The 57,671-nt window shown below is 60.4% G+C and carries 49 protein-coding genes and 2 tRNA genes (1 of these 51 running past the window's edge); 27 read left to right on the forward strand and 24 right to left on the reverse strand.

Annotated features, from left to right (window positions below):
• Positions 1-36 precede the first annotated feature (36 nt).
• From QF629_06080 to QF629_06100, 5 genes are all read left to right on the forward strand, one after another.
• Entirely contained in the window at positions 37-3,552 is a 3,516-nt protein-coding gene (locus QF629_06080; GenBank protein ID MDP6013098.1) for a tetratricopeptide repeat protein, read from the forward strand.
• A 9-nt stretch (positions 3,553-3,561) separates the two neighbouring features.
• Positions 3,562-3,837, forward strand: a complete 276-nt coding sequence (locus tag QF629_06085; protein ID MDP6013099.1) for a PqqD family protein — start codon at positions 3,562-3,564, stop codon at positions 3,835-3,837.
• Positions 3,838-3,967: 130 nt separating this feature from the next.
• The gene (locus tag QF629_06090) at positions 3,968-5,995 is read left to right on the forward strand and encodes an ATP-grasp domain-containing protein (protein ID MDP6013100.1); all 2,028 of its coding nucleotides are present in this window, start codon (positions 3,968-3,970) and stop codon (positions 5,993-5,995) included.
• Positions 5,988-7,376 carry an alanine racemase gene (locus QF629_06095; GenBank protein ID MDP6013101.1) on the forward strand — a complete coding sequence of 463 codons (1,389 nt, stop codon included), beginning with the start codon at positions 5,988-5,990 and terminating at the stop codon, positions 7,374-7,376. Before QF629_06090 ends, QF629_06095 begins: the two co-directional genes overlap by 8 nt.
• A gap of 61 nt (positions 7,377-7,437) precedes the next feature.
• Positions 7,438-8,979: a Sir2 family NAD-dependent protein deacetylase gene (locus QF629_06100; protein MDP6013102.1), complete on the forward strand. Its 1,542-nt coding sequence runs from the start codon at positions 7,438-7,440 to the stop codon at positions 8,977-8,979.
• A gap of 93 nt (positions 8,980-9,072) precedes the next feature.
• On the opposite strand, the gene QF629_06105 is transcribed toward QF629_06100, so the two are convergent.
• Together QF629_06105 and QF629_06110 are read right to left on the reverse strand one after the other, a co-directional pair.
• Positions 9,073-9,507 (reverse strand): DUF1810 domain-containing protein, encoded by a 435-nt coding sequence (locus QF629_06105; protein ID MDP6013103.1) that lies wholly within the window; start codon positions 9,505-9,507, stop codon positions 9,073-9,075.
• Positions 9,508-9,707: 200 nt separating this feature from the next.
• A tRNA-Arg gene (locus QF629_06110) sits at positions 9,708-9,784 on the reverse strand.
• A gap of 32 nt (positions 9,785-9,816) precedes the next feature.
• Between QF629_06110 and QF629_06115 the strand changes: the two genes are divergently transcribed.
• Positions 9,817-10,758, forward strand: coding sequence for an alpha/beta hydrolase (locus QF629_06115; GenBank protein MDP6013104.1), 942 nt, complete (start codon positions 9,817-9,819; stop codon positions 10,756-10,758).
• Here QF629_06115 and QF629_06120 read toward each other — a convergent pair.
• Together QF629_06120 and QF629_06125 are read right to left on the reverse strand one after the other, a co-directional pair.
• Positions 10,741-11,163 carry an NUDIX hydrolase gene (locus QF629_06120; protein MDP6013105.1) on the reverse strand — a complete coding sequence of 141 codons (423 nt, stop codon included), beginning with the start codon at positions 11,161-11,163 and terminating at the stop codon, positions 10,741-10,743. The genes QF629_06115 and QF629_06120 overlap by 18 nt on opposite strands.
• Complete coding sequence (locus tag QF629_06125) at positions 11,160-13,058, reverse strand: propionyl-CoA synthetase (protein ID MDP6013106.1); 1,899 nt, start codon at positions 13,056-13,058, stop codon at positions 11,160-11,162. Before QF629_06125 ends, QF629_06120 begins: the two co-directional genes overlap by 4 nt.
• A gap of 82 nt (positions 13,059-13,140) precedes the next feature.
• Here QF629_06125 and QF629_06130 point away from each other — a divergent pair, with 82 nt between their 5' ends.
• On the forward strand, positions 13,141-14,196 hold the full coding sequence (locus QF629_06130; protein ID MDP6013107.1) for a hypothetical protein: 1,056 nt from the start codon (positions 13,141-13,143) through the stop codon (positions 14,194-14,196).
• A 318-nt stretch (positions 14,197-14,514) separates the two neighbouring features.
• Here the strand turns inward: QF629_06130 and QF629_06135 are convergent, their stop codons facing one another.
• Both QF629_06135 and QF629_06140 read right to left on the reverse strand, forming a co-directional pair.
• Positions 14,515-15,234: a Bax inhibitor-1/YccA family protein gene (locus QF629_06135; GenBank protein MDP6013108.1), complete on the reverse strand. Its 720-nt coding sequence runs from the start codon at positions 15,232-15,234 to the stop codon at positions 14,515-14,517.
• A gap of 516 nt (positions 15,235-15,750) precedes the next feature.
• Positions 15,751-16,134 (reverse strand): metallopeptidase family protein, encoded by a 384-nt coding sequence (locus tag QF629_06140; protein ID MDP6013109.1) that lies wholly within the window; start codon positions 16,132-16,134, stop codon positions 15,751-15,753.
• 54 nt (positions 16,135-16,188) lie between these two features.
• Between QF629_06140 and QF629_06145 the strand changes: the two genes are divergently transcribed.
• Genes QF629_06145 through QF629_06155 form a run of 3 tightly spaced genes read left to right on the forward strand, consistent with a single transcriptional unit; the run spans position 16,189 to position 16,913 of the window.
• On the forward strand, positions 16,189-16,320 hold the full coding sequence (locus QF629_06145) for a hypothetical protein (GenBank protein ID MDP6013110.1): 132 nt from the start codon (positions 16,189-16,191) through the stop codon (positions 16,318-16,320).
• The gene (locus QF629_06150; protein ID MDP6013111.1) at positions 16,321-16,473 is read left to right on the forward strand and encodes a 4a-hydroxytetrahydrobiopterin dehydratase; all 153 of its coding nucleotides are present in this window, start codon (positions 16,321-16,323) and stop codon (positions 16,471-16,473) included. It abuts the gene before it with no gap.
• The gene (locus tag QF629_06155) at positions 16,473-16,913 is read left to right on the forward strand and encodes a DUF3429 domain-containing protein (protein ID MDP6013112.1); all 441 of its coding nucleotides are present in this window, start codon (positions 16,473-16,475) and stop codon (positions 16,911-16,913) included. The genes QF629_06150 and QF629_06155 overlap by 1 nt, the downstream gene beginning before the upstream one ends.
• Here the strand turns inward: QF629_06155 and QF629_06160 are convergent.
• Both QF629_06160 and QF629_06165 read right to left on the reverse strand, forming a co-directional pair.
• Positions 16,898-17,071: a hypothetical protein gene (locus tag QF629_06160; protein ID MDP6013113.1), complete on the reverse strand. Its 174-nt coding sequence runs from the start codon at positions 17,069-17,071 to the stop codon at positions 16,898-16,900. The two genes, QF629_06155 and QF629_06160, sit on opposite strands and share 16 nt — an antisense overlap.
• A 58-nt stretch (positions 17,072-17,129) precedes the next feature.
• Entirely contained in the window at positions 17,130-18,305 is a 1,176-nt protein-coding gene (locus QF629_06165; GenBank protein MDP6013114.1) for a mandelate racemase/muconate lactonizing enzyme family protein, read from the reverse strand.
• Positions 18,306-18,459: 154 nt separating this feature from the next.
• Here QF629_06165 and QF629_06170 point away from each other — a divergent pair, with 154 nt between their 5' ends.
• Positions 18,460-19,035, forward strand: coding sequence for a Rieske 2Fe-2S domain-containing protein (locus tag QF629_06170; GenBank protein ID MDP6013115.1), 576 nt, complete (start codon positions 18,460-18,462; stop codon positions 19,033-19,035).
• A gap of 21 nt (positions 19,036-19,056) precedes the next feature.
• Here QF629_06170 and QF629_06175 read toward each other — a convergent pair whose 3' ends face one another.
• Positions 19,057-19,533 (reverse strand): hypothetical protein, encoded by a 477-nt coding sequence (locus tag QF629_06175; GenBank protein ID MDP6013116.1) that lies wholly within the window; start codon positions 19,531-19,533, stop codon positions 19,057-19,059.
• Positions 19,534-19,954: 421 nt separating this feature from the next.
• Here QF629_06175 and QF629_06180 point away from each other — a divergent pair, with 421 nt between their 5' ends.
• From QF629_06180 to QF629_06205, 6 genes are all read left to right on the forward strand, one after another.
• A complete protein-coding gene (locus QF629_06180) occupies positions 19,955-21,697 on the forward strand; it encodes a PQQ-dependent dehydrogenase, methanol/ethanol family (GenBank protein ID MDP6013117.1) in 1,743 nt (580 codons plus the stop codon).
• 162 nt (positions 21,698-21,859) lie between these two features.
• Positions 21,860-23,128, forward strand: a complete 1,269-nt coding sequence (locus QF629_06185; GenBank protein ID MDP6013118.1) for a branched-chain amino acid ABC transporter substrate-binding protein — start codon at positions 21,860-21,862, stop codon at positions 23,126-23,128.
• A gap of 66 nt (positions 23,129-23,194) precedes the next feature.
• Positions 23,195-24,142 (forward strand): branched-chain amino acid ABC transporter permease, encoded by a 948-nt coding sequence (locus tag QF629_06190; GenBank protein ID MDP6013119.1) that lies wholly within the window; start codon positions 23,195-23,197, stop codon positions 24,140-24,142.
• The gene (locus QF629_06195; GenBank protein MDP6013120.1) at positions 24,142-25,404 is read left to right on the forward strand and encodes a branched-chain amino acid ABC transporter permease; all 1,263 of its coding nucleotides are present in this window, start codon (positions 24,142-24,144) and stop codon (positions 25,402-25,404) included. The genes QF629_06190 and QF629_06195 overlap by 1 nt, the downstream gene beginning before the upstream one ends.
• The gene (locus QF629_06200) at positions 25,401-26,150 is read left to right on the forward strand and encodes an ABC transporter ATP-binding protein (GenBank protein MDP6013121.1); all 750 of its coding nucleotides are present in this window, start codon (positions 25,401-25,403) and stop codon (positions 26,148-26,150) included. Before QF629_06195 ends, QF629_06200 begins: the two co-directional genes overlap by 4 nt.
• Complete coding sequence (locus QF629_06205) at positions 26,150-26,845, forward strand: ABC transporter ATP-binding protein (protein ID MDP6013122.1); 696 nt, start codon at positions 26,150-26,152, stop codon at positions 26,843-26,845. The genes QF629_06200 and QF629_06205 overlap by 1 nt, the downstream gene beginning before the upstream one ends.
• Before the next feature lie 1,051 nt (positions 26,846-27,896).
• On the opposite strand, the gene QF629_06210 is transcribed toward QF629_06205, so the two are convergent.
• The 7 genes from QF629_06210 to QF629_06240 all read right to left on the reverse strand — a co-directional run bounded on the left by QF629_06210 (position 27,897) and on the right by QF629_06240 (position 35,276).
• Positions 27,897-29,798, reverse strand: coding sequence for a nucleoside-diphosphate sugar epimerase/dehydratase (locus tag QF629_06210; GenBank protein ID MDP6013123.1), 1,902 nt, complete (start codon positions 29,796-29,798; stop codon positions 27,897-27,899).
• Positions 29,795-30,064 carry an NAD-dependent epimerase/dehydratase family protein gene (locus QF629_06215; GenBank protein ID MDP6013124.1) on the reverse strand — a complete coding sequence of 90 codons (270 nt, stop codon included), beginning with the start codon at positions 30,062-30,064 and terminating at the stop codon, positions 29,795-29,797. The genes QF629_06210 and QF629_06215 overlap by 4 nt, the downstream gene beginning before the upstream one ends.
• Positions 30,064-30,399 (reverse strand): hypothetical protein, encoded by a 336-nt coding sequence (locus QF629_06220; GenBank protein ID MDP6013125.1) that lies wholly within the window; start codon positions 30,397-30,399, stop codon positions 30,064-30,066. The genes QF629_06215 and QF629_06220 overlap by 1 nt, the downstream gene beginning before the upstream one ends.
• Positions 30,400-30,424: 25 nt before the next feature.
• A tRNA-Ile gene (locus QF629_06225) sits at positions 30,425-30,501 on the reverse strand.
• A gap of 175 nt (positions 30,502-30,676) precedes the next feature.
• On the reverse strand, positions 30,677-32,737 hold the full coding sequence (gene rpoD / locus QF629_06230) for an RNA polymerase sigma factor RpoD (GenBank protein ID MDP6013126.1): 2,061 nt from the start codon (positions 32,735-32,737) through the stop codon (positions 30,677-30,679).
• 101 nt (positions 32,738-32,838) lie between these two features.
• Complete coding sequence (gene dnaG / locus QF629_06235; GenBank protein MDP6013127.1) at positions 32,839-34,812, reverse strand: DNA primase; 1,974 nt, start codon at positions 34,810-34,812, stop codon at positions 32,839-32,841.
• Positions 34,809-35,276: a GatB/YqeY domain-containing protein gene (locus QF629_06240; protein MDP6013128.1), complete on the reverse strand. Its 468-nt coding sequence runs from the start codon at positions 35,274-35,276 to the stop codon at positions 34,809-34,811. Before QF629_06240 ends, dnaG begins: the two co-directional genes overlap by 4 nt.
• 235 nt (positions 35,277-35,511) lie before the next feature.
• Here QF629_06240 and carA point away from each other — a divergent pair, with 235 nt between their 5' ends.
• Complete coding sequence (gene carA / locus QF629_06245) at positions 35,512-36,678, forward strand: glutamine-hydrolyzing carbamoyl-phosphate synthase small subunit (GenBank protein ID MDP6013129.1); 1,167 nt, start codon at positions 35,512-35,514, stop codon at positions 36,676-36,678.
• Between the two features lie 315 nt (positions 36,679-36,993).
• Here carA and QF629_06250 read toward each other — a convergent pair whose 3' ends face one another.
• Positions 36,994-37,752 (reverse strand): glucose 1-dehydrogenase, encoded by a 759-nt coding sequence (locus QF629_06250; protein ID MDP6013130.1) that lies wholly within the window; start codon positions 37,750-37,752, stop codon positions 36,994-36,996.
• 34 nt (positions 37,753-37,786) lie between these two features.
• Between QF629_06250 and QF629_06255 the strand changes: the two genes are divergently transcribed.
• Positions 37,787-38,545, forward strand: coding sequence for a tetratricopeptide repeat protein (locus tag QF629_06255; GenBank protein ID MDP6013131.1), 759 nt, complete (start codon positions 37,787-37,789; stop codon positions 38,543-38,545).
• A gap of 9 nt (positions 38,546-38,554) precedes the next feature.
• On the opposite strand, the gene QF629_06260 is transcribed toward QF629_06255, so the two are convergent.
• Together QF629_06260 and QF629_06265 are read right to left on the reverse strand one after the other, a co-directional pair.
• Positions 38,555-38,692 (reverse strand): hypothetical protein, encoded by a 138-nt coding sequence (locus QF629_06260; GenBank protein ID MDP6013132.1) that lies wholly within the window; start codon positions 38,690-38,692, stop codon positions 38,555-38,557.
• A gap of 267 nt (positions 38,693-38,959) precedes the next feature.
• The gene (locus QF629_06265; GenBank protein MDP6013133.1) at positions 38,960-40,099 is read right to left on the reverse strand and encodes a uroporphyrinogen decarboxylase family protein; all 1,140 of its coding nucleotides are present in this window, start codon (positions 40,097-40,099) and stop codon (positions 38,960-38,962) included.
• A 323-nt stretch (positions 40,100-40,422) separates the two neighbouring features.
• On the opposite strand from QF629_06265, the gene QF629_06270 reads away from it, so the two are divergent.
• The 4 genes from QF629_06270 to QF629_06285 all read left to right on the forward strand — a co-directional run bounded on the left by QF629_06270 (position 40,423) and on the right by QF629_06285 (position 46,209).
• Positions 40,423-41,379: a D-2-hydroxyacid dehydrogenase family protein gene (locus QF629_06270; GenBank protein MDP6013134.1), complete on the forward strand. Its 957-nt coding sequence runs from the start codon at positions 40,423-40,425 to the stop codon at positions 41,377-41,379.
• Positions 41,380-41,460: 81 nt separating this feature from the next.
• Positions 41,461-42,753 (forward strand): acyl-CoA dehydrogenase family protein, encoded by a 1,293-nt coding sequence (locus QF629_06275; protein MDP6013135.1) that lies wholly within the window; start codon positions 41,461-41,463, stop codon positions 42,751-42,753.
• Between the two features lie 121 nt (positions 42,754-42,874).
• Positions 42,875-45,145 carry a UvrD-helicase domain-containing protein gene (locus tag QF629_06280; GenBank protein MDP6013136.1) on the forward strand — a complete coding sequence of 757 codons (2,271 nt, stop codon included), beginning with the start codon at positions 42,875-42,877 and terminating at the stop codon, positions 45,143-45,145.
• A 203-nt stretch (positions 45,146-45,348) separates the two neighbouring features.
• Positions 45,349-46,209, forward strand: coding sequence for a 50S ribosomal protein L11 methyltransferase (locus QF629_06285; GenBank protein MDP6013137.1), 861 nt, complete (start codon positions 45,349-45,351; stop codon positions 46,207-46,209).
• Here QF629_06285 and QF629_06290 read toward each other — a convergent pair.
• Positions 46,206-46,376, reverse strand: coding sequence for a hypothetical protein (locus QF629_06290; protein ID MDP6013138.1), 171 nt, complete (start codon positions 46,374-46,376; stop codon positions 46,206-46,208). The genes QF629_06285 and QF629_06290 overlap by 4 nt on opposite strands.
• A 248-nt stretch (positions 46,377-46,624) precedes the next feature.
• Between QF629_06290 and QF629_06295 the strand changes: the two genes are divergently transcribed.
• On the forward strand, positions 46,625-48,418 hold the full coding sequence (locus tag QF629_06295) for an aminopeptidase P family protein (GenBank protein MDP6013139.1): 1,794 nt from the start codon (positions 46,625-46,627) through the stop codon (positions 48,416-48,418).
• Positions 48,419-48,598: 180 nt separating this feature from the next.
• Here QF629_06295 and QF629_06300 read toward each other — a convergent pair whose 3' ends face one another.
• The 4 genes from QF629_06300 to QF629_06315 form a co-directional block, all read right to left on the reverse strand.
• Entirely contained in the window at positions 48,599-49,432 is an 834-nt protein-coding gene (locus tag QF629_06300) for a DUF1499 domain-containing protein (GenBank protein ID MDP6013140.1), read from the reverse strand.
• 362 nt (positions 49,433-49,794) lie between these two features.
• Positions 49,795-51,864, reverse strand: coding sequence for an NAD-dependent DNA ligase LigA (gene ligA / locus QF629_06305; GenBank protein ID MDP6013141.1), 2,070 nt, complete (start codon positions 51,862-51,864; stop codon positions 49,795-49,797).
• Positions 51,861-53,528, reverse strand: a complete 1,668-nt coding sequence (gene recN / locus QF629_06310; protein MDP6013142.1) for a DNA repair protein RecN — start codon at positions 53,526-53,528, stop codon at positions 51,861-51,863. The genes ligA and recN overlap by 4 nt, the downstream gene beginning before the upstream one ends.
• 34 nt (positions 53,529-53,562) lie before the next feature.
• Positions 53,563-54,351, reverse strand: coding sequence for an outer membrane protein assembly factor BamD (locus tag QF629_06315; protein MDP6013143.1), 789 nt, complete (start codon positions 54,349-54,351; stop codon positions 53,563-53,565).
• Between the two features lie 243 nt (positions 54,352-54,594).
• On the opposite strand from QF629_06315, the gene QF629_06320 reads away from it, so the two are divergent.
• The 3 genes from QF629_06320 to hisN form a co-directional block, all read left to right on the forward strand.
• Positions 54,595-55,656 (forward strand): cyclase family protein, encoded by a 1,062-nt coding sequence (locus tag QF629_06320; protein MDP6013144.1) that lies wholly within the window; start codon positions 54,595-54,597, stop codon positions 55,654-55,656.
• A 151-nt stretch (positions 55,657-55,807) separates the two neighbouring features.
• Positions 55,808-56,962, forward strand: a complete 1,155-nt coding sequence (locus tag QF629_06325; GenBank protein ID MDP6013145.1) for a PotD/PotF family extracellular solute-binding protein — start codon at positions 55,808-55,810, stop codon at positions 56,960-56,962.
• A 1-nt stretch (position 56,963) separates the two neighbouring features.
• Positions 56,964-57,671: the 5' portion of a histidinol-phosphatase gene (gene hisN, locus QF629_06330; protein MDP6013146.1), read on the forward strand. Its footprint extends 108 nt past the window's final position; the window shows 708 of its 816 coding nt (coding positions 1-708); the start codon lies at positions 56,964-56,966; its stop codon lies beyond the right edge, outside the window.

Raw genomic sequence — 57,671 nt, forward strand, 5'->3', positions numbered from 1 at the left:
GACAATCCGGCGGCTTTAGATGGTCGAGGATGGACGTTGCTAGCGCAAAATAAACCCAACGAAGCCCTCTCCACTTTCAATGCTGCATTGGAAATCTCCCCGACCTTCGCCAACAGCCGCGCCGGCGTAACCGCAGCGCAACGCGTTCTGATGGTTGACTACAGCCGCGGCTGGGCTTTGGTCAACGCCGGTAATTTCGAAGCCGCCGCCGAAGCGTTCAATTTGGCGCGCCAACAGGCGCCCGAGGACCTGATGTGGTTGGTGGAGGACGGGTTTGCCTGGATCGATTTTTACAAGGGCGATCTGGAAACAGCGAAGGAGCAATTCACGTCGATCGTAAGCAAAACGCAAGACGCCTACCTCTCATACAAAGGGTTAGGTTTCATTGCGCTGCGCAATAGCGATTTCGATACGGCGGTTAAGCAGCTGGGAACTTCCTTCTCCAGCAATGCGTTTCAACCGCTGATGGACTACACTTCTGCCGCCAGTACACTGCTCGAAGCTGGGCAACACGACAATGCAAAACTCATCTTAGAATTGGCGGAAAAGATCTATCCCCTATCGGCAGACGTGCAGTTCATGCTTGCCAAAGCCTATGACGGTTTGAAGGACAAACCTACTGCGGCGACAAAACTAGCGATTGCTACCCGTTTGGCGCCGGCCTACATCCATCCGGTTTTCGATCAGATTGCCGACCTACCGCAGGATGAACTCAAGCAGGCGCGTATCGAGATGGGCTGGGGTCTCTACTACGTGGGCAATACCGAAGCTGCCTTGGCGCGTTTCGACGAATTTTTCAGCATGGGCAGCGACAACCCAGACGCCAACCTATCCGCTCGCCTGGGGCGTGCTTGGACCAACTTGGCGGCAAATTCGCTGGAACAAGCGGCAGCGGATTTCGAGCAAGCGGGAAGCATTCGCGAGAACGCAGCTACCTATACCGGCTTGGGATGGGTCTCGCTCAATTCCAATGATGTCGATGGAGCCCGGCAACAATTCACCAAAGCACTTGAGGTGATACCTGGATATGCGCCGGCCTTAAATGGTTTGTACACGATTCCCTATCGTTTGACGGCTATCGTCCAGGATGGCTGGAACGCTTACTACACGGCACGTTACAACACCGCACTGAAGGCGTTTGAGGAGAAGCGCCTGGATGCAGAGGCAGAGAAGAACCCAGCAGCCGAGGACGGCCGCGGGTGGACCCTGCTCGCTATGGGCCAGCCAACCGAGGCAGCTGCCGCGTTTGAGGCCGCACTAGAGATTGATTCCACCTTCCCATTTTCCCGCAGCGGTCTGATCGCGGCACAACGGGCCTCCATGACCCGCTACAACCAAGCGTGGGCGGCCCTCAATGTGGGGAATATGGAGGCAGCCGAGAAGGGGTTCGAAGAGGCGAGAGCGGAAACCTTCGATGAGTTCTTGTGGCTGATTGATGACGGTTTGGCGTGGACGGCCTATTATCAAGAAGAATACGGCAAGGCGGCGTTGGCGTTTAGCGCGGTTATAGAGGACCATCCGGAAGCCTATATCTCGAGAAAGGGATTGGGCTACGTGGCACTCCAGACGGGAGATATTGATATGGCCATGCAAGAAGTGATGGCCTCGGTCGGTCAAAACCCGTTCCAAGCGATCGGTGTGTATACCTTCCCGGCCACGCGCCTCATCGAAAAGAGAGAATTCAACCGGGCAAAAGATCTTTTGGAAGTGGGAGAGCGGACTTATCCGGCATCGTCCGACCTCAAGTTCCTCTTAGCCAAAGTCTTCAAGGGTCTGAATGACGACACGCGCGCCATTGAAAAAGCGCAGCAGGCGGTTCGATTGGCTCCCGCCTACATCCATCCCGTATTTGACGAGCTCGAATTGCCCATGCAGGAAACTCAGCAGGCCTTACTCGATATGGCCTGGGGTTTGTACTACGCGGGCAATTCCCAAGCAGCACAAGTCCGTTTGGATCAGTATGCGAATGCCGGTGGCGCAAGCCTATCTGCATCCCTCGCCAAGGGATGGATCCAGCTGGGGCTGAAAGACCCCGAAGAGGCCGAGAGAACTTTCAAGGCCATTCTGGACGAGGGGACTGTAACCGATGGTTATGCCGGGCTTGGTTGGGCGTTGCTAAACCAACAGCGCACTAAAGAGGCTCAGAAGGCCTTTGATCGCGCACTGGAACTTGCTCCCTACCACGGGTCCGCACTAAGTGGCGTAGGCAGTATTCAGTTTGCCAAGACCCAAGCCGTGAAAGAGGCCTGGGAACACTACTATAAAGGCGAATATGAGGAAGCGCTGGCGGCTTTCGACGCTAAGCGAGATGCGGTCAAGTCGGAGGATAACCCGGCGGCGGAAGATGGTCGCGGGTGGAGCCTGCTGGCCCTACAGCGTCCTCAAGATGCGGTACAAGCCTTCAAAGCAGCCCTCGAAATTGACGACGCCTTCCCTTATTCGAAGAGCGGTCTCGTAGCCGCGGAACGGGCCTCCGCGCAGCTTTATAATCAAGCCTGGGCGTTCCTCAATGCCGGCCAATTTGAACAAGCCGAAAAGCGTTTCAACGAGGCACGCGAAGAACTACCTAAAAATGTTGCGTGGCTGATCGATGACGGGCTGGCATGGTCGGCGTTCTACCAGGACAAAATCGATGTCGCCGAAGCGTCCTTTAAGAAGATCGTCGATGCCGAACCCAATGCCTACCTATCCAGAACTGGCCTCGGGCTCGTCGCCATCGAAAAACGCTCCTACGACGAAGCGATGAAACACTTGAAGGCGTCGTTTGAGCAAGCGCCACTGCAAGCAATTTCTTCGTACACCGTGGCCAGCCTAAAACTACTTGAGAATGAACAAGCCCAACAAGCAAAAGAAATATTGGAACTTGGTGAGCGGATCTATCCCTACTCAGTGGACGTTCAGTTCCTCTTGGCCAAGGCCTTTAAGGCGCTTGGCAATGAGGATGCCGCCTTAACCAAAGCGCAGGCCGCCGCCAATCTGGCGCCTGCCTATGTTGATCCGGTGTTTGACGAATTGGAACTGGCCGCCGGGAACTCGAAGGGTATCTACTATAGCCTAGCCTGGGGACAGTACTTCTCTGGCAACAACGAAGCAGCGATAAAGCGTTTCGACCAATACATCACATTGGACGGTGAAGAGATCAACGCTCAGCGTGGCCGTGGTTTTGCCTTGTTCCGCTTGGGCCAGTATGACGACGCCATCGAGGCGTTGGAAAAAGTGACTGCCAAGGAACCGGATGAACTTCAGCCGATTTCGGAAGTTCTGCCCATTCCCGGGACCGACACTTCATGGACGGTGATTTACAATGCGACGACAACGTTAGCCTGGAGCTACTACCGCACCGAACGGCCAGAACGGGCGCAGAAAGAGTTTGAAAAAATGCTCGCGGTCTACCCCAACTGGATCGACGCATTGACCGGGCTGGGTTATGCCCGGTTGGAGCAGAAAAATAAACAAGGCGCGGAGGAGGCCTTCAAGGAGGCCTTAAAGCTGTTGCCATACTATCCCGATGCTCTTCAGGGACTCGGCATGGTAGAAGGCGAGAAAGGCTAACGGGAGGAAATGGAGAACGAACTCTGGCGGTTGAAGGATCGGGTTCGTCTGGAAGGAGACGAATCAGAGACCGGCGGCGTGCTTTACGACACCTACACGGCAACCATGTATTCGTGCAATCACACGGCATGGTCCGTGCTCCAAAGGTTGGCGGCGCCAGCCGATTTGGAGGAACTTAGCACCGACGTGGTCAAGCAATTCGACGTGGCGCAGGAGAAAGCGCAGGATGACGTTCTCCTGCTTATGCGTCAGCTGCAGTCGATGGATTTGCTAGATTTTGGTTAAAGCCATCCGTGTCGCGGTAACCGGGTTTGGGGGTTTGAATAACCCCGAACCCGGCACCCCCGTGGCCAGATCCTTACGTCAGGGATGGCCCGGAAAACTCCACATACATGCCATGGGATACGACACCTGGATGACCGGCGGTTGGATGCCCGGGGTCGTCGATGAACTGCACCTTCTCTGCCCCTTGGCCGAGGGTGATGAAGCGGTTCTTCAACGCTTGATGGGCATTCACAAGAAAAGTCGCTTTGATGTCCTTATTCCGTGTCTGGATTTGGAGGTGCCCGTCTTCGCCAGACTGTCTGGCCGCTTGGCGAAGGCGGGTATCAAAACCCTCCTACCCGAACAAGAGGCCATCGCCAAAGTCAACAAGGCAGCGTTGTCCATATTTTGCAGCCGAAACGACATTCCCTCTCCCAAGACAATCTATGTACCCGAAGTGGCAAATGTGCCGTTTTACGCCGATCAGCTGGGCTATCCGCTCATGGTGAAAGGTTTCGTTGCCGGGGCAACAAAGGTTGCCCGCAGGGACGAGGCACACGATGCGGCCATTAAATTCAATGCAAAATGGGGCGGAGGGGTAATCCTACAGGAAGCCTTGGAAGGCGAGGAATACGTCGTTGCGATGGTGGCGAGACGGGATGGCAGCTGTTTGGGGTCCACTCCCGTCCGCAAAATCGGAATTAACGAGCATGGTAAGGCCGTCGTTGGTGCCGTTGTCGATGATCCGACTTTGGATCGTGAGAGCCAGCGGATCCTTTCGCAGTTGGGATGGCGTGGTCCTCTAGAGCTTGAGTTTCTTCGTCCCAACAACAGCATTCGGTTCAACCTGATCGAGATCAATTGCCGCTTCCCATCTTGGATTTTGCTGTCCCATTTCGCGCAAAGCAACCTGCCGGTTGCATACTTGAAAGAGATCATTTCACCGGGCAAACGTCGTCCCCCAAAACCCAGATGCGGCACCGTTTTTGTGCGTGACGTGCAGGACAATACGGTGAGGGTAGACGAGTTCGAGAGGCTCAATCGTTTTTTGAGCATGCCTGTAAACGGCAACTTCGATGGCAACGGAAGTTTGAAGCCCTCTGAAACAAAAAAATACAATGGGGGGCAGGATAAACTATGTGTAGCGGTCACCGGTCCCAGCGCCTTTGAGGTCGTGTTACCGGGACTCGGCGTCGCGAAATCGCTTCTCTCGGTTCCAGAAGTTTCGGAGATTGTTGCTCTCGGGAGGGACCCTTACGATACGGGCATGTATCGGCGGGGGCTATTCGACCGTGCGGAACGCCTGCCACAATGGGATAACAGCGACGAGTTATTGGATTGGTTCAAAAATTTACAACGGCGTAATCCTATTGATGTCGTTATTCCCTGCATCGACTTTGAAGTTATGGGTTGTGTGGAAATTGCTTCGGAATTAGCTGAAATTGGCATCAAAACCCTACTGCCCAGCGCCAGCGCGATGAAGAAACGCTCCAAGGAAAAGTTACCGGAGATCGTTCGAAAGTTAAACCTAGCGGGCCTAGAGGTTCCTAAAAGCCAAGTTCTGCGCACCGAAATTGCGGTGAAACGCGCAACTAAAACTCTTGGACTGCCCTTCGCCCTTAAATGTGAAATAGCAGCGACCGAAATCATCTATTCCGAAGATCAGGCCGTTCAAGTGTGGCGCAAATGGCGGGACCGCGGAGAGGACATACCGATTGCTCAGCAATTCATAGCCGGAGACGAATTTGCCGGGGCAGGAGTTTGTTCTCGTCACCATCACTTTAATTGCACCGTCTCAATAAAAAAATTGAAACGATGCGATCGTGGCAATACGTGGGGCGCGACGACAGCCGATCTTTCTGATCTTATGGTGGACCTAGGCCGGTTGCTAAAAAAGATCAAATGGGTCGGACCATTTGAAGTGGAGTATATTCGAGATATCACTCGCGAGAAGTTCTATCTTCTTGAAATAAATCCACGCTTTCCGGCCTGGATAAATTTCACCGCGGAAATGGGAACAAACCTCCCACGAGATGTCATCCGCCTGATGTGCAATGAGACAGCCCAGGAAAAAACACTAGAATCCGATCTGATTTTTACGCGAAGTTGTGAGGAAATTTCAGTAACGACCTTGTCATTAGCCAACTTTGCGACAAAGGGATATATCGAACATGTCTGAGAGGCTGCCTTATGTATCGCCTAGTATCGAGCGGTTGGAGAGGCTCTCCATTTCATCTATGGGCAAGCATGAAATGTTTGCCATTACTCCGGCCTCCAGCTTCGACGAACCCTACGAAGTGTCGTCCTTGTTAGAGCAATTCGGATCACCTCTGTTTATTGTTTCGGAACAAACGCTTCGCGCTCAGTACCAATCTTTTCTGAATACCTTTACCGCAAAGGGGATCGAAACACGGGTCGCCTACTCCTACAAAACAAATTACTTGCCGGGCGTTATTTCCGTTTTCTTGGACGAGGGGGCTCTGTCCGAGGTTGTGTCGGGAACGGAATACAAACTTGCCCGCGCTTTGGGGGTCCTAGGAAAAGATATTATTTTCAACGGCCCGTTCAAGACGCCGGAGGAGTTGGAGCGAGCCGTCAAAGATGGGGCGTTAATTCACATCGATAACTTCAATGAGCTAGAGGCGCTGACCGCCGTCGTCGATAAATTGGAGCAGTCGGCGCGCCTTGGTATCCGCGTACACTTCGAATATGGCCATAACCCGTGGACAAAATTCGGGTTCAGTGCCGACAACGGCGTGGCCATCAAGGTTCTTGAGAAGATCGCCAAACATGATCGTTTAGAGCTGGTTTCCCTACACAATCACAGCGGCACCTTCCAAGTGGATCCGCAGGTGTATGCGCAGGCGGCCATGGTCCTTCTCAGATTGGTCAAGGAGGCCCGCAAACTGGGAATGAAGCCCGAGATGCTGGACTTCGGCGGCGGCTATCCGTCGCGCAATCAGCTCAAACCCGAGTTCGACGTACCGGGAGGATCGAATTTTCAACAAGATATGCTGTCCCTGTACGCGGAAGCAATCCTTCACCGTGTCGCGCGTCAAAAGAACTTGTTTGATAAGTCTCCTATTGTTGTGTTGGAACCCGGCCGTACCGTGGTGGACACTGCGGTACGATTGGCTTGCACAGTGGTTTCAACCAAGAAAAATCCAGACCACGGTGATGCCATCGTAGTGGACGCCGGGGTTAATATCCTTCCGACCGCATATTGGTATGATCACGAGATCGAACGTGCCAAGGGTACGGAGAAAAAAGAAGTCAAGACTTTGCGTCCAGTTAGCGTGTTCGGACCACTCTGTATGCAGATCGATGTGGTGCGGGAGCGCGCCTTATTGCCACCCCTATCGGTGGGCGATCCTTTGCTTATTTCCAATGTGGGCGCTTACTGCCAGACCCAGTCCATGCAGTTCATCCATACTCGGCCCGCCACCATATTACTGGGGCCAGACGGTCCCGAAGTGATCCGGCAGAGAGAAACCTGGCGAGATTTTTTCTGCAATGACAGCATCCCTGCACGGCTTCGCCCTCCCAACGCCGATTTTTAGTACGGGCCCAACAGCGATCGCGCGAGCCATCGCGCAGGTCTCCTTTGGAGATCGATGGTGGATGGGTATTGTCCTATTCCTGAGCACCGTGGCGATCGCGCCTTGGAGTGCCGCTGGACTAGCGGTGGGCGCCGCAATTGGTGTCGTCGCCGGTTTTGGCCGGGGGGCGGTGCCCAGAAGAGAGTGGGAAGCGGGGTTGACCGGTGTCAATCCTGCCATCGTAGGAATTGCCTGGGGTGGGGTCTTGGCGCGGGGGGAGGCGACCGCCTGGTTGTTGCCATTCGCTTTACTAGTTTGCGTGGGTTTGGACAGCTTTCTACGACCGAAATTTCGGGAGTGGAATTTTCCTCTTCTCGGTGCGTCAGCGGTGGTGACTATTTGGGGCAGTATCTTTGTCTTTCAAAGTTTCGGTATTTCCTTTTGGGCGCACCCCGGCGTGGTACCGTTCGGCCCGTGGGGGGTCGCTGTGTGTGTCGCGGGTGTCGCGATCATCCTGGCTTCCGTTTGCTTTTCGGCTGCCGTGGTGACTGCTGCCTTGACAGCAATTGCAGTCGTCGGAAGCGGTATCTTTTTTTATGCTGGCTGGGTGGGGCCCAGTGCCTATTGGGCCTTTACAGTGGCGCCGGCGGTTTTTGCTGTTCATGGCATTTTTCTCGCTGGGTCGCGTCTGGGCGCCGTGATTGGTACCGCCGCCGCATTGATCGCCAGTGCAGCATGGGCGCTGTGGATTTATTCTCCTCTCGACGCGTATCTTGCGCCCGTTCTAGCGCCTTGTTTTTTAGGCATATGGCTGACGCTGTTTTGGACGCGCAAGCGCTTCGGCCTTGAGATAGCAGATCCAATGCTATGGGACGTGGCACGTAAGATACGCCGAGCCAAGACGAGAGGTAGGAAAACAGTCGTCCTCGCAGGTGCCGGAATGGGCGTCGCTTCGGGCATACCCGACTATATTAACGGCCACTGGCTCAATCCCAATATTCCGGTGGAAGAATATGCGTTTGGACGCTTTCTGGTCTCCTCGCAAGCTCGTCGAAACTACTGGGATGCCTGCGAATGGTTTCGAGAAACAGTGGACGCTGCGCGACCCAATTCTGGCCATCTCGCTTTAACTGCCCTCGAAAAAAAGGGGTGGCTGGACAGCGTAGTCACGCAAAACGTCGACCGGCTTCAGCAGCAGGCCGGGTCAAAAGCCGTTGTCGATTTGCATGGCCGCATCGATATCGTAGGCTGCCTGCAATGTGGTTGGACTGGCCCGTGGCCAGATCCTGAGACTTGGCGTTCGGAGAGTGTTCACTGCCCGGAGTGTGGAGGCCTGGTGAAACCACGAGTCATCGCCATGGGAGAGGACATCACTCCAGCAACGTGGCGAGCGGCCGAAACGGCGATAATGGATTGTGGTGTTGTTCTAGTAGTTGGCAGTCAAATGGCAATTTCTTCTGCCGTATCGCTGCTTGCACTGGCACGAAAGAACCATGCAGATGTCGTGGTGATTTCGATAGGTGTCATGCGGCAACCTACTCTACCTGAGGACATAACCATCGCAAAAAAAGCCGAGGATGTTCTTCCTGCATTGGCGATTCTATTGGATTGTAAAGCTGCCTGACACCATTCAGCCAAGGCGGCTAGCCGCCTGATCCCAGCGCCACACAGTACTTCGGAAATTGGTACGTATTAGTACTGACACCGCCTACCCTATTTACCCCGGAGGCATTAGATCCAGTGTTCGCTGGTCTGGTTGACCTTCGTAGAACTGATCGAGAGCTGAACTAAAGGAGACGGTTCCATCGGAGTCACGCACTGCCTTACGGAACAAAGTAAGGCATGATCTAAACTTATAGTCGTCTGGAGAACCTAGAATCTCCAATGCCGACTTTTCCTTATGGGACATCATGATTTCCACACAATTGATCAAACGTTTCCCAAGAAGGGGATCTGACAAATATCGTATGGCCTGATCTCGGTCCCTAATGGCATAGTGCTGAGCTGTAGAACTCCGGCCCAGGCCTACTAACTGAGGAAAAACAAACCACATCCAGTGGGTTCTTTTGCACCCCTCTGTCAGCTCCTTTACGACCGACGGAAAGATCGGCGCTTGGGCATCAACGAAACGGATTAAGTCCGGGTCGGTCATGTCGATTCAACTGTCACAGCATACGGACCGTGGGAATAGGGTTCCGGCGTCGGAATAAGGTATCGGGGCTTGAGCTAGAGAATCCGCGTACCTCGCAAAAACGGGAAACCGCTTACGGAACATCCACGCATTTTGCGGACATTCTGTGGATATACATCGGTGATCAGGAAGCTCAGCGCCGCCTAACCCATTGGAACAATTGGCGCACCCGACAGGATTCGAACCTGTGACCTCTGCCTTCGGAGGGCAGCGCTCTATCCAGCTGAGCTACGGGTGCTGCGCGCCTTCGTCATAGCGCGTAAGCGCTTTATGAACAAGACGCGGGGCTCGGTGGCATGGCAGGATGGCGTCATGATCAAGGAAATAACCTTAAGCAGTATCCGCACCAACGTGCTTGAGATCGCCTATGAGAAAAGCGGGCCAGCGGGGGGTGAGCCGGTTGTTCTCATGCATGGGTTTCCCCAGGACCCGCGCTGCTACGACGGTGTCGTTGCTCGCCTGGGGGCGGCGGGATATCGCTGTTTCGTGCCGTATCTGCGGGGCTACGGGCCGACACGCTTTCTCTCGCCCGAAACGCTGCGTTCCGGCCAGCAAGGCGCATTGGCACACGATCTCTTGCAGTTTCTCGATGCCCTTAAGGTGCCCCAGGCCGTCCTCGGCGGGTTCGACTGGGGTGGCCGTGCCGCCTGCATCGTCGCCGCGTTGTGGCCCGAGCGTGTAAGCGGGTTGGTCAGCTGCGCCGGCTACAACATCCAGAATATCGCCGGCAGCATCGAGCCGTGGCAGCCTATTGACGAGCGGCGTTTCTGGTACCAATGGTATTTTCACACTGAGCGTGGCCGGGCCGGCTTAGCCGAGCACCGGGCCGACTTTTGCGAGTTATTGTGGAAACACTGGTCACCGAACTGGGACTTCGACGATGCGACCTACGGCGAAACCGCCAAGTCCTTCGATAATCCAGACTTCGTCGCCGTAGTCATCCACTCCTATCGCCACCGCTATGCCAATGCGGCGGGCGACCCAGCTTATGACGAAATTGAAGCACAGCTTTCCACACAGCCACCGATTGCCGTACCAACAATCAACCTACATGGCGCAGATGACCAGGTGATTCCGGCCTGGGTGACGAAAGGCCATTCCCGCTACTTCAGCGGCGCCTACGAGCGCCGGGTGCTCGACGGCATCGGCCACAACGTGCCGCAGGAGACCCCTGCGGCCTTCGCTGACGCGATCTTAGAGCTCTGTCCGTAAGGCACGGCGCAGTGCCTCTATCTCTGGCTCTGCCATGCGGGCGGTACGAATGGCATCCTCTGGCGTCATGAAGCCCAGCGTCAGAGACTCGTGGTCTGGTATACATGGACTTCCTTCGCTCGCGATCTGATAGTAGAGCGGCGTATAGGGCGACAGCGTCCACGGACTGAATAGAGTTCCCGGCACGTGCAACAAGCCGATCAGCGCGATTTCTAGTCCGCCCTCCTCTTGAAACTCACGGCATAATGCGGCTTCTGGTGTCTCACCAGGTTCAACTCCGCCACCGGGAAACTTGAGGACATCGCGCCCGGCGACATGCTCGGTGCTCATTAGCACCGCACCGGCGCGCAGCAGCACGCCATAGACGCGAAGATTCTGGGGGCCTGCCTCCACAGCGGTGATCACTGCTTGGGATAGCCAACCTTGACAAGGTCTTCGGCGATCTCGTCAAAGATCACCGGATCGTCGACCGTCGCCGGCATGTGCCACTCGGTACCATCGGCAATCTTTTTCATGGTGCCGCGGAGGATTTTGCCAGAGCGCGTCTTGGGCAGGCGCTGGACGACGAAGGCAGTCTTGAACGCGGCCACGGGTCCGATGCTGTCGCGCACCATCTGCACCACCTCGGCGACGATCTCCTCGTGTGGTCGGTTGACGCCCGCCTGCAGCACCAGCATGCCGACGGGCAGCTCGCCTTTGAGCTGGTCCTCAACGCCGATCACAGCGCATTCGGCGACATCGCCGTGATGCGCCAGCACCTCCTCCATGCCGCCTGTCGACAGACGGTGGCCAGCAACGTTAATGATATCGTCGGTGCGCGCCATGACGAAGACGTAGCCGTCTTTGTCGATGTAGCCGGCATCGCCGCTCTCGTAGTAGCCGGAAAAGGTGGAGAGATAGGCCTCGACGAAATGCTCGTCCTGGTGCCATAGCGTCGGTAGGCAGCTCGGCGGCATGGGCAGCTTTATGACAATGGCGCCAATGTCCCCTTGCGGCACCTCGTTGCCAGCGTCGTCGAGCACGCGCAGGTCGTAGCCCGGCACCGGCACGGTCGCCGAGCCGGGTTTAATCGGCATCAGTTCCAGGCCAGCCGGGTTAGCGCAGATGGGCCAACCTGTCTCGGTCTGCCACCAGTGGTCGATCACCGGCACACCTAGCTTCTCCTGGGCCCATTCAAGGGTGTCCGGGTCGAGCCGCTCGCCGGCCAGATAGAGCCCCTTGAAGGCGTTCATGTCGTATTGCGCCAGCAGCTTCGCTTGTGGGTCCTCACGACGGATGGCGCGAAAGGCCGTCGGCGCGGTGAACATCACCTTCACCTTGTGCTCGGCGATGACGCGCCAGAAGGCGCCGGCGTCTGGGGTGCCGACAGGCTTGCCTTCGTAGAGAACCGTGGTGCAGCCATAGAGCAAGGGCGCGTAAACGATATAGGAATGGCCAACCACCCAGCCGACATCGCTCGCCGCCCAGTACACCTCGCCGGGCTGCATGTCGTAGATCGCCGACATGGAATAGGTCAGCGAGACCGCATGCCCGCCATTGTCGCGCACCACGCCCTTCGGGATCCCGGTGGTGCCGGAGGTGTAGAGAATGTAGAGGGGATCGGTGGCAGCGACCGGCACGCAATCGTGGGGCTCTACCCCATCTAAGGCCTGGTCCCAGGTCACGTCGCGGCCCGCGACCAACTCGGCCACCAGCTGCGGCCGCTCGAAGATGATGCAGGTGGTCGGCTTATGCGCGGCGAGATCTATCGCTTCGTCGAGCAGCGGCTTGTAGGGAACCACGCGCCCGGGCTCGATGCCGCAGCTTCCGGCCACCATCAGCTTGGGCTTGGCGTCATCGATGCGGGTGGCCAGCTCGCGCGGTGCGAAGCCGCCGAAGACCACCGAATGCACTGCGCCGAGCCGCGCACAGGCGAGCATGGCGATGACCGTCTCCGGAATCATCGGCATGTAGACCAGCACGCGGTCGCCTTTTTCCACGCCCTGCGCCGCCAGCGCGCCGGCAAAGGCGGCAACCCGATCACGCAACTCGTTGTAACTATATGTTCGCTTGGTGCCGGTAACCGGGCTGTCGTAGATCAATGCCGCCTGCTCGCCGCGGCCGGCCTCGACATGCTTGTCGAGCGCATTGTAGCAGGTGTTGAGCTCACCGCCCACGAACCAGCGCACGAAGGGCGGACGCGACTGATCACAGACCGTATCCCAGCGCTTGGTCCAGACGACGGCGTCGGCCTTCTCTGCCCAAAACCCATCGGGATCGCTCAGAGCCCACTCATATTCCGCCTTGTACCGCCCGCTCATCGCAGGGCCCTCCCGCTGGTTCTCCACATGCGCGCATATTGGTCGCCGCAGGGGCAAGGGACAAGGCTCGTGCACATCAAACGTGAAAACGGACCGTCTTCTCGCCGGTGGGCGTGATAGGCTTGTCGCCGTGATACGCAAGACCGCATTGTTAGCTGTGACCTGTCTGACGCTCGCGGCATCCGCCGCCCAGGCGCAGAACACACGTTATGAGCCGTGGGGAGAGACTGTTCAGGGCAGCAGCACCCAGGACATGGTCAATCAGCTGCGCGACTTGATCCGCGCGGCCGAGCAGACACGTGCCGCGGACCCGCACTTTCTCGGCGATCTCAAAGCGCTTGCCGACGAATATGAGGGCTTGGCGCAGACCCAAGCACCCGCGCCAGTGGCAGTGCCCATGGCACGACGTGTGCTACAAGACGACTTTCGCGATGGCAATTTCGACCGCGGCACAGTTTGGCACATCACCCGTGGGCGCTGGTGGATCGACAACAACGTCGGCCTGCGCTCCTACGTCTCGGACCAGCGCTATGGGCCCCAGGCCAGTACACAGCCGGAGCCGGCACCAGCGCCGAACCGCCCGCGCGACGACCTAGCCGAAGCGATCATCAGCAATATCCTCAACGAAATGCTACGACCCGAGAACGGCGGCAGCGCACAGCCACAGCCACAACCCCAGCCCGCGCCGCAGCCACAGCAGGCCGGCGACAGCCTGCCGGCGGAGATTGTAGCCGAGGCCAATATCCCCAACGCCTTTACGCTGCGTCTGGAGCTTACCTCGCGCGAGCGCTACGGCGAGTTCCGCGCCGGGGTCTACCAGGTCTCGACCCAGAACGGCTGGGGTTATTCCCTAGCCTATACGCCCGGCACCCAGACGCCGCTACGCTTGATGCGCGTCTCACGCGGCCAGCACACGGTGATCGACTATGGTGACGACGCCATTATATTTGAAGACAACACCCTGCACGTCATCGAGTGGCGGCGCGACATGAACGGCCGCATGACCGTAACTGTCGACAACAACCCGCTAATTAACGTCACGGACCGCCACCTACGCGATCCCTTCACCCTCGTGGCCCTCGCCAATCAAGGCGGTGACTACGGCGTGCGTAACGTTACCATAAACGAGGTCCGCTAGCTCGTGCATCTTGGCCGACAGTGACCGCCAAGCGAATACGCTGCTGGCGCCATCAGTCGGTGGTCGCCATCTCGCATGTCCCTTGACACTGTCAAAAGCGGTCTTCGGCCGTCCGTTATATAAGGGAAGACCATACTTAATCTTCCATGGATCACTTAGAATTGGAAAACATCTCCGTCGAACCTGCGCCTGCAATTGAGTATAGTGCCCCTAATATAAACTAACTCGGTTTCGAGGGTCTCAAACGACGGCGACGCCGCATGCAAAAAGCCCCCGGCAACGCACTGCCGGGGGCTTTTTCTTTCACTATCGGTAGGACTATTCGCGGCTGCCAAACAGGTGCAGCAGGAAGTAAAACATGTTGACGAAATCAAGGTAGAGCGTCAGTGCGCCCATGATCGCGCTCTTCTCGGCCACCGCGGCATCGCCGCTCTGCGCCGCGTAGACCATCTTCAATTTCTGGGTATCCCAGGCCGTCAGACCCGCGAAAACCAGTACGCCGATCACCGAGATAGCGAAGTGCAGCGCACTCGACTGCAAGAAGAGGTTCACCAGCATGGCGATGATGATGCCGATCAGGCCCATCACCATGAACGAGCCCATGCCGCTCAGGTTTCGCTTGGTCGTATAGCCGTAAAGGCTGAGCCCGGCGAAAGCCGCTGCCGTGATGAAGAACACGCGTGCGATGCTAGTGCTCGTATAGACCATGAAAATCGAAGCCATCGACAGCCCCATGACCACGGCAAAGGCCCAGAATAACGCCCGCGTGGCGCCGACGCTGAGCTTGTTGAGGCCGAAGCTGAGCGCGAGGATAAAGGCCAGCGGCGACAGCATGACCAGCCAGGCGAGCGGCGTGCCATAGATGGCCTGCATCATGCCTTCCGACGAGGCCGTGAACATAGCCACCGCGCCGGTTACACCCAGGCCGAGGCACATATAGTTGTAGACCTTGAGCATGAAAGCCCGCAGGCCCTCGTCCACCATTGCGGCATCTGCGCCACGGGCATGCTCGATCACAGTCTTGCGGTCGAACGCCATTTCGTTCCCCTCACGTTCCAGAATTTCCAAGTCGATGACACATATGGGCGCATTGGCGCCACACTTCAACTGCCTTTTCTAGCAGCTTGCGCGCTCAACTGCCACACAGCAGGGGCCCTACCTTTCGAGCCATGGCGCGCCAAGTGCCGGCTAATCCTACCGCCGCACTGACCCCCGGCCGCTTGTCCCCGGCGACAGGCTGTTACTGGTGGCGCAGACCGAGATCAAGTAGGCGATCGATGCGCTGGCGGAGGTCGCAGCGGCGCTGAGTGTCGGCGCGCTGTTTCTGGGCCCGACCGACCTGCATGCCGACATCGGCTATCTCGGCCGGAGCAACGTGCCCGAGGTCGAGGCGAAAATCTAACGTGCAGCGACGGCGGCGCAGGTGGCTCGCGTAACCATCAGTATAACCACCAATGTCGACACGAACCTGACACAGAACCCTTCGTTCGTCACTGCCGGCTTCGACGTCGGTTCGCCCGAAGGCGTTGCGGCAGCAGCAAAAACCGCCGGGCCTTAGGGTTCACCCTGTAGGGCATCCATCTCTTCGTCGGAATAGCCGAAGTGGTGGCCGATCTCGTGGAGCAGCACGTAGCGCACCACGTTGGCTAATGCCGCTTCGCTTTCGCACCAATAGTCGAGCAAAGACCGGCGGTACAGCTGAACCATGTCGGGCTCAGGTGCCGGCGCGCTGACGTTGCGCTCGGTCAAGGCTTCGCCCATATAGAGGCCGAGCAGGTCGAATGGGCCTTCCAGTTTCATCGCCTGGCAGACTTCCTCGTCCGGGAAATCGACCACCTGAACGACGATATTACCGACCTGTCGCCGCAAGGCTTGTGGGATCGCGGCGATCTCGGCTTCGGCGATGGCCTGGATGTCGGCGATGCTGGGCGCGCGCATGGGCATTCCTGAGCAGTTCGTATACATCTGCATACCACAGTCACGGAGGGATATATGGCTGACAAATTGAATGCGGCGGCGATCGACACCGCGCTGAACGAGTTTGACGACTGGGCCCATGTGGAGGCACGAGAGGCCATCTGTAAGAATCTCCACTTCACCGACTTTCATACCGCTTCCGACTGAATGAGCCGCGCCGCACTGAAGGCGGAGAAAATGAAGCATCACCCAGTAGGGAACATTGTCTACAACCAGGTTGCGGTCACCCCTGCCAGCCACGGTGTCGACGGGCTGAGCGAGCGCGACGTGGCCCTGTCGCGCTTTATGGATAGCCTGTGATGCCACCACGCGCTGTCTTCTGGACCACTCTAGCGCTGGCGGCACCGATGCCGGTCTGTGCGCTAGCCATGGTTTTTGGCTCGGTTACCGTCAAGCTGACGGCCTATATCTACCTCGCGAATTACGGCGCTGTCCTGCTAGCCTTCGCCGGGGCCGCACATTGGGGACTGGCGCTGGCCCGCAACAACAGGGATTGGAACAGCTATATCTTTGCCGCCGTGATGGTGTTGGTGGCCTGGCTGGCACTGGGTTTGGTGCAGCCGGGACCGCGGCTGATCGCCCTCGGCCTTGGCTTCTTCGCGGTATTCATTGCCGATCGCCGCGCCGTGACGCGCGGACATGCGCCCGACTGGAACCGCGGCACGCGCAAGCTCTTCACGATCGTGGTGCTGCTATCCCTCACCCTCGCTTTAGGCGCAGTCCGCTATGCCAGCGGTTGAATCTGTGACCCGCCGGCCGTGCCGCCCCGAGTGCGGCGCACTTCGTTGCGCATTAGGTTGATGTGGGCATGCAGCTGGTATAGCTCGTCCACATAGATCCACAGCAACTCCCGGCCCGTGATGCCTTCGCGCACATCATCGCGGTTACTGCTCCTCACCTACTGCGACACGTCTCGGCCCCTCCCCTCAGCATCGTCGCAAAGGCCAACCGACCTGTTACCGTTTCGGCGGGTAGGCGCGCACGGCCTCCTCGTTGATGTCCGCGCCCCAGCCCGGGCCGCTCGGCAGCACTAGATGCCCATCTTCGATGACCGGCGGCACGGTTACCAGTTCGTCTTTCCACGGCACGTCGTCAATATCAATTTCCATGATACGGAAATTCGGCAGCGTGGCACAGAAATGCGCGCTCATCAGGGTCGAGAGGTGACCGTAGAAATTATGCGGCGCCACATTGACCTCGTAGGCCTCGGCCATGGCGGCGATCTTGACGCCCTCGGCAAGCCCGTTCCAGGGAATATCAACGATCGCCACATCAACCGAATGGGCCTCGAAATACGGCTTGAAGCCGCGCCGTCCGAAAAGCGACTCGCAGCTCGCCAAGGGTACGTTGGTGCGCGTGCGGATGTCGCGCAGCGCCATCGGGTCGAAGCTGTCAATCTCAACCCACATTAGCCCCAGGTCCTCAAGCGCACGCACGACCTTCAAGTAGCCCTCTGTCTTGAAGTTGAAGTTGAGGTCCACGAGGATATCGACGCCGTCCCCGCAGCCCTCTCGGATGGCCTGAACCTGGTCGCGCAGGGCGTCGATCACCTCCCTCTCGGCATTCAGTTGCAGCATCTCCGGCCCACTGCGAAAGCCCGGCATGTGGAGGCGAAATCCGCCGTTTTCGGGCACGTAGATGTTGCACTTGAGGCCTGTCATACCACTCTCACGCACCTCGCACCCGAGCGCAACCAAGTCATCGCGTGAGCGCAGCTGTGGCTTGCCGAGGATGTCGGCGTGATGAATGCGGTAGGTGCCACAGTGGGACCAGTAGAGCCGCAGACGGTCACGCACAGGGCCGCCGAATAGGGCATAGACCGGCACGCCGAGCGCCTTACCCTTGATGTCGAGCAGCGCATTCTCAATTGCCGCAATGGCCTGCTGGATCATGCCGCCAGGCGCTTGACGGGTGGTAGCATAGAGCTCGGCGGTGATGCCTTCGATGGGCCGCGGGTCGCGTCCCTTTATGTCCTCGGCAAGGGCGAGAATGACCGCGCTCAGCCCGCGGCTGCCATAGCTCTCATTATATTCGGAGTACCCGACGATGCCCTCGTCCGTCGAAATCTTGAGAAACGAGAAGACGCGCCAACCCGCGTCGCAGTGCAAGTCCTCAACGGTCGTAATTTTCAACTTTTTGCCCTCCCACAGCTCGATGCGTCGATCTCGTTTAACCGCCTAGCATACCGCCGACGCAGCGCCAAGGTGGGCTGGCGGCGGGCAAATCCCCGTGTTAGATTTTGGCCCGCCTGGAAAGGGTCCGGGCTAAAGCCAGGGAGAGGTTTCGTTGGACAATCGTCACTCGCTGCGGCGAAAGCTATTGAAGGGCGCCGCCGGAATCGTTGCGGCGCTGCCGTTTTTGAAGCTGCAACAGGCAGCCGCGGCCACGGACGACCCCAAAAAGATGCGACCGCAGGAAGGTGACCACTTCGTGCACTACAAGGGTAAGCGCAAGGGGGAGATCGTACGCCTCGAAGACCTACCCCTCGGAGGCCCGCAAGTGGTCGCCTGGCCGGTCACACCTGATGGCGAGATTGTACGACGCGGCTCGCGGCTCAATCAGGTTATGCTGATCCGGCTCGCGCCTGAAAGCATTGACGAGGATACACAGCCTTTTGCAGCCGATGGCGTGCTGGCCTATTCCTCGGTTTGCGCCCATCAGGGCTGTCCGGTGTCGGCCTGGCTTCCAGACAAGCAGTGGTTCGCCTGCACCTGCCACGATTCCCAATACGATCCTGCGGCCAAGGCAAAGGTGGTCAACGGGCCGGCACCGCGGCGCCTGGCCATTCTGCCGATGCGCCTGGACAATGACGTCCCCACAGCTGCCGGTGAATTCGACGGCCGTGTTGGTGTCAAACGCTGAGCAACTGATTACCGATCGCCGCTAGTTTGCGGCAATCACCATATCAGGCTCATGAATCTGGATCAGAAAGATCTTCCAGGTTCCATCCAACTTGCGCAGCGTATACGTGGCGCCGCTACGGTGAAACCGCTCGCCCTCCGGGTTAAAACGGTCGAGCACGGTGCTGACCACAGCGCTACCCTCCGCCAGCGCCTTGACGTTGAGAACGTGCCACTCGCTGCGCTCGAAGCCATAGTGCTTTAGGTAAAAGCGCCAGCGCTTGACTGTGCGGCGCATCTTATCGCCCTCATAAGCGCGCAGGTCGCCGTTCGGCGCCATCATGAACAGTGGCGCATCGTAGAAAGCCTTGATCTCGTTAGCATGACCGGTGTCAAAGGTATGCAGGTAGTCATTCATGAAGGCCGTCACGTCTTCGGCGGTGTCGGCCTGCGCCGAGATTGGAAGCAACATCGCCGTAAGCGCTACGCCTACGACGCAAGCCAAAAACCGACTTGCCATCGCTATGATCTCCCTTTGAATCGACCTGAGCTCAATTCGCCACAATGGCGCTCCACCATATATCAGCGTTCTGCCCCTCCGCCTAGGCATACTAAATTGCCAAATTGGGTTCCTTCATGCCTGGGAACGGGTTATGCTGTGCTCTGGTAATGAGGTCGCGACCATTCTCAACAGCCTTGGGAGCGATCTTTAATGTGTCCTTGGCGGGTTCGTCCGTGTGGATGGGAACGCCAGAGGCCTAGTGAACGGAACGGCGGTTTATCGTTAGATAGCCTTCCAGCCGGTAGATAGCAGAACTGGCAATGTTCCGTTCGACTAGGAAGCGGTATCTTGTCGTCCCATCCTGAGTTGGCAGCCAGGGCAGCGGGACTACCAGGACCTAAGTAAGCAGAAGAACCGTTAAGCAACCAGGGAGGAGCTTATGTCGATCAGACGAATTGGTAATCTCGGAGCGGCCTTGTTGGTCGGGCTGGGTGCCTCGGTCGCCGCTGCGGCGGGGATCGATAACTATTCCAGCGTGACCCAAGAGAGGCTGAACAACCCCGAGCCCGAGAACTGGCTTCAGATAAGGGGCAATTATGAGGGCTGGCTTAATAGCTCTCTCGATCAGATCAACACTAGCAACGTCCAGAGCTTGCGTCCGGTCTGGTCACGCTCAACAGGCGTCATCGAAGGCCACCAGGCTCCACCCTTGGTCAATAATGGGGTGATGTTCGTCGCCACGCCGATGAACCAGCTTCTGGCGCTCGACCCCACCACCGGCGAGCAGTTCTGGAAATGGAGCCGTGAGGTCCCAGAGGATCTCTTCCAGCTCCATCCAACCAGCCGCGGACCAGGGCTTTATGGCGATCGCGCGTTTTTTGCGACCACCGACTGCTTCCTGGTAGCGATCGACGCGACCACCGGCGAGACGATCTGGGAAGTCGCGGTCGACGATTACAAGTCGGGTTACTACATGACCCTGGCTCCGTTGGTCGTTCAAGGCACGGTCATGGTCGGCGTCTCGGGCGGCGAATACGGCATTCGCGGCTACGTGGCGGCCTATGACGCGGAGACGGGCAACGAGATGTGGCGCACCTACACCGTTCCCGCTCCGGGCGAGCCCGGCAGCGAGACCTGGCCCTCTGATTCTGACGCCTGGAAGACCGGCGGCGGCTCGGCCTGGAACACCGGTATCTACGATGAAGATACGGACATCGTCTATTGGGGCATCGGCAATGGCGCACCCTGGATGGGTGACCGTGGTCGTGGCGGCATGGACAACCTCTACACCACGTCCGTGATCGCACTCAATCGAGCCGAAGGCGGCATCATCGGCCACCACCAGTACCACTGGAACGACAGCTGGGACTGGGACGAAGTGTCACCGCCGATCATCCGCGAGCTCGACTTTGGTGGACGCACCTTCAAGGCGCTAGTCAACGTTGCGCGTAACGGCCACATCTTCGTGCTCGAACCGTCACCAGACGGCCCGATCAAGTTCGTCGATGCTTGGAATTACGTTTACAGCAACGTGGTCACGGCCATCGATCCGACCACCGGTCGCTTCACCTACGACGAGACCCATTGGCCGGGCACCGACAAGGAAGCGCAGTTCTGCCCCTCGCTTTGGGGCGGCAAGGACTGGCCATCGGTCTCCTACAGCCCGGACACGGACCTGCTGTACATCCCCGCCAACGAGAACATCTGCTCGACCCTCGAGGGCGCGGCGGAAGAGTACGTTCCTGGCGATCTGTACATCGGCGTGCCGATCCCAGTCATCCTCGGCGGCTTCTCGCTGCGTGAGGGCTGGGACCACATCGGTGAGATCCAGGCTTGGGACATCACCAACAAGACCGAGGTCTGGAAGCACAAGTTCCAGTACCAGAACTGGGGTCCGATCCTGTCCACCGGTGGTGGCCTGATCTTCGCCGGCGGTACGAACGACCACATGTTCCGTGCCTTCGACGCGAAGTCCGGCTCGCTGCTGTGGGAATATCCGACCAACTCCGGCATTACCGCACCACCGAGCACCTTCATGGTTGACGGCGTGCAGTACATCTCGGTCGAGTCGGGCTGGGGTGTTGACGCCGAGCGGAAGCAGGATGTGTTCCGTGGCATCATTCCTGGCTTTACGCAGCACGTACCTCAGGGTGGCGTGGTCTGGACCTTCGCTCTGCCGTAGGCAAAATCTGGATACACCATCCAGCCAACAGGGCCGGAGCCTTTCTTAGGGTTCCGGCCCTTTCTTCTTGTATTGAACCACGCTTTCAGGCACCCCTGTCCCCCAAGTCCGTATGGTGATTTACGACGGGCGCGACGACAGGACAATCGGGGGGATTGCCAAATGAGCTTCATGAGATTTAGGCGCGGCCTAGCGGTCGCCGTGGCGGTGGTGTTAGCAAGCACGGTTGCGAGCGCGGACGAGCCCGTCCGCATAGGCTTGATTGAACCGTTTTCCGGTCCCATCGCAGCGGTCGGCCGCGATACCCTTGAGGGCTACGAATTCTTCGCCAAAGAGATCAACACGCGCGGCGGCGTGCTGGGTGGGCGTCACATCGAGATCGTGCCGCTCGACAACGCCATGAATGCTGAAAAGACCACCCAGATGCTGCGCAAGGCGGTCGATGACGGCCTGCGTTTCATAAGTCAGGGCGTCGGCTCCAATCATGCACTCAACATTATTAAGTTCCTTGGTAAGCACAATCGGCGCAACCCGGACCAGGCGATCCTCTACCTGAATTACGCCGCGGTTACGACGTCGTTCACCAACGAGCTCTGCTCGTTCTGGCATTTTCGCTTCGATGCCAACGTGGACATGAAGGTGGCGGCGCTAGTCACGCAGCTTGGCCGCTCTAAGCGCGTGTCGAAGGTCTATATGCTGAACCAGAACTACGCTTACGGGCAAGCGTTCCAGGCGGCGGCACAGCGTATGTTCGCCGAGCGCGCGCCCCACATCGAGATCGTCGGCGACGAACTTATCGTGCCCTTCGGCAAGGTGCTCGACTTCACGGCCTACATCGCCAAAATCCAGGCCTCCGGCGCCGACACGGTACTGACCGGCAACTGGGGGCCCGACCTCATTCGCTTCGTTAAGGCCGCGGCAGAAGCGCATCTACCGACGCCGTTCTATACGATTTATGGCGGCATCCCGAGTTCGATCGCGGGCATCGGGGCCAATGACGGCGTTGCTGTCAGCATGCGCCAGTTGACCGAGATGCATGAGAACGATCCGCTTTTTGACCAGCAGGATCCGGCCGTGATCGATGCCCTGACCCGCTACACCAAACAAACCGGCAAGAGCACCTATAGCGATCGCGTACGCTGGACGGTGGAGATGTTCGCTGCAGCCCTCGATGCCGCCGGCACCGACGATCCGGCCGCGGTGGGGCGGGCGCTCGAAGGCATGGTCTTCGATGGCCCGGCGGGGCCGGTCGTCATGCGTGGTGAGGATCATCAGATCCTCATGCCGATGGTGATCAGCACCATGAGCAACGAGGTGGCGCGGCCGTTTCTATACGAGGGCCGGAACTTCGGCGTCGGCTGGCAGACGGACGATTGGGTGTCTGCCAACGCCAGCGCCCTGCCGACCACTTGCGAGATGAAGAGGCCGTAAGCAGTCGCCGGCAGCGCGAGCGTTCGCGCCGCCATTTGGCTGGGTAGAACCCGAAGGGGTACCGTCTTGGAAAGCTTGGTTTTCGCGCTGTTCAACGGCGTGCTTTACGGCATGCTGTTGTTCTTATTGGCGAGCGGCCTGACACTCATCTTCAGCATGATGGGTGTGCTCAATTTTGCCCACGCCAGCTTCTTCATGCTGGGTGCATATTTTGCCTACGAGGTGAGCAGCTATGTTGGCTTCTGGCCGGCTTTGATATTCGCACCTGTGATAGTCGGTGTGATCGGAGCGGGCGTTGAGCGCTGGGGCCTGCGCCCCGTCCACCGCTTTGGCCATGTGGCCGAGTTGCTGTTCACCTTTGGCATCGCCTATGTCATCGAGGAGGCGGTGCAGATGATTTGGGGCCGCGTGCCGGTGCCCTACGAGATTCCAGCGTCAATGACTTTCACCCTGTTTTCATGGGCTGGCCTCGACTATTCCGCCTATCGCGTCTTTATGCTGGTCATCTCGGTCGGGATCTTCGTCGCCCTGTTCGCACTGCTTACATACACCCGCATCGGCCTGATCATCCGCGCCGCGGTCTCCGACCCAACCCATGTGGCGACCCTTGGCCATGACGTGCCGACCATCTTCATGTGGACCTTCGGTTTCGGCTGCGCGCTGGCGGCGGTCGCCGGCGTGGTCGGTGGCAATGTGCTCGGCACCGAGCCTGCCATGGCGCTCATGCTCGGTCCCATCGTCTTCGTCGTCATTGTCGTTGGTGGTCTCGGCTCGCTCGGCGGCGCGCTGATCGCAGCGCTGCTCATCGGCATCCTCGACCGCCTGGCGTTGTTCTATGATGTTGGCCTAGCCGGTATTTTTTCCGTCTTCGGCATTGAACTCGATCCCGAGGGCACGTTCCGTGACTTCGCCCGCATGACCTCAGCCCAAGTGGCGCCGGTACTGCCCTATCTGCTGCTCGTACTGATGCTGATCTTTAAGCCGCGCGGCCTGTTCGGCACGAGGGACGTTTGATGGGTATTCTCAAGCAATTCGGGGTCTGGGGTCTTGCCGCCGTGGCGGCACTGATCCTGCCACTAATTTTCGATTCCGGTTTTGCGCTAACGCTATTGAGCCAGATGGGTGTTCTAATCATCTTTGCTCTAGCATATAATATGCTGCTCGGCCAGGGCGGCATGCTCTCTTTTGGCCACGCCGTATATTTTGGCCTGGCTGGCTACTTCACCATCCACTATCTGAACTTCTACGCTGAGGAAGCCCTGCCCTATTTTCCAACCGTGTTATTCCCGCTGCTCGGCGGCTTGGTTGGACTCTTCTTCGGCGTGACTATCGGCTACGTCTCGACCCGGCGCGCCGGCACCACCTTCGCCATGATCTCGCTTGGCTTCGGCGAGATGATCACGGCACTCACCCTGATCCTGGTTACTTTTTTTAACGGCGAAGACGGCATCCAAACCGACCGTATGGTGGGACCGGAGCCTTTTGGCGTCTCTTTCGGCCCCAATATTGAGGTCTATTACCTGATCGCAGTCTGGGCACTGATCTGCACTTTCGCCATGTACCTCCTGACCAAGACGCCTTTCGGGCGCATGTCGAACGCGGTGCGTGACAATCCGGAGCGCGTCACCTTCATCGGCTACTCCAGCCAGCGCATCCGCTGGCTCGCCTTCTCCCTGTCGTCCTTCTTCGCCGGCGCCGCAGGCTCGCTGCACGCTATCAATTTCGAGCATATCGGCTTCGAGACCGTGAGCGCGATCCAGTCGGGCGGAGTGCTGTTCATGGCCTATATCGGCGGCATAGGAAATTTTGCTGGACCCGTGATCGGCGCCGCGTTGATCGTTTTTCTGCAGAGCACACTAACGGAGGTGACCGAGGCTTGGGTGCTCTATCTCGGCGTTTTATTCGTTTCTGTAATCATGTTCTTTCCCTTCGGGCTTGCCGGGTTGTTCGCCATGCATGGGCCGATCTGGCATGCAGCGCCACAGCTGCTCGCGAGACTAGCGTTGCCCTACCTCATGTTCCTCGGCTCGCTGCTGACTATGCTGCTCGGCGTGATCGGGTTGATCGAGTCTCTCTATTTTCTCACCTCGCGCTTCAGCGGTGATACTGAGCTGACCATCTACTGGGTTAGCGTGAGCCCCGATAACACGCTGCCCTGGATCGTCTTTGCCATCATTGCGCTGGCCGGCGTATTTCTGGTGCGACGCACCTATCCAATTGCCAATGCAGCCTGGAATACCACCCTGGCCGAGACCCGCGCGAGGGCGGAATCATGAGCGTCGCTCTCGAGCTCATCGACGTTCACAAGTCCTTCGGCAAGACCGAGATTATTCATGACGTCGACCTGGCCGTCGAGGAAGGCGAGCGCCACGCCATCATCGGCCCCAACGGTGCCGGCAAGTCGACATTGTACAACCTGATCAGCGGCCTCTTTCCCGTCAGCCGCGGTAGCATACGTCTGCGCGGGGAGGACATCTCCGGCGCCAGCGCCTTCGAGATCAACCGCAAGGGGTTGAGCCGCTCCTTCCAGGTAACTAACATCTTCCACCGCATGACCGTGTACGACAATGTGCGCTGCAGCACGCTGTGGTCGCAGGGTCATAGATACGCCTTTTGGAAGCTTGTCGGGCGGCTCAAGGATGTCGCGGCACGCACCGAACATATTCTCGAGGAGATCGGCCTCACTGCCAAGCGTGACTGGCCGGCGGGCCTGCTCTCCTATGCCGACCAGCGTGCGCTCGAGCTTGGTATCACCATCGCTGGCGGCGCCGATGTGCTACTGCTCGACGAGCCCACCGCGGGCATGAGCCACTCCGAATCCGCTGCCGCCGTGGCGCTAATCCGGCGTATCTCGGAGGGCAAGACGCTATTGGTAGTGGAGCACGATATGAGCGTAGTCTTCAATCTTGCTGACCGCATATCGGTTCTGGTTTACGGCCAGATCATCGCCACCGGAACGCCGGACGAAATTCGCGCCAATACTGATGTCCAAGCAGCCTATCTAGGGACGGGGGCATCGTGATGCTCAAAGTTTCCAGCCTGCATGCCTACTACGGTAAGAGTCACATTATCCAAGGCATCGATTTCAACGTCGGCGAAGGTGAGATCGTCAGCCTCTTGGGCCGTAACGGAGTGGGGCGCTCGACCACGCTAAAAGCGATCACGGGAGAAGTCGAGCCACGAGGCTCTATCATCTTCCGTGACAGGCAGATCGCGGGGCGCAAGATGCACCAGATCGCCCGCGCCGGTATCGGCTACGTGCCTGAAAATCGCAACATTTTCCCGACGCTAACCGTGCGCCAAAACCTGATCCTTGGCATCAAGCAGATGGGCAAGAAAGGGCGCTGGAGCATCGATGACATGTTCGAGGCATTCCCTAATCTCGGCCAGCGCGCCGACGTCCTCGGCAGCGTCATCTCAGGCGGCGAACAGCAGATGTTGACCATGTGCCGCACCCTGATGGGCGACCCCGACCTAATCATGATCGACGAGCCCACTGAGGGCCTAGCGCCCAAGCTCGTGGAACAGGTAAGCCAGCTGCTGGCCGAGATCGCCTCGCGTGGCGTCGCCATTCTGCTGGTCGAACAAAAACTCGCCATCGCGCTGCAGATATCCCAGCGCATACTGGTGATGGGCCACGGCAAAATCGTCTTCGAAGGCACCACCGGGGCGTTCAATGCCAACGAGGACGTGCGCAAGGAGTGGCTGGAGGTTTAGTCGATCGGCCGCAAGTCGGCGCGACGGGTGAGACAACACCGCGGCGACCAGGTCATGGCGCGCGCGATGGTGAGCCAGGAGACCGTGGCGGAGCGCTAGATAGCACGGCGCTTTTGGAGCATCGGCCCAAGGCCGAGTAGCGCATACAAACACCCAGCCACATAGCCTTGATTTCGGACTTTCCACCACGGCGGAAGGCCGCTTGCTGAGTGAATAAAATAAGTGCTGTAGCGTGTAACAGAACTGAGAAAACAAGTAGCGGTAGCGGCATGTTTTTCGCCATAACCCAGATGCGATTGCGTGTACCATGATAGATTGAGAACGCGCTGCGCTGACCGTTGGAAGCGGAGCCGATATGGCGCACGCCCGCATCGGTAATTTGAGCACAGTAATGGCCGCGCAGACGCAAATGAAAAGCGCGATCGATATCTTCACAACGACAGAAGAAGGAACTATCAAATCCACCCGCGGAAAAGAAGATCTCGCGCCTATAGGCTGCAGCCGCAGCACAGGGCGAGAATGTTTGCGCCACCTTGGGTGAGGTATGAGTAGTGATTCGCTGTCTTGCTTCGCAAACAGCCCAGCTGAATTTCTCAGTCGAGTTATCTCAACTTCAAAATATTCGCTCGGAAAATGTTAGATTTGACGCGGTAATTCATCACTGTCGCCAATTACAAGTCGTTATGCGCCCAACGAACTGAAGTTAAAACTCGCCTTCTGGCTGAAACTCCGAAATCAACTTTTGAGCAAAACCCCCAAACTCGTCTTCGCTCTCACCCGGAAGGAGGACCTGTCGCGCTGTTAGCCCATACCACACAACATTATTGCTAACGACTTCCTTGCCGCTCTCCATCTTGGGCCCTGTGCTCTTTGATGTATTTCGGAAATTAGCCGAGATCTAGCGGTTGGAGGCCATAACAGCCCTCACAACGATGGATTGTGAAACCATAAATATCGAGAGGTGACAGAGCAGATAAGCAGTCAGTTTGGGAAACCATGACTGCGAGCTGGTATCAGGCTTCTAGGCAAATGCCCGCCAGCAGAAATAGTCCTAGCCGCACGCCCCCTCGTATTCCGGCACCGCATCCGCCAATGCCGAGCGTACCGTGCCATCGTCATACTGTGCTGCAATTTCTATCAACGCGTCGATGGTCACGGCTAAAGTTCCGATATCCGCCGCACGCGGGCTCGCCAAGCGGATGCCCTCGTGCGTGGTCTCTACCAGGTGCTCACCACCGTGAAAGAGTTCCTCGTGCAACTTCTCGCCGGGGCGCGGGCCGGTGATCTCGATGGCGATATCCGTGTCTGGATGCAGCCCTGCGAGGCGAATCATCTGGCGGGCGAGATCGAGGATGCGCACCGATTGGCCCATATCTAGCACATATATACCCCCGAATTGCCCGCCATTGTCGAGACCCATAGCAGAGGCGTGCAGCACCAGTTCCACCGCCTCCTGGGTGGTCATGAAATAGCGCGTCATCTCCGGGTCGGTCACGGTTAGCGGGCCGCCGGCTTCCAGCTGGCGCTGAAACAGCGGCACTACCGAGCCGGTCGAGCCCAACACGTTGCCAAAGCGCACGGTCATGAAGCGCGTACCCTCGCCGGTATCACGGTCTAGCGCCTGGCAATAGGCTTCGGCCAGGCGCTTGGTCGCACCCATCACGTTTGTCGGATTGACCGCCTTGTCTGTGGAAATCTGCACCATGGCCCGTGCACCGTGCTCACGTGCGAGGTCGGCGACATTGCGCGTGCCGAGTATGTTAGTCAACACCGCCTCACAGGCATGGGCCTCGGCGATCGGCACATGCTTAATGGCGGCAGCGTGGAAGACCAATTCGGGCTGTAGGCGAGCAAACAGCGCCGCCAGGGCCACGCGGTCGCGCACGTTGACGAGGACCGATTCGTAGGTCAGCGCCGGCCAGCCTTCGACAAGCTCTCTATCGATGCCGTAGAGGACGTACTCGCTAGCATCGAGCACAGTGAGCGAGGCTGGTGCGAGCGTCGCGATCTGGCGCACCAACTCACCGCCGATGGTGCCGCCGCCGCCCGTCACCAACACCCGCTGGTTGGCCACAAGCGCCTTCATGGCGCTGCGGTCTAGGCGCGTCTGCACCCGCCCAAGCAGATCCTCGACGGCAATAGGCCTGACCGTCCGGCGCTTGCCGTTTGTGCTCTCCGCCTCATCGTCGAACTCGCTCATTGGTCGCACCCGCGCGAGCGTCATGCCGAGAGTATCGGCGCGCTCCAGCAGCTCGCCGACGCGCGCGCCGTCGAGCCGCTCCCCGGCCAACAACACGCGCTGCGGCCCCTGCCCGCGCCGCCGCAGGCCTTTCACGGTCTGCTCGAACTCGGCCACCCGGCCAAGTACCGGCGTGCCGTGGATGTGGCGGTCGCGGCGCTCGGGCACATCGTCTAGCATGCCGACCACGCGGTAGCGCTCGCCCGGCCGGCGCATGGCACGCAGAAAAGCCTCGGCGCGGTCCCCCGCGCCGACCAGCAGCACCGGCACGCGCGCATCGTAGCCCGGCTTGGCGAGCCCCACCAGATCGCCGTCCTTGGCCAGGCGGTAGAGAAAACGCGGCCCACCCAGCATGGCCACTAACAGCAGCCAGTTGATGACCAGGGTCGAGCGCGGCATCAACTCCAGGCGGGTCAACAGAAACATGGCGAAAAGAAAGACCAGAACCACCACGGTCACAGACTTGGTAATGGCGATGAGGTCGTCAATGGACGCGTAGCGCCATACGCCGCGATAGAGCCCCATAGCGGCAAAGGTCACCATGGCAATGGCGGCAAATAGCGCTGTCGCCTCCAACAGGAAGCCTTGCGTCTGCCGCCATAAGGCCTCACCCATGCGCAAATAAAGGGCCAGCACAAGCGACAGCGGCGCCATGACCGTGTCATGTGCGAGCGCCAGCCAGGCGCGGCTGCCCTTAATGCCGAGTAGTATCACGCCGCCGGCCCTTCATCAGCAATCTGGGCCAAATAGGTGCCGTAGCGGGTGCCCGCCAAGTCCTCCGCCACTGCCACCGCGTCGCAGATGTCGGCCTGCACGAAAGCATAGGCCCGACCGTCCTCAACAGCCGCCACCGAACGCGGGTTCGTGGCATAGGTCAGGGCATCGACATTGACCACACGGTGACCCGTCGTCTCACCGATCAGGTGAAGGACGAGTGCCGAGCCTATAAAGCCGCTGTCGCCGATTACCAGAACCTTCATCAGACGGGCTTTAGCTTATAGAGAAATGGGCTGTCAAAGGTAGCCAGCGGCGGCGTCAAGTCCTTCTCCGACAGCATCGCTTCGCCCGCCGCCACCGGCCAGGCAATGCCGAGAGCGGGATCGTCCCAGCAAATCTGCGCATCGTAGTGAGTGTGGGGATCGATGAAGCCCGGCGCCCCCATGCAATCAGCAGCATCGATGCCGCTATCCGCGCCATCCGCGATGCGGCCGATCTCGGCGATCCTGCCGTCCTGCACCGCAACATCGCCACGGAAGGCAGGTGCCCCGCTACCGTCGATCAGCGTGCCGTTCCTGATCAGCGACTCGTAGGCCATGAGATCCTCGGATGCAGCGGGAAAATGGTGGGCCCGGCAGGACTCGAACCTGCGACAACACCGTTATGAGCGGCGCGTTCTAACCAACTGAACTACAGGCCCTTGAGCGAGTAAAATCCAGGTATCGGGGATCGGCGCACGGAAGGCAAGGGGCATGATCATTGTATCTGGTGCAGGAGGCTGACAAATCTCTCCAACGGCTCGAGCGCAGCAAGGGGACCCCCTTCGAGAGTTCCCCGCAGCCCTTAGCGAAAACTATCGCTACGGCAATACCGCTCTAGGTATCGAGGAAACTTCTCAACTTGCGACTGCGGCTCGGATGCTTGAGCTTGCGCAGCGCCTTGGCCTCGATCTGGCGGATACGTTCGCGAGTGACCGAGAACTGCTGCCCAACCTCTTCTAGGGTGTGGTCAGTGTTCATACCGATGCCGAAGCGCATGCGCAGCACACGCTCCTCGCGCGGCGTCAGGCTGGCGAGCACCCGGGTAGTGGTCTCGCGCAAGTTCGACTGGATCGCTGCATCGAGTGGGATGATGGCATTCTTATCCTCGATGAAGTCGCCGAAATGACTATCCTCTTCGTCGCCGATAGGCGTTTCAAGGCTGATCGGCTCCTTCGCGATCTTGAGCACCTTACGCACTTTCTCCAGTGGCATCGCCAGTTTCTCGGCCAGTTCCTCAGGCGTCGGCTCCCGGCCAATCTCGTGCAACATCTGGCGTGACGTGCGCACCAGCTTGTTGATGGTCTCTATCATGTGCACCGGAATGCGAATCGTACGCGCCTGGTCCGCGATCGACCGCGTGATGGCTTGGCGAATCCACCAGGTGGCGTAGGTCGAAAACTTGTAGCCGCGACGGTATTCGAACTTATCTACCGCCTTCATCAGGCCGATATTGCCTTCCTGGATCAGGTCGAGGAACTGCAGGCCACGATTAGTGTATTTCTTGGCGATCGAGATCACCAGGCGTAGATTGGCCTCAATCATCTCCTTCTTAGCTTGGTTGGCTTCGCGCTCGCCCTTTTGCACTGTAGCAACGACCTGCTTATAGGATGCAACGTCGAGACCAACCGCCTCACCCAGCATGCGAATGTCACCGCGCAGTTCCTCCACCATATCAGCATGTTTCTTGGCAAATGCCTTCCAGCCCTTGTCCGGGAGCTTGGCGCAGCGCTCCAGCCAGTCCTCCTCAAACTCGTTGCCGATATGCTGCTCAAGGAAGGATTCGCGGCTAACCTTGCAGCGCATGGCCGCACGCAACAGGCGACCCTCTAAACCGGTCAGGCGGCGGCTGCGACCATAAAGCTCATCGATTAACTCCTCGATGCGGGAATTGTTAAGGTGCACGTCCTCGCAGTCCAAGCGGATATCAGCTTGAATCTTCCCCTGGCGCTTGATCGTCGTCGGCTTCAGGCTGTTGCCCTTGGCAGCGGCCTGCATACGCTGATCGTGAATCCGCCCGAGCTTGGCGTAGGACTTGGTAATAGCCTTAAAGGCATCCATGACGATCGGCTTGAGTAATTCTTCCATCCCCGACAGCGACAGCGTCACTTCATCGCTGTCGTCGCTCGCACTGTTGCCTGCACCTTCGGCAACTTCGCCATCCTTGCCGTTGAACTCGGCAGCCCCCTCGTTCGCAGCCGTTTCCTCATCGACAGTAGTCTCGGCGGCTTCGGCGCCCGCGCCCTCAATCGCGCCGTTGCCATTGACCGCGCCTTCGGTCCCGGCGACATTAGGATTGACCTCAGGTCCGCCATTGATAGCCACATAAGTCGCTTCAAGGTCGATGACCTCGCGCAGCAACATGTGCTCCTCCTTGATGGCGCCGTACCAGCGTTTGATCGCGGCCAGCGTCAGCGGGCTCTCCCACATTGCGCCGATCATTACCTCGCGGCCGGCCACGATGCGCTTGGCGATCGCAATCTCTCCCTCACGGGAGAGCAGCTCAACAGAGCCCATCTCACGCAGATACATGCGCACGGGATCGTCGGTGCGGCCAAGATCAGCCTCACCAGCACTGGCAGTCGTGGTAGTGGTGGTGGTGGTGGTGGTGGTGGTAGCGACCTCGGTGCGCTTTTCCTGCGACTCCTCGGTCTCTTCATCTTCGACAAGGTTGATGCCCAGCTCGGAAATCATCGCCATAGTATCTTCGATCTGCTCGGAGGATACTTTTTCTGGTGGCAAAACGGTGTTCAGCTCGTCGTAGGTGATATGACCGCGCTCGCGGCCCTTGGCGATCAGGCTCTTCACCGCCGCGACAGCCGTATCGAGCAGAGGGCTGTCGCTAGTCTCTTCGCTCGTTTCCGCCTCTTCCGTGGCCGCTACCGTCTGTTTGGACATGCGCGTTCTATCCCCGAAAAAATCACAGATCAGCTGGCACGCAGCGGAACACCGCCCCATCCGGAACGGCGCCCTCAATTCGCGGTCAACTCATACCGTATCTACGTGGGGCTTGTTAGCGTCGAAGCAAGACCCCCCGCGCCCGCCACATCCCGAGCCAGTGCATCCCGTTGATGCCGTAAAGCGAGTATTTGAGCAAGAACTTCCTCGCTAGGGTTCTCGCCAAGCGCCACCGACGCCGCTTCGATCTCCGCATCGAGGGCGGCCCGGCGGTGCAACGCCGCCACATGGCGCCAGCCCGCGAGCGCCTCGTTTTCCTCCGCCTCGGCCCGCACGAAGCCTTCGGCCAGCCCTGAGCCCCAGCCCGTCGGCGCGATCAGCGCAGAAGCCTCCTGGGCCAAACCGACGGCGGCGACACGTGCCTGCAAGCTATTGCGGGCATGCGCTTCTGCTTCTGCTTCTGCTTCTGCTTCTGCTTCTGCTTCTGCTTCTGCTTCTGCTTCTGCTTCTGCTTCTGCTTCTGCGGCGATATTGCCCAGCGCATGGCGTAAACGCTCAAACGCGGGGGTGACAAAGCTCATAGCCGCTAGGTCCTCGACCGTGTCCGCCAGCAGTCCCGGGTGGTTGAGCAACGTGGCAAGCAGCAGACGCTCACGGCGCTCGGCCTCGGCAGCGTCACCCCGTGCCGCAGCCGTCACGGCCACCGCACGACCTCGCTGTTCAGCCTCGTAAGGACTGATGTCCATATCAGGCTGCGCTGATTCGCGGGCGCGACGGCTTCCCATGCGTCTACGTCTGGTAGCACGCTGCGGGGTGTCGAAATCCCTGTCGAAGCGGCGACGGAACTCCTTGCTATACTGGGCACGCACGTTGCCGTCGCGAATCGTCGCCACCACTTGATCGAGATAGTGGCGCAGACCGGCGCGGCGCTCCGGCGTGTCGAAGCTGCCGCCAGCCAACTTTTGCCGCCAGAGCATGTCCACCAAAGGCTGCGCGGCCTCGAGGCGGGCGCTCAGCGCGGCGGCACCATGGGCGGCGAGCAGACTATCCGGATCTTCGCCTTCGGGCAGAAAGACAAATCGCAACGAGCGACCGGGGCTGAGCAACGGCAGGGCGCGCTTGGCAGCGCGCGCGGCCGCGTGGCGACCGGCCGTGTCACCGTCGAGGCAAAGCACGGGCTCTGCGGCCAAGCGCCAGAGCGCAGCCATCTGCTCCTCGCCCAAGGCCGTGCCAAGCGGAGCTACAGCATTGTCAAAGCCGGCGCGGGTTAGGGCGATTACGTCCATGTACCCCTCGACCACAATGACCGAGCCTGAATCGCGTGCGGGTTTGCGTGCGGCAGCGAGATTGTAAAGCGCTCGGCGTTTCTGGAAGACTGGCGTTTCCGGCGAGTTGAGATATTTAGGCTGTCCGTCACCGAGCACGCGACCGCCGAAACCGATCACCCTGCCCTGGCGGTTACCGATAGGAAAAATAATGCGGCCGCGGAAGAAATCGAAGCAGGTCCCGTCATCGGCACGGCGCGCCAGCCCCGCGTCCACCGCCAGATTCTCGTCCACGCCCGATGCAGCAAGATGCGGCAGCAGCGCCTGGCGACGGTCCGGCGCCCAGCCGATGCCGAACTCGGCGATAGTGTTACCATTGAGCCCGCGCGCTTCGAGATAGTCCCGAGCTGAGCCGGCATCGTCGCGTAACAGGGCCTGAGCGAACCAGGCATTAGCGGTTGCCAGAGCTTCCATCACGGTGGCCTGACGCGCGGCCTGAACGCGCGCCTCCGACGTTGTCTCCGGCACACTCAATCCCGCCTCGTCAGCAAGCCGCTCGACGGCCTCGGGAAAGTTGAGGCCGTCATGCTGCATGACAAAGCCGATGACATCGCCATGGGCGCCGCAGCCGAAGCAGTGGAAAAAGGCCTTATCGTCGTTGACCGTGAAGGATGGCGTCTTCTCCTTGTGGAAAGGACAGAGCCCCACATGCTCATGTCCGCGCCGGGCCAGGCGCACGCTACGCCCCACCACATCGCTGACCGGCACGCGCGCGCGAATGTCGTCGAGAAACTGCGGCGGCAAGCTCATCCGCCGCCCGCCAGGCTCTCCTTCACCAGCGCCGATACCTTGGCAAAGTCCATGCGCCCGGCATAGGACGCCTTCAGCGCCGCCATAACCCGTCCCATGTCCTTGACCGAATCGGCACCGAGTTCGGCAAGCGTGGTCTGCACCACATCCGCCGTCTCGTCCGCGTCGAGCGCCTTCGGCATATAGCCCTCGATAATCAAGATCTCCTCAGCCTCCTGGCGTGCCAGTTCGTCACGCCCCGCCTGCTCGTAGAGCGCAATCGAATCGCACCGCTGTCGGACCATCTTGTCCAGCATCTCGAGAATTCGTCTGTCGTCGATTCCGTCCTCGTTGCCGTCGCCACGCGCCGCAATATCGCGATCCTTCAAAGTAGCCATGATCAGTCGTAGCGTCGCCACTCGGCAGCGCTCCTTGGCCTTCATCGCCACCTTCAGATCATCTGCAAAACGGCTTCTCAGCTCCATCATCGAAACCCCATGATGTCTGGCTGCACCAAGGAGGCACGGCATACCCTTGCCGGCTCCCATGACAGAACTGGAAAGGGTGAGACATCCCGTCGTCGGAGTCCATTCACAAATATCAGAATTTTTAACATATTGATTCTTAGCAATTTTATTCCTATCAGAGCACGCTTGACGGCGCCGAGGCCGATGCGTACTTTCCGCCAGTTTCGGCCGCAGAATAAGCGAAGCACACATTATGCCGGAGACTAACACCACCGCCCACCGCGTCGGCCCACCAACCGCGGTTCTCGTACTTGGCGACGGACGCGTGGTCAGCGGCCAGGGTCTCGGCGCCAGTGCCAGTGCCGTGGGCGAAGTCTGCTTCAATACCTCGATGACCGGTTATCAGGAGATCATCAGCGATCCCTCCTATGCCGGCCAACTCATCACCTTCACCTTTCCCCATATCGGCAATGTCGGCAGCAACGAAGAGGATCTGGAAACCATCACGCCGGCCGCTCGCGGCTGTATCCTGCGTTGCGATATCACGGAGCCATCGAACTGGCGCGCCAGCCGCCATCTCGATGCCTGGCTGGTCAACCATGGCCTACCCGGGATCGCCGGCGTGGACACGCGCGCATTGACCCAAATCGTGCGCAAAAGCGGCGCCCCCAACGGCATTATCGCTCACAATCCGGACGGCCGGTTCGATTTAGAGACGCTGCGCCAGCATGCGGCCACCTGGCCGGGCCTCGAAGGCATGGATTTAGCGCGCGAGGTGAGCTGCAGCCAAAGCTACACCTGGGACCAGACCGCTTGGTCGCTCGAAGGCAGCTTCGGCCGTTTTAAAGGCTGCGGCCCCCATGTCGTCGCAATCGATTTTGGCGCCAAACACAATATCCTGCGCTGCCTAGCAAGCGCCGGCTGCCGCGTGACGGTGGTACCGGCGGCGACGAGCGCCGAGGACGTGCTCGCCCACAAGCCGGACGGCATTTTTTTGTCCAACGGGCCAGGCGATCCTGCCGCCACCGGCAGCTACGCCGTGCCGGTGATCCGTGCCCTCTTGGAGACCGCCATTCCCATATTCGGCATCTGCCTCGGCCATCAGATGTTGGCGCTGGCACTCGGCGCGCGCACTCGCAAGATGCGACAGGGCCATCGTGGCGCCAATCACCCGGTCAAGGACCTGGCCACCGGCAAAGTGGAGATTACCAGCCAAAACCACGGCTTCATGGTCGATGCAGAGAGCCTGCCGGAAGGTGTGGAGCAGACCCACATTTCGCTGTTCGACGGCACGCTAGAGGGTTTGCGCCTGACAGACAAGCCGGTGTTCAGCGTGCAACACCACCCCGAAGCGTCACCCGGACCACGCGACAGTCACTACCTATTCGACCACTTTGTGGCGACGATCACAGGGTCCTGAGCGTTGTACCCCGAGGCGGTGACTTGCATCACAGCGTCTTGGCCGCTTCACGGTACAGTATCAGCAGTATCAAATTTCGTCCTGAATAGCTGGCGCAGCCTTGCCGTCCAGCCCTTCGATCGCTGTGAACGGCCCAAGCTCGGCAACAGTTCTACTGCTCAAGCGAAGACGCAGCGCCGACCCGTACACCAGCGCGCAGCGATCGACCACCAACGATCCCGGCGCCGTACGGTCCGCATCGTCGGCAATGCCTTCGACCAGCCAAAATTCCAGTGCGGCTGACCGGCTGCAAAATCACGCGCTACGTCGCCGCGCTCATGGCAATAGCACGCGGCAACCGTCGGCGACGAGGGCCTGCCCAGAGATAAACGAAGCGCGCTCACTGAGCAGGAAGGCGACTGCTTCAGCGATCTCGTCGGGCGTGCCGGTGCGCCCCATGGGAGTGTCCTGCATCATGTCTGCCCTCATCTCCGGACTCATGTCCACCGTCATGTCGGTATCAACGAGGCCGGGCGCGACGCTGTTGATGCGCACAGCCGGCGCTAGACCCGGCGCAATATTGCGCACGAAGGCGATCACACCAGCTTTCGACGTAGCGTACGAGATCAAGCGCGGTCGCGGCGCCAGGCCGGCGATCGAAGCAACGCAGACAATACGCCCGAACCCACGCTCAAGCATGCCGTCCTTAACGGCCATCACCGAGAGAAAGACACCGTCGAGATTCGTCGCCATCAGCCGGCGCCATTGCGCGAAATCCACCTCCGACTGATCGCCGACATCGGCGATGCCGGCATTGGCGACGAGCAAATCGATGGCACCGAGACCCGCCTCAACTTCTTCGACCATAGCGCCGACCGCAGCTTCTTCCGAGACATTAGCGCGCACGACAAACGCTTTACGGCCCTCGGCCTCGACCAGATTCGCGGTCTCTCGCGCGCAAGCCTCATTGCCAACATAATTGACTGCCACATCGGCTCCGCCTCGCGCCAAATGCACGGCAACCGCCCGGCCGATACCACGGGAGCCCCCTGTTACCAGTGCTGTGCGCCCTGCAAATTCGCCGTCCGCCATCATGCGCTCCTGCCGTCAGTCTTCAGATCGCGGCAACTTGACCGATCCCGCCACGCTCGGCAAGGTGCTCAGCATGATACGGACACTTATCTCTCTGCTAGCCCTTGCCGTAAGCGGCCAAGCTGCGGCGCAATCGGAGGCGCTCCGCGAGCGCCACACCGAGGTTCAACGCCTGTTCCAGGTTGGACAGTACGAGCAGGCGCTGCCCCACGCCGAGCAAGCTGCCGAGATGTCGGCCGCGGAGTTTGGGACCACGCACCCGACCACCGCGGTGTTGTTGTTCAATCTCGCCGAAGTGCGCCGCTTCAGCGGCCATCTCGACCAGGCGCTGATAAGCTATGGCGAAGCGCTGGCGATCCGGGAGGCAGCCTTCGGCCCGGATCACCTGAAGACGGCGGACACCCTGAGCGCCATGGCGACGACGCATGATCTGCGTGGCGACATGGACACTGCCGAACCACTGCATGACCGGGCGCTGCGCATCATGGAGAGCATGCTGGAATCGCTGCAAAACGAGGCCAGCATGGCAAGGCGCCTGGCGCGCTCAGCCTCGATCTACCGCGCCCGCCGACTCGCCAACAGGGCCATGGAATATCATCGCGACGGCAACCTCGAAGACGCCGAATGGCTGCTGCTGAGCGCCGCCAACGCTATCGAGACCAGCGACGGCGAGAACAGCCGCGAGCTAACGCCCGTGCTCACTAGCCTGGCACGCTTCCTGCACGCCACGGGACGGGGGGGCGAGGCCGAGGCGGTAGAGCAGCGGCTGGCAGCGCTGAATGCGCCATCTCGATGACGGCGCGAATCAGCTTGACCTCCCCATGGCGTCGAAGCTCGCGTTGATCTTGGCGAGCACCAGCCGCGTGGTGATCAACTCCACGAGCAGACCATGCGGTCGCCCGACACCTACATGAACGACGTGCTCGTGTTCTTGAGCAGGCACCCCTGAGGCCGAACCGACGATCCGACCACACCCGTTCATAGTCATGCAAACTATGTGTCCAGTAGCCGTTTGGCGAAGGCGTTGGGCTCGCTATCAGCCATGAGTTGATCGAGGCCATGGGTGGCAGAATAGATTTCGACAAGGTGCCGGATAAAGGCAAACCCTTCTGGATAGAAATTTTGCTCGCCTAGAACCAGAACACGATCTTGCAAAAGTCGGTGGGCGAGTCGGAATCACCATCCAGCCTCCGCACGCAAAGGCTTCGCCTTACGACACATGACCACCGTAGCGGCGGGCCTCGTCGTACATGGCCAACACGTTAGCCGGGGGCACGTCGGGCTGGATGTTATGCACCGCTGTCAACACCAAACCACCGCCTTCACCCAGGGTGTCAATGATGTGGCGAGTCTCACAGCGCACCTCTTCCTCGTCACCCTGGGGCATTACGCATTGGGTATCGATACCACCCCAGAAGGCCATCTTGTCGCCGAAATCGCGCTTCAGGCGCTCCGGCTCCATGCCCTTGGCGGCCACCTGCACCGGGTTGATGGCATCGACGCCGATCTCGGCTAGGTCGTCGATCAGGTCGGCGACGGCGCCGCAGGAGTGGAACACCACCTTGACGTCAGCGGCCTGCTTGACCCGACCGATCACCTTGGCCTGGTGCGGCTTGATCATTTGGCGGTAGATCTGGGGACTAAAAACGGTCGTCTGCTGGGTCGACATATCGTCGCCGAAAAATACGATATCTATAAAATCGCCAGCCTCGGCGAGGGCGTTTTCCGCCACCCTGGCGCAATATTCGCTGCCGTGCTCCATCATCTGGTTGGCCATCTCGGGTCGCTTGTAGAGGTCGACCAGCCACTCGGCATAGCCGCGCAGGAATTGGGCCTCGTGAACCACGCCGAGGCGGATGTTGAGAATGATGGCGTGGTCACCAGCCTCCCGCAAAGCCTGAGCGCGCTCGCGAAAACCGCGGTAGAGCCCGGGATTGTCGGAATCCGGCCAATCGTGGCTTTCGACGTCTGCCAGCGTCGCACCTTTGTGCTGGAAGGGACCGCCGACGTTGAGATAGGGACCGTCGCCCGTTTTACCCCAGACGGCACCCCATTCGTCGACGAAGCTGTCCTCGTCGATGTCGCGTTGATAGCCACCCTCGTAGGGGCTGAGCGCAAGCAGTCGAGTGTCAACGTCAAAATAGTCGAGCACCGAGCTGTGGGGCACCGGGCAGCGCCCACGCCGCATGCCCATCTCGACATCGTGCTGGAGCCCCATGTGCCGCTTGAGCTTTTCGTATGCGGTGAAATAGACGGTGCTGGCATAGGTGCCACCGAGGTCGACCGGTACCCGGTCCGGTTGTTGATGGTTGAGAGCGGCCAGAACACGCTCCCTGCGGGTCATGCTCATTATCGTTATCCCCAATTTCGGGCCACCATCGCACCATGCCGGCCGGGAACCGCCTCCACCGCAACAGTGTAGCCAGCCGCAGCGGTGTCAGCAACTCCGGTCAGATTTTCACTATCTGAGAGAGCCTGACTCAAAAGCGTTCAATTCTATCAGACGCCAGCCGTTTGAGAGCATGGGCGGCAACCTAGACTTCGGCAGCGTCGTCAATAAGGGCGCACCTTGTGGATAGAGTTCCCGACCGCCTGAGAAATACGCGCCGCACCGGCGAAGTCGATGTATGCTTTATGCGCACAAGGTTGACCGATATCTCTTGGGAGTGGGTGATGCGCAATGTAGCGGTCTTGGACGACTATCAGGGGGTGGTGCACGAGGTGGTCGACTGGTCGGGACTACCCGATGGGTTCTCGTTGAGCGTCTTTGATGACCATCTCGACGACCAGGATTCTGTGGTGGCGCGGCTTGCGGACTTCGAGATCGTGGTCATGAACCGCGAGCGCACGCCCTTTCACCGCTCGCTGCTCGAAAGACTACCCAATCTTGAACTTCTGATCACCAACGGCATGCGTAACCTCTCGATCGACCTTGCGGCCGCGGCCGACCAAGGCATCACGGTATGCGGCACGCGTATGCGTGGCAATGGCACGGCGGCGCTTACCTGGGGGCTGATCCTGAGTCTATTGCGCAATATCCCGCGCGAGGACCGCGGCATGCGCGAGGGCGGCTGGCAGACGACGCTGGGGCACGACCTTGCCGGGGCAACGCTGGGGATTGTCGGGTTGGGGCGCATCGGCGCTCAGGTGGCAAAGGTCGCCCAAGCCTTTGGCATGGAGGTCACGGCCTGGAGCCCGAACCTCACCGATGAGCGCACCGCCGAGGTGGGCGTCAGGCGTGTGGACAAGGCGACGCTGTTTGCAGAGGCTGACGTTATTACCCTCCACATGGTGCTGAGCGAGCGCTCGCGCGGGCTTGTCGCGGCCGCGGACCTCGGACGAATGAAGAAGACGGCCTATCTAGTCAACACCTCTCGAGGGCCGTTGGTCGACGAGCATGCGCTGCTGCAGGTGCTGCGGAACGGCGACATTGCGGGTGCCGGCCTCGATGTCTACGACATCGAGCCGCTGCCTGCCGGACATCCTTTGCGCAGCTTGCCGAATACCGTTCTCACGCCCCATCTCGGCTATGTCACCGAGGAGAATTACAGTGTGAGCTTTGCCGACGCGATCGAGAACATCATCGCCTGGAGCAAAGGCACGCCCGTACGGGTGCTGACAGAGGGTTAGAGCGAAATAGACGAAGCCGTTAACCAGCCGAGCTTTTGCCCTCTACCGCTGCCAGACCAGCTGACAACACAGAGCCCAGACATGGATTTCACTCTCCCCGACGATCTTGTCGATTACCTGGCGCGCCTTGATGCCTTCATCAAAGCCGAGATCGCGCCCTTGCAGGGGACAGACGACAACGAGCGTTTCTTCGACCACCGCCGCGAATGGGCGCGCACGGATTTCGAGGCCGGTGGCCTACCACGCCCAGAATGGGAGGCACTGTTGGCGAAGGCCGTGCACCGCGCCGACAAGGCGGGTTTCTATCGCTTGGCCCTACCGTCGGAATTCGGCGGCAACGACGGCTCTAATCTTTGGATGGCAGTGATTCGCGAGCATCTTGCGGCCAAGGGGCTGGGGTTGTTCAACGACCTGCAGAACGAGCATTCGATCGTCGGCAATTTTCCGGTCATACTTATGCTGCGGGACTTTGGCACGGAGGCGCAGAAGGCGGAGTTCATCGTCGGCGCGCTGGAGGGACGCTACAGCTTCGCCTTCGGCTTGACCGAGCCCGGTCACGGCTCGGACGCTACCCACATGGCGACGCGCGCAGTGCCTGAAAGCCGCAACGGTATTGACGGTTGGCGCATCGACGGTGCCAAGATGTGGATCACTGGTATGCATCGGGCGAGCCATTGCGTTGTCTTCGCGCGCTCCGATGGCGATGCGGGTGACGCCCACGGCATCACAGCCTTCTTGGTGCCGCGCGAGACGCCGGGGCTGGTCATCGAGGAATATCTCTGGACCTTTAACATGCCGACCGACCACCCGCGCCTCTCCTTGAGCGATCTTTGGGTGCCGGCGGAGGCCCAGTTCGGCAAGCGCAGCAGAGGCCTTGCCTTAGCTCAGGCCTTTGTGCACGAGAACCGCATCCGCCAAGCCGCTTCATCCTTGGGTGCTGCCTGCTACTGCATCGAGGAGAGCGTGGCCTACGCCCGCACGCGCAAGCCCTTCGGCAAGGCGTTGGCCGGCAACCAGGCGATCCAGTTCCCTCTGGTCGAGCTCGCGACGCAAGCGGAGATGCTGCGCCTGCTGATCCGCAAAACCGCTTGGGAGATGGACCAGATGCCCCACCCCGAGGTCGAGAAGCGCCTCTCCGACAAGGTTTCGATGTGCAACTACTGGGCCAACCGCCTGGTCTGCGAAGCCGCCGACCGGGCCATGCAGGTGCATGGCGGCATCGGCTACTCGCGCCACAAGCCCTTCGAGCACATCTACCGCCACCACCGCCGCTACCGCATCACCGAAGGCGCCGAGGAGATCCAGATGCGCAAGGTCGCGGCATACCTGTTCGGTTATCTTGGCCCACGCCGCGACGAGCTAGGCCGGGTTTAAGGGACGGGCTTTTGTCGGCACACGCCCTGAACGGGAAAAATGAGCTGTAAAGGACCGTTTGCGGGCCACCGCGCGCTCCATCTTTGCCTGTTCTACCCATCTTGTATACTCGATGCGCATTATGTCGGACCCCTTCGATCTTAGCGATGTGGCGCCCGCACCACCTTTGGCGCCGCCTGCCGCACCGGCCTATCTCGACAGCCTTAACGACGCGCAGCGTGCCGCCGTCGAGGCAACGGATGGGCCTGTCCTGGTGCTGGCCGGCGCCGGCACTGGCAAGACCCGGGTGCTGACCACGCGCCTCGCGCACATCCTCGATTCCGGCCTCGCACATCCCGGTGAGACGCTAACCGTCACTTTCACCAACAAGGCCGCACGCGAGATGAAGGAGCGCGTCGAAGGGCTGCTCGGGCGCTCGGTCGAAGGCTGGTTCCTCGGCACCTTCCACGCCATGGCGGCGCGCGTGCTGCGACGACATGCGGAGCTAGTGGGGCTCGAATCGAGCTTCACGATCATCGATACCGACGACCAGCTACGCCTGATCAAGCAGGTCATGGTGGCCAACGACCTCGACGACAAGAAATGGCCGGCGCGCTCGCTCGCCGCCATCATCGGCCGCTGGAAGGACCGCGGCCTAGTGCCGGACAAGGTCTCTGGCGACGAGGCCGGCGAGTTCGCCAATGGCCGCGCGGTCGAACTCTATCGCCAGTACCAGACGCGGCTTGCGGAACTCAACGCCGCCGATTTCGGCGACCTCTTGCTGCACAATCTCACGGTTTTCGGCAGGGATGCCGCCGTGCTCGCCGAGTACCAACAGCGATTCCGTTACATTCTCGTCGATGAGTACCAGGACGCCAACGTGGCGCAATATCTATGGCTGAGATTACTCGCCCAAACTCATCGCAATATCTGCTGCGTCGGAGACGACGACCAGTCGATCTATGCCTGGCGCGGTGCCGAGGTTGGCAACATCCTGCGCTTCGAGAAGGAGTTCCCAGGCGCCCGCATCATCCGCCTCGAAAGCAACTACCGTTCGACCGGACATATCCTCGCCGCTGCTTCGGGCCTAATCACCCACAACGAAGGCCGGTTGGGCAAGACCCTATACCCGGCCAGCGAGGCGCTCGGAGACAAAGTGCGCGTGCTCGGCACCTGGGACGGTAACGACGAGGCAAGTACGGTCTCGGAAGCTATCGAGGCCTTGCAGCGCGACGGCCACGCCTTGCACGAGATGGCAATTCTTGTCCGCGCGGGCTTCCAGACCCGCGCCTTCGAGGAGCGCTTCCTGCAGATCGGCCTGCCCTATCGCGTGATCGGAGGCTTACGCTTCTACGAGCGGCTGGAGGTTCGCGACGCTATCGCCTACTTGCGCGCCCTGGCCCAACCGGCTGACGACCTCGCCTTCGAACGTATCGTCAACAAGCCCAAGCGTGGCATCGGCGACGCCAGCCTGCGCACAGTCAATCTGCACGCCCGCACCCGCGGTATCCCCTTGCAGGCGGCGGCGCGCGAATTGATCGAGACCGATGAGCTGCGCGGACGTGCGCGCAAGGCGTTGGCAGAGCTGCTCAACAATCTCGAGCGCTGGCGCATCTCGCGCACCACCATGGCATTACGCGAGCTCGCGAGCATTGTGCTGGACGAATCCGGCTACATCGAGATGTGGCGCAACGACCGCTCGGTCGATGCGCCGGGCAGGCTGGAAAACCTCAAGGAACTAGTCAACGCGCTTGATGAGTTCGACAACCTGGAAAGCTTTCTGGAGCACGTTAGTCTGATCATGGAGAATGCCGAGGCGGTCGACAACGACATGGTCAACGTGATGACTTTGCACGGTGCCAAGGGGCTAGAATTTGACAGCGTCTTCCTACCCGGCTGGGAGGAGGAGCTGTTTCCCAACCGGCGCTCGCTCGAGGAAGGCGGCGTAACAGCGCTGGAGGAGGAGCGGCGATTGGCCTATGTCGGGCTGACGCGCGCGCGCCACCGCGCCGTCGTGCTCTATGCCGCCAACCGCCTGACCTACGGCCAATGGCTGAGCGCGGCGCCGTCGCGCTTCGTGGCGGAGCTGCCTGAGGATCATGTACAGCGCGAAAGCGTCTCCGCCGCCTATTACGCGGGCTTCGGCGATGCGGACGCAGTTGATCCGACAAGCTTTGATCGCCCGAGCTTCGGCGGGCGCACCAGCAGCTGGCGCCGCCACACGAGCCATGCGCCGATACCTGCCATAGAGACCCAGGACCATGCACCCGGCACTTTCGCGCAAGGATCGCGCGTCTTTCACCAGAAGTTCGGCTACGGGCAAATTTTAGCGATCGACGGCAACAAGCTGGAGATCGCCTTCGACAAGGCTGGCACCAAGAAAGTTATGGATAGCTTCGTCAACCCGGCCTAACGGTAGCGTGATAGATAACAGGTGACTGGTCTCCAGAATAACTTTCTGCTCTGTTACTAATGAATTGTGCACTATTGATATAGTCGTACTCCTGATCGTCGACACAAGCTAAATCACAGTACACCCAAAAATTATCGGTTCGCCCTCCCGAGATCAGCGCCTTTTTCTTTTCTCGGGATCCGGCTTCGCGTAAGCCTGGAATTATGCTTTGGCAAATTACCCTCAGTGTGCCGCGCGAGGCAACCGATGCGTTCGAGGCGGCGCTCGATCCGTTCGCGTTTTCGCAGACTCTATGGCCAAGCGCCCATAACAAGATGGGCTTGGAGGCGCTGTGCACTGCCCCCCCTGAGCCGGATGCGCTCGACCAGTCCTTGAGAATCGCAGCGGCTGCCACCGGCATCGAGATGCCACTGCTTCACGTCGCGCCCATGCCGCATCAGGATTGGCTAGCGCTTGGCTTAGCCGGGCTCAAGCCGGTGCGCGCGGGCCGCTTCACCGTGCGCGGCGCCCACCATACCCCACAACCCGGCACGCTCGATTTGTTAGTGGAGGCGGGGCAGGCTTTCGGCACCGGACACCACGCGAGCACGGCAGGATGCCTGACCATGCTCTGCAATCTGGCGCGGGGGCATCGTTTCACGCGCGCTCTCGATATGGGTTGCGGCAGCGGCGTGCTAGCCATGGCCATGGCGCAGCTATGGCGCCGCCCTGTCCTGGGAATCGATATCGACCCTCTGGCCGTAGCGACGGCTCAGGAGAACGCGCGGCGCAACCATCTCGGGCCATGGCTACGCTTCGTCTCCGGCAACGGCTACCGCGCGCGCGCCGTATTAACGGGAGCGCCGTTTGACATTGTCGCCGCGAACATTCTAGCCCGGCCGCTGGCGAAAATGGCGCCCACCCTATCGCGCGCCTTGGCGCCAAGCGGTTTCGCCATCCTCGCCGGTCTGCTTATCGGCCAGGAGACTTCGGTGCTAGCCGCCCACCGAGCAGTGGGGCTGATACCGCGTCGACGTTGGCGGCGGGACGGCTGGTCGGTGTTGGTGCTACAGACCGTTGGCTAGCTGACCCAGCGGCAAAAATGTGCCACGACATTGTCGATGGTATCGTTAAACGCGCGCGCCTGAAGGCGGCGACCACGCGTCACCAGCGGCTGGATCTGATCTGCGGTCAACCCGTACAGTCCGCTGTCGGATCCGCGGGCAGCCGGCTCGCTAACAAAACCGTGCATTCTTGAACCTCCTTGTTTGACTGCCCTGGCCGGCCGCGACGCGACTGTCAGCGCGTGCCGCCGGAGCCGAACATGGTTGGGAGTAACTTCAGCGCATTGCACATAGGCATTATCATCAACTTATCAATCGATCGTTCGAATTACTCATAGCGGTGCTGTTATGCACGAACTGCAATGCTTGACGGTTCCATCTCCGCCCCTGTACGCCGCAAGGCAAGAAATGCCCTGAGTGCTGGAGATAAGGAGAGATGGTAGACAGTAACAGCGCACATCTTGCCCTTCTGCGCGAGGAACTCGCGCGGCGCGGCCTTGATGGCTTCGTGGTGCCTCGCGCCGACGAGCATCAGGGCGAACATGTACCGTTCAGTGCCGAGCGCCTAGCCTGGGTGACCGGGTTCACGGGCTCTGCCGGAACCGCCGTGATACTGGCTGCTCGTGCCGCCCTGTTTGTCGATGGCCGTTACACACTGCAGGGCGCGACCGAGACTATGGGCACCGGCATCGAGATAGTTCACGTCACCGAGCGGCAGTTCGATGACTGGCTTGTCGAAGCCTTGTCCGAGGACATGCGCCTCGGCTACGATCCGCGCCTGCACACTGGCGAGGGGCGCAAGCGTCTGGAAAAGGTATGCAAGCGTGCCACCGCCCACCTCGTGCCGACCGACGGCAATCCCGCCGACGCGGTCTGGCAGAACCGACCCGCCCCGCCGCTAGCGCTTGTCGTCGCCCATACCAACGAATTCACCGGCCGCTCGTCCGAGGACAAGCGCAAGACCATCGGCTCGACCTTGGCCAAGGAAAAATGCGACGCCGCCGTCATCACGCTACCAGACTCCCTTGCCTGGCTACTTAACCTGCGTGGCGGTGATGTGCCCAACACGCCGTTACCGCTAAGCTTCGCCATCCTCTCGCGGGACGGCACCGTGGCGCTGTTCATAGACCAGCGCAAGCTCTCACCCGGGCTCGACCGACACCTTGGCAAGGATGTCACAATACAAGCGCCCGATGGGCTCGGCCCGACACTGCGCGCGCTCGGCGAAGCAGGCAAAACTGTTCGCGCAGATCCTGCGACAGCATCGGCCTGGGTGCTCGACGAACTTGCCGAAGGCGGCGCCATTGTTGTCGAAGGAACTGATCCCTGCCTCCGGCCGAAGGCGATCAAGAACGAGACCGAGCTCTCTGGCACGCGGGCCGCGCATCGGCGCGACGGAGTCGCTGTCACCCGCTTTCTGCATTGGCTCGATCGGGAAGCCGCAAGCGGCGCGCTGACTGAGATCGCTGCCGCGGACCACCTCGAAGCCCTGCGCCGCCAGGGCAAGCATTTCCGCGATCTCAGCTTTCCCACCGTCTCCGGTGCTGGCGCCAACGGCGCCATCGTGCATTACCGGGTGACGCCCGAGAGCAATCGCAAGCTCGAGAGCGGCTCGCTCTACCTGGTGGACTCCGGCGCGCAATATCTCGACGGCACCACTGACATCACGCGTACCGTCGCCATCGGCAGCCCTAGCGAGGAGATGCGCGACCGCTTCACGCGCGTCCTTAAAGGGCACATTGCGCTCGCCACTGCGCGCTTCCCCGTCGGCACCCGCGGCAGCCAACTCGATACACTGGCGCGGCTCGCACTGTGGAAGGTAGGGCTCGACTACGACCACGGTACGGGCCACGGGGTCGGCAGCTATCTGAGCGTCCACGAAGGTCCGCAGCGCATCTCCAAACGGGGCGGCGATGCCGCGCTTGAGCCGAACATGATCGTCTCCAACGAGCCTGGCTATTACAAGGCCGAGGGCTACGGCATCCGCATCGAGAATCTGGTCGCGGTCAAGACGCTCGGAAAACCCGAGGGTGGCGAGCGCGAGTTGCTCGGCTTCAAGACTCTGACCCGCGCGCCCATCGACCGCACCCTGATCGACACCACACTGCTCGACGACAGCGAGGTGGCCTGGCTCGACGCCTACCATGCCGAGGTGCGCAAGACCCTAACGCCGCTGCTCGATGCCAAGACCGCAGCTTGGCTGACCGCCGCGACAGCGCCGCTGCGTTAGAATACACCTCGCCTGCTCCGGGGCTATTGCGCCTGCGCAATAGACCTGCTCCAGTTCCACGGCTAGGCGCCGTTTCAACGACCTTGCAACAGGAGAACCGGCCCCAACCAAAACATTCACATGAGTCGAAGCGGCGTAACACCTTGCCGCTTTAAAAACTTTCGGTGAGGGGGAGACGTATTACCCGCCGGTGATGATCCTCAGACGCCCCAAAAAGCCGGCAATGCGCCCGGCGTTAACACCGACGTCGGAGCGCCCGACACGGCTGGCGGAGCGCATGTCGACGCGCGTGCCAGAGCCAGCCGCCGCGATGCGCAACACCACGTCGTCGCGAAACTTAAAGTAGGGTGTCATGACCGTGGCCTCGATGCGGCCTTCCGCGGGCGCGCTGGCGACAACCTCCCAGCCCTCGCTCTCAACCAGGGCCAGTACCTTGTCGAAGACCACACTTGGCGCCTCGCTGGTCTCCACCGGCGACAGATCGGGATAGCCGGACCGCTGCTGCGCTGCGTTCTGCTGCAACACTATTTCGGCGGTATATTCGAGGCCATTGAGCTTATCCAGACTGACCTGGGCGAAAGCCTCACGGGCGCCCACCACATCGACAAAATCCGGCGGGTTAGCCGTATCTGTAGTGATGTCGTGGATGAAGGGGTTGCTCCGCACCTTCATGTACAGTTCAGCGATCTTGCCGCCGCCGCCAAAGCCGAGCACGATGGCGATAAGCGCCGCCACAAAGCCCCGCTTGGGCGCCCCGCGCATGGTCGCACCAAGCCCGATCAAACCGAACACGCCAGCAGCAATGCCAGCATAGGCTGCGTACTGGACGATGGTGCCGAGCGCAAATTTATAGTCCCAGTGCAGCTCCGGCGGCAGGAAGGGAAACTCCCCCTGGCCGGCACGATAGCCCACGGCGGCGACAAACAAGGCGCCTACCGAGACAATACCAAGCACCGCTCCCAGTGCTGCAAATCTTGAATACCGCCTGACGGCCAAAGCCCGGGTGTCAGCCATTTTGCCCTCCAAGTTCCGTTGGGCGCGGTTGTTGCCGTATGGCAGCATATTTCCACCCCATCAACCATATACCCGCATGGTGGTAGCCATACCACCGGATGCGCACGCCATCACTTAGGAAATGTGCACCCTGGCGCACGCTCCGCCATGACTTCGGGATCGACCGGGGTCAACCGAAAAGCTGGAGACGAGCCATGACAAAGCGTCACGAAACAGCGCGCCACACCAACGCCCTGCGCGCTTAGCTCGATTAACGTATTCGACCGGTTCCATAGCGGCGTTTCGGTCGCCCCTTCAGAGTAACAGCGGATTCTCAATATCCTCTGTAAGACACTGCTGTAACTCGATTACGCTGACGCGGCTTAGGGCGTGTTCGTAAGCTCATACCACTCGACCTCGCTGAGTACAGCAACGCCTCGCTCTTGGGCCTTTTTGAGCTTCGAGCCGGCGTCAACGCCGGCAACCAGATAGTCGGTTCTTGCTGACACCAAGCCCGCCACTTTAGCGCCCAGCTCCTGCGCCCGCGCCTTGGCCTCGGAGCGGCTCATGGTTTTGAGTTTGCCCGTAAAGACCACAGTCTTGCCAGCAACGGGCGACGCCGATCCCGCCGCAATAAAATTCTCGATCGTCAGCGCCGCAGCAAGTACCGAGACCGCCTCCTGGTTATGACGCTCGGCAAAAAAATCGACAATATCCGCCGCTACCTTGTGTCCGATGCCATCGATCGCCACCAGACCAGCATAGGCCTCGCTTTCCCCGTCCCTCGCCTCGTCCATAGCCGCCGTTAAGCCGGCCAGGCTGCTATAGACCTGCGCCAACAAGCGCGCATTGGCCTGGCCGATCTGACGTATGCCGAGCGCATAGACGAAGCGGTCGAGACCGATTCGCCGCCGCCTCTCAATCGCCATCAGTAGATTATGTACCGAGGTCTCGCCCCAACCCTCGCGCTCCGCCAGCGCCTCGGCGTGCACGCCAAGGCGGAACAGATCAGCGGGTTGGCGCACCAGCCCATCTTCCCAGAAAGCAGCAATCTGCTTCTCGCCCAAACCCTCGATATCGAAAGCGTCGCGGCTGACAAAATGCCGCAGGCGCTCGACCGCCTGGGCCGGACAGATCAGCCCACCGGTGCAGCGGCGCACCGCTTCCCCCGGCTCACGCACAGCGCTCGAGTCGCAGACCGGACAGGTCTCGGGCATCACAAACGGCACCGCCCCCTTGGGGCGCTTCTCGAGTACCACTTCAACCACCTGAGGAATCACATCGCCTGCGCGCTGGACGACAACCGTATCGCCGACGCGGACGCCCTTCTCCGCAATCAGCTCTTCATTATGCAGGCTGGCGCGCGAGACCACCACGCCGCCGACCGTGACGGGCGCCAGATTGGCAACAGGCGTCAGGGCACCCGTGCGCCCGACCTGGATGGTGATACCTTCGAGTCGGGTGGTGGCACGCTCGGCCGGAAACTTGTGCGCGATGGCCCAGCGCGGGCTACGGCTGATAGTGCCGAGGCGTTCCTGCCAGTCGAGCCGGTCGACCTTGTAAACAACGCCATCAATATCATAGTCGAGATCGGCGCGGCCATCGACGACCCTCTTATAGTAGCGGAGCATGGCAGCGAGATCGGTGCAGCGCGCTGCCCATCCGTCGAGCCGGAAACCGAAGCCGCCCAAACGGTCGCGGGCCTGCCACAGGGTGTCGCCAAGCGGATCGCTGATCTCGCCCCAGGCATAGGCCGCAAAGCTGAGCCGCCGCGACGCGGTAATCGCTGGGTCGATCTGGCGCAGGCTGCCCGCGGCACTGTTGCGCGGATTGGCGTAGAGCGGCTCCTCCGCCGCCTCACGTGCGTCGTTGAGAGCGGCGAAATCCGGCTTCGCCATGTAGACCTCGCCACGCACTTCCAGGATGGCCGGCGGATCACCCTCTAGGCTGTCGGGAACATCATCCAGCGTGCGTAGGTTCGCCGTGACGTCCTCACCTTCGCGGCCGTCGCCGCGCGTCAGCCCCAAGGCCAATTCTCCGTTCTCGTAACGCAGAGAGGCCGACAGACCGTCGATCTTCGGCTCGGCCACGGTGACCAGATCGCCATCCTCGTCGAGATCGAGGAAACGCAGGATACGGGCGCGAAACTCGGTCACATCGTCTTCGGAAAAGGCATTGCCAAGAGATAGCATTGGCACGGCATGAGCCATGCGGCGAAATCCGTCCGCCAAGGGCGCGCCGACGCGATGGGAAGAGCTATCAGCCCGGACCAGCGCGGGGAAAAGTGCCTCGATCTCATCGTTGCGCCGACGCAGGCCATCATAGTCCGCATCCGAGATCTCAGGTGCATCGTGGGCGTAATAGCGCTCGTCGTAATAGACGATAAGCTGGGCCAGACGCTTGAGTTCGGCTGCCGCCGCTGTCTCGTCAAGCTCAGCGATAGGGGTGCTCATGCGCCGCCCCCCCCAATCAGGCTATCGGCCGCGGCGCGGGCGCTTTCTGTCACCTCAGCGCCGGCCAGCATGCGCGCGATTTCTTCGCGGTGCTCGTCCGCCGCCAAAGCCTTGATTCCCGTCACCGTGCTGCCCTTGCCGTTTTGCTTGGCTACCCGAAAATGGCAGTCGGCACGTGCCGCCACCTGTGGTAAGTGTGTAACCACCAGCACCTGTGAGGTCTCGGCCAAGCGCGCCAGACGCTTGCCGATCGCATCGGCAACCGCACCGCCGACGCCACTGTCAATCTCATCGAAGACCAGGCTCGACGTACCCATGCTGGCGGAGAGTGCCACGCACAGGGCGAGCATGAAGCGTGACAGCTCGCCGCCGGACGCAATATCGCTCAGCGGTGCGACCGGCTGGCCGCGATTGGTCGCGATACGAAAGCGCACTCGCTCCGCTCCGGTCGGACCCCAACGGCTGTCGTCCAACTGCTCTAGCGTAGTGACGAAGCTTACCTTGCTAAGATGTAGTGCGCCCAGCTCACCACTCACGGCTCTGTCCAGCCGCTTTACGGCCATCTTACGGCCATCGCTCAAGGCCTGGACGGCGGTAACAAAATCTGCATGTGCGACCTCCGCCGTTTGGCGCAGAGTCGCTAGACCTGCTTCGCTGACGTCGAACGCCACCAGTTGTGCCGCCAGCCGCTCGCGCGTCTCCGGCAAGGTATCGACCGCGCAATCGTAGCGCCTGGCCGCCGCACGTAAGGCGAACAGGCGCTCCTCCACCTGCTCAAGCCGGCCTGGGTCGGCATCAAGCGCCGTCGCCGCGGCATCGAGCTGCAGGCCGGCCTCGCCGATCTCGATCAAAGCCTTATCGAGCGCACCGGCTGCGGCGTCGAGGGCGCCGGCAGCGGAAACGCGCACCCGTTCCACAGCGCGCTGGGCGATAGTCAGGGTCTCCTCAACCGGGCGCCCGTCGCCGGCAAACGCCTTGGCCGCCTCGTCTAGCGCAGCGGCGATGCTCTCCGCCGCCATCATGCGGCTACGCTCGGCCGCCAGGTGCACTTCCTCTCCGATCTCAGGCGCAAGTTCATCGAGCATCGCCAGCGCGCCTTCCAGGGCTTCTCGATCGGCGCGGTCGGCCTCAGCCGCTGCCTCCGCATCGCACAAGACCGCGTCCGTCTCGCGCCACCGGGCGTGCGCTTTTGCAACGGCCCGTCGCGCCTCACCAAGCCCACCGAAGGCATCGAGCGCCTCGCGATGGGTCACCGTGTCCATCAGCCCGAGCTTGTCGTGTTGCCCATAGACTTGAACCAGCAGCCCGCCGAGCTCTGCAAGCGCGGCAACGGTGACCGGTGCATCGTTGACAAAGGCGCGACTCCGGCCGTCAGCACCGAGGCTGCGGCGCAATACCAGCTCGTCGCCGACGTCAAGGTCGCGCTCGGCGAGCCAGACCCGGGCCGCAGGCGAAGCCTGGAAAACCGCGCTGACGCTCGCGCGCTCAGCGCCGGCACGAAGCAATCCCGCATCCGCACGCCGTCCAAGCGCCAAGCCTAAGGCATCGAGAAGGATGGATTTGCCAGCCCCGGTCTCGCCGGTGAGCACGCAGAAGCCCGCCGCCAGGTCGAGATCCAGGCTTTTGATCAGTATGACATTGCGAATTGACAGGCGCGCCAACATGCCCCTTCCCCAGCCCACGCCCCCAGCGACGCGCTCAGAAAATCCGCGCCAGCCACGAGCTCTCGTTCAGGCGCGGCTCAAGTTCCTCTTCCTGCAGCAGCACGTATGCCTCGCGGTACCATTGGCTGCCCGGAAAGTTATGGCCCAACACCGCCGCCGCCGCCTGCGCCTCGCCAACCACGCCAAGCGCGAGATAGCACTCGGTCAGACGCAGCAGGGCCTCCGGCGCGTGGCTTGTGGTCTCATACTCGCTGATAACGTTGCGAAAGCGGTTGATGGCCGCAAGGTAGAATTCGAGGCCCTGGTATGTTCGCCCGACTTCCATCTCCTTGCCCGCCAAATGATCGCGGGCCAGAGAAATCTTGAGAGCGGCATCGCGGGCATAGCGTGTATCGGGATAGCGTAGAACGACGTCTTCGAAGGCTTCGAGCGCCAATTCCGTGTTGCGCTGATCCCGGCCGACGTCGGAGATCTGCTCGTAGAACGACAAGCCGACGAGATAGCGCGCGTAGGGCGCGTCACTGCTGCCCGGATGTAGCTCGATGAAGCGCTCCGCTGCCAGCACGGTCTCATCGTAATTGGTGCTTTGGTAATGGGCGAAGGCCGACATCAACTGCGCTTTCGTGGCCCAAACCGAATAGGGATGCTGTCGCTCGACTTCCTCGAAGGCGGCCGCAGCCGCATCGTAGGATTCCGCCAACAGCAGATCCATAGCCTCGTTATAGAGGTCCTCCACGGGGCGCTCGACATAAACTTCCTCGTCACCGCCGCTGCAACCGGCAAAGGCCAAGCCGAGCACGCAAAGGAGGGTCAACGTCAGCACGCGGCTTCGCCGCCGGATAGTCGATATTGTTTGTGAAGAGCTCGTCATCACTTTCCAAGTGGCGGTGAGTATACCACCTCCAAAGTAAGCGCCTAGCGTCAAAAGCAACCTCCAAGGCGCAGTTTTTCTTGCTTACTGCCGGCAGCTTGTGCCTTGACAATTCGGGTCATAACGCGCGTAGAATGCACAGTGCGTCGGTTTCGGGAGGAGTTTGGCGCCACTACACCCCTAGGGAGGACTTCAATGAAAAACCTCAAGTTTCTTGCCGTTGCCGGCCTTGTCGGCGCGGCTATGACCGTCAGCACCGCGGCAAGCGCATGTTCGACGGATGATCTCGACGGCTGCATCGGCAAGCCGTGGGTCGACGGCAACGTCATGGAAACCCCGCTCGGCTCCAAGTGGTGGCCGAACGCAATGTGGGGCGAGGGCGACCAAGCCGGCTCGACCAACTGGTTCAAGAAGTCTGACGTCGTGCTGCGCGCTATCGCGCAGATCAAGCAGGGCAAGACCCTGACGCTGGGCCATGACTACCACGCGGACATGCCACTATTCGGTGCGCGTAAGTTCGCGCTGCGCATTCCGGGCACGCCGACGGGTGGCCCTTACGGTCCCAATGCGATCATGTGGAACGACGAATTCCTGGCTACTGAAATCGGCCAGGTTGGCACGCAGTTCGATGGTCTCGGCCATATCGGCGTGCAGGTCGGCGCCAACGGCGATAAGAACGAAATGCGCTGGTATAACGGCTTCTCAGCGGCCGAGATGGGCAGCCCATACGGCCTGCTGAAGCTTGGCATCGAGCACCTACATCCAATCGTCGCGCGTGGCATCCTGATTGATGTCGCCGGCTATCGCGGCATCGACAGCATGGAGGCTGGCGAGGTCATCAGCATGGACGACGTGCGCGGCGCGTTGGCCAAGCAGGGCATGAGCGACTACTCTGGAATGCCTGGTGACGCCATCATCTTCCGCACCGGCTGGGAGAGCCATTGGGAAGACCCGGCCACCTACAATGCCGGCTGCCCCGGCACCGGCATGGAAGTGGCGCGCTGGGTTGCCGAGGACATTCAGGCTGGCGTGACCGGTGCCGATACCTGGCCCGGCGATGCGGTTCCGAACCCGGATCCGGCCTGTGTCTTCTGCGTGCATCAGTACCTGCAGACCCGGCACGGTATCATCAACCAAGAGAACATGAAGCTCGCCGAGGCGGCCTCCATGGGCGTCTATCAGTTCGCCTACTTCTACAGCCCGTCTCCGATTCGCGGCGCCACGGGCTCGATGGGCGCACCGGTGGCGATCTACTAAGGGATCGCAAACAGCAATCGCTGACCGGGCTGTCCCGGATGGCGAAAAAGACCCGCGGGGCGTGCCGGATGGCACGCCCCGCTTCCTTTCTGCGCTGCTGCGCGGCAATATGGGGTGCTCGGCCCCAGAGCCGGGTGAAACAAGAGGCACGATGCAGAGGTCGAACCCGATCCGTTGTTTGACACGCCGCCGCTTCGGAGCCCTGGCAGGATGTGCGGCGGCGGCGGCAATACTGCCTCTGCCGGCCCAGGCCCAACGCGAGCGCGAACTCAACATCTATTGCTGGGAGGGCTACGATTCGAGCAACGTACTCGAGCCATTCCGCCAGCGCTTCAATTGCCAGGTACGCTCCGAGCGCAATACCTCGGACCCTGATGCGGTCGAGCGCCTACGAGCCGGTGAAACGGCGATCTGGGACTTGGTGACGCTTAACAATCCCTGGGCACGCAAAGTGCTCGACCCGGAAGGTCTGCTGGTGCCGCTCGAGCGCGAGCGCTACGAAGCCTATCAGGCGCACATGCTGCCCACCTTCCGCGCACCTTACCGCTGGACAACCAGCGAAGATGGCGAACGCCTGCTCGGCATGGTGCAACGCTTCGGTCCCTTCAATTTTGTGGTTAACACCAGGCACATCTCACGGGAATTAGCCGAGGATCAGGGTCTAGCCCTGTTTCGCGACCCAGCCATGAATGGGCGATACGCGGTTCTTACCTATGACAATTGGAACATTCTGCATATCTGTATCGCCGCCGGTATTGACCCCTTCAGACCGCATAGCGAGGACGAGCTTGCGCGATTCCGCAGTGTGGCCCAACAGCTGTTAGGCAATGCCCGTTTCCTTACCGACGACGCTTGGCTGATCAACAATGCGCTAATTAACGGAGAGATTAACAGCTATTTCTCGGGCGGCACCTACACCGCTTCACCGGTCCGCCTAGACGGCTTGCGCCATATCTGCGGCATCACTCCGAACAGCGGTCCCATGGACGGTAAGGGCGGCGTCAACTGGGTGGAGATCACCTCGGCAGTGGCCAATCCGGAGCTGTCGCCACGCGCTTTTGACTTCCTCGACTATGTGCAACAGCCCGAAACGGCCAAGACTGTCGCCCTTGCTGAAGGCACCTACAATCCGGTCAGCCAGATGGGCAATCCGGCCGTCCTGAAACTGTTCAACGCGCACGAACTCGACGCCCTGCAGTGGTACTCGCTGGAAACTGATATGGCACGCTGTGTCGATTACGACATCAACCCTGACTATGAACTCATGCTCGGCCTCTACAACGATGCCAAGCGGCAAGTGGGTTGACATGACGACCATGATTAACGACGGCGAACTGGCCTCGCTGCTAGCCTTTGCAGACACGCTGGCTGACGCAGCACGGACCGTCGTGCTGCGCCATTTTCGCCAGACCCTTGCAGTGGACCAGAAAGACGCCGCGATAGCACGCATACAACCGGTCACCATCGCAGACAGGGAGGCCGAAGCCGCCATCCACGAACGCATCGAGGCCCATTTTCCCGAGCATGGCATTCTCGGTGAGGAACATGGCAGCACGCGTCCCGAGGCGCCGTGGCAGTGGGTCGTCGATCCTATCGACGGCACCCGCGCCTTTATCGCCGGTATGCCATTGTTTGGCATTCTCATCGGTCTCACCTTCGAGGGTCACCCGGTGCTCGGACTCGTCGATCAGCCGGTGCTCGGCGAAAGGTTCGTGGGCAGCGCCACGGGCGCCACGCTGAACGGCAACGCCATCGCTGCCCGCACCTGCCCACGGCTGGACGAGGCGGTAATGGCCATGACCGATCCCGTGATGATGGCGAGCCCGGCCCAGCGCGCCCTCTTCGAAAGCCTGCGCCGACACGCTGCCGTCACCCAGTTCGGCGGTAACTGCTATGCTTACGCCATGCTCGCAGCGGGCGTGGTGGACCTGGTAATGGAAGGCGATCTCAAGCCCTGGGACGTCTGCGCTCTGGTACCACTTATTGAGGCCGCCGGCGGCGTCATCACTTCTTGG

This window comes from Alphaproteobacteria bacterium, assembly GCA_030739735.1.
Lineage (GTDB): Bacteria > Pseudomonadota > Alphaproteobacteria > UBA7887 > UBA7887 > UBA7887.

Coding starts and splice junctions, on each gene's coding strand:
- QF629_06115 (MDP6013104.1), top strand. CDS start 9,817: ATGAACAAGACGCGGGGCTCGGTGGCATGGCAGGATGGCGTCATGATC.
- QF629_06150 (MDP6013111.1), top strand. CDS start 16,321: ATGAGCCGCGCCGCACTGAAGGCGGAGAAAATGAAGCATCACCCAGTA.
- QF629_06105 (MDP6013103.1), bottom strand. CDS start 9,507: ATGACCGACCCGGACTTAATCCGTTTCGTTGATGCCCAAGCGCCGATC.
- QF629_06085 (MDP6013099.1), top strand. CDS start 3,562: ATGGAGAACGAACTCTGGCGGTTGAAGGATCGGGTTCGTCTGGAAGGA.
- QF629_06140 (MDP6013109.1), bottom strand. CDS start 16,134: ATGCGCGCGCCCAGCATCGCCGACATCCAGGCCATCGCCGAAGCCGAG.
- QF629_06250 (MDP6013130.1), bottom strand. CDS start 37,752: ATGATGGCGGACGGCGAATTTGCAGGGCGCACAGCACTGGTAACAGGG.
- QF629_06275 (MDP6013135.1), top strand. CDS start 41,461: ATGGATTTCACTCTCCCCGACGATCTTGTCGATTACCTGGCGCGCCTT.
- QF629_06100 (MDP6013102.1), top strand. CDS start 7,438: ATGGGTATTGTCCTATTCCTGAGCACCGTGGCGATCGCGCCTTGGAGT.
- QF629_06220 (MDP6013125.1), bottom strand. CDS start 30,399: ATGGCCTACGAGTCGCTGATCAGGAACGGCACGCTGATCGACGGTAGC.
- QF629_06320 (MDP6013144.1), top strand. CDS start 54,595: ATGAAAAACCTCAAGTTTCTTGCCGTTGCCGGCCTTGTCGGCGCGGCT.
- dnaG (MDP6013127.1), bottom strand. CDS start 34,812: ATGAGCTTGCCGCCGCAGTTTCTCGACGACATTCGCGCGCGCGTGCCG.
- QF629_06175 (MDP6013116.1), bottom strand. CDS start 19,533: ATGGCAAGTCGGTTTTTGGCTTGCGTCGTAGGCGTAGCGCTTACGGCG.
- QF629_06295 (MDP6013139.1), top strand. CDS start 46,625: ATGGTAGACAGTAACAGCGCACATCTTGCCCTTCTGCGCGAGGAACTC.
- QF629_06195 (MDP6013120.1), top strand. CDS start 24,142: ATGGGTATTCTCAAGCAATTCGGGGTCTGGGGTCTTGCCGCCGTGGCG.
- QF629_06325 (MDP6013145.1), top strand. CDS start 55,808: ATGCAGAGGTCGAACCCGATCCGTTGTTTGACACGCCGCCGCTTCGGA.
- QF629_06185 (MDP6013118.1), top strand. CDS start 21,860: ATGAGCTTCATGAGATTTAGGCGCGGCCTAGCGGTCGCCGTGGCGGTG.
- QF629_06135 (MDP6013108.1), bottom strand. CDS start 15,234: ATGGCGTTCGACCGCAAGACTGTGATCGAGCATGCCCGTGGCGCAGAT.
- ligA (MDP6013141.1), bottom strand. CDS start 51,864: ATGAGCACCCCTATCGCTGAGCTTGACGAGACAGCGGCGGCAGCCGAA.
- QF629_06240 (MDP6013128.1), bottom strand. CDS start 35,276: ATGGAGCTGAGAAGCCGTTTTGCAGATGATCTGAAGGTGGCGATGAAG.
- QF629_06270 (MDP6013134.1), top strand. CDS start 40,423: ATGCGCAATGTAGCGGTCTTGGACGACTATCAGGGGGTGGTGCACGAG.
- QF629_06200 (MDP6013121.1), top strand. CDS start 25,401: ATGAGCGTCGCTCTCGAGCTCATCGACGTTCACAAGTCCTTCGGCAAG.
- rpoD (MDP6013126.1), bottom strand. CDS start 32,737: ATGTCCAAACAGACGGTAGCGGCCACGGAAGAGGCGGAAACGAGCGAA.
- QF629_06205 (MDP6013122.1), top strand. CDS start 26,150: ATGCTCAAAGTTTCCAGCCTGCATGCCTACTACGGTAAGAGTCACATT.
- QF629_06290 (MDP6013138.1), bottom strand. CDS start 46,376: ATGCACGGTTTTGTTAGCGAGCCGGCTGCCCGCGGATCCGACAGCGGA.
- QF629_06280 (MDP6013136.1), top strand. CDS start 42,875: ATGTCGGACCCCTTCGATCTTAGCGATGTGGCGCCCGCACCACCTTTG.
- carA (MDP6013129.1), top strand. CDS start 35,512: ATGCCGGAGACTAACACCACCGCCCACCGCGTCGGCCCACCAACCGCG.
- QF629_06300 (MDP6013140.1), bottom strand. CDS start 49,432: ATGGCTGACACCCGGGCTTTGGCCGTCAGGCGGTATTCAAGATTTGCA.
- QF629_06285 (MDP6013137.1), top strand. CDS start 45,349: ATGCTTTGGCAAATTACCCTCAGTGTGCCGCGCGAGGCAACCGATGCG.
- QF629_06155 (MDP6013112.1), top strand. CDS start 16,473: ATGCCACCACGCGCTGTCTTCTGGACCACTCTAGCGCTGGCGGCACCG.
- QF629_06265 (MDP6013133.1), bottom strand. CDS start 40,099: ATGAGCATGACCCGCAGGGAGCGTGTTCTGGCCGCTCTCAACCATCAA.
- QF629_06215 (MDP6013124.1), bottom strand. CDS start 30,064: ATGAAGGTTCTGGTAATCGGCGACAGCGGCTTTATAGGCTCGGCACTC.
- QF629_06095 (MDP6013101.1), top strand. CDS start 5,988: ATGTCTGAGAGGCTGCCTTATGTATCGCCTAGTATCGAGCGGTTGGAG.
- QF629_06090 (MDP6013100.1), top strand. CDS start 3,968: ATGACCGGCGGTTGGATGCCCGGGGTCGTCGATGAACTGCACCTTCTC.
- recN (MDP6013142.1), bottom strand. CDS start 53,528: ATGTTGGCGCGCCTGTCAATTCGCAATGTCATACTGATCAAAAGCCTG.
- QF629_06125 (MDP6013106.1), bottom strand. CDS start 13,058: ATGAGCGGGCGGTACAAGGCGGAATATGAGTGGGCTCTGAGCGATCCC.
- QF629_06145 (MDP6013110.1), top strand. CDS start 16,189: ATGGCTGACAAATTGAATGCGGCGGCGATCGACACCGCGCTGAACGAG.
- QF629_06180 (MDP6013117.1), top strand. CDS start 19,955: ATGTCGATCAGACGAATTGGTAATCTCGGAGCGGCCTTGTTGGTCGGG.